The organism is Aquiflexum gelatinilyticum (assembly GCF_024813435.1).
GTDB classification, from domain to species: Bacteria; Bacteroidota; Bacteroidia; order Cytophagales; family Cyclobacteriaceae; genus Cognataquiflexum; species Cognataquiflexum gelatinilyticum.
Map to the genome: position 1 here is coordinate 57,672 of NZ_JANAEZ010000004.1, position 57,671 is coordinate 115,342.

General features: G+C 39.7%; 53 protein-coding genes (2 of these 53 cut by a window edge). 24 read left to right on the forward strand and 29 right to left on the reverse strand.

The window, feature by feature from the left end; genetic code table 11:
• The 3 genes from NK987_RS10655 to rsmG all read left to right on the forward strand — a co-directional run.
• Positions 1-2,304, forward strand: the 3' portion of a protein-coding gene (locus NK987_RS10655) for a VCBS repeat-containing protein (protein ID WP_259263833.1). 966 nt of this gene lie to the left of the window's left edge; the window shows 2,304 of its 3,270 coding nt (coding positions 967-3,270); the start codon falls outside the window, past its left edge; the stop codon is at positions 2,302-2,304.
• Between the two features lie 150 nt (positions 2,305-2,454).
• Positions 2,455-3,816 carry a vanadium-dependent haloperoxidase gene (locus tag NK987_RS10660; protein WP_259263834.1) on the forward strand — a complete coding sequence of 454 codons (1,362 nt, stop codon included), beginning with the start codon at positions 2,455-2,457 and terminating at the stop codon, positions 3,814-3,816.
• Between the two features lie 127 nt (positions 3,817-3,943).
• On the forward strand, positions 3,944-4,576 hold the full coding sequence (gene rsmG, locus NK987_RS10665) for a 16S rRNA (guanine(527)-N(7))-methyltransferase RsmG (RefSeq protein WP_259263835.1): 633 nt from the start codon (positions 3,944-3,946) through the stop codon (positions 4,574-4,576).
• A 149-nt stretch (positions 4,577-4,725) separates the two neighbouring features.
• On the opposite strand, the gene NK987_RS10670 is transcribed toward rsmG, so the two are convergent.
• From NK987_RS10670 to NK987_RS10680, 3 genes are all read right to left on the reverse strand, one after another.
• On the reverse strand, positions 4,726-7,272 hold the full coding sequence (locus NK987_RS10670; protein ID WP_259263836.1) for a mechanosensitive ion channel family protein: 2,547 nt from the start codon (positions 7,270-7,272) through the stop codon (positions 4,726-4,728).
• Between the two features lie 377 nt (positions 7,273-7,649).
• Entirely contained in the window at positions 7,650-8,681 is a 1,032-nt protein-coding gene (locus NK987_RS10675) for a sialidase family protein (RefSeq protein WP_259263837.1), read from the reverse strand.
• A gap of 54 nt (positions 8,682-8,735) precedes the next feature.
• Positions 8,736-9,158, reverse strand: a complete 423-nt coding sequence (locus tag NK987_RS10680; protein ID WP_259263838.1) for a PH domain-containing protein — start codon at positions 9,156-9,158, stop codon at positions 8,736-8,738.
• 141 nt (positions 9,159-9,299) lie between these two features.
• Here NK987_RS10680 and dnaE point away from each other — a divergent pair, with 141 nt between their 5' ends.
• The 4 genes from dnaE (at position 9,300) to selD (ending at position 16,247) form a co-directional block, all read left to right on the forward strand.
• Positions 9,300-13,586 carry a DNA polymerase III subunit alpha gene (gene dnaE / locus NK987_RS10685; RefSeq protein WP_259263839.1) on the forward strand — a complete coding sequence of 1,429 codons (4,287 nt, stop codon included), beginning with the start codon at positions 9,300-9,302 and terminating at the stop codon, positions 13,584-13,586.
• A 196-nt stretch (positions 13,587-13,782) separates the two neighbouring features.
• Positions 13,783-14,103, forward strand: a complete 321-nt coding sequence (gene trxA / locus NK987_RS10690) for a thioredoxin (RefSeq protein WP_258425179.1) — start codon at positions 13,783-13,785, stop codon at positions 14,101-14,103.
• A 75-nt stretch (positions 14,104-14,178) separates the two neighbouring features.
• Positions 14,179-15,231, forward strand: coding sequence for a tRNA 2-selenouridine(34) synthase MnmH (gene mnmH, locus NK987_RS10695; RefSeq protein ID WP_259263840.1), 1,053 nt, complete (start codon positions 14,179-14,181; stop codon positions 15,229-15,231).
• On the forward strand, positions 15,207-16,247 hold the full coding sequence (gene selD, locus NK987_RS10700) for a selenide, water dikinase SelD (protein WP_259263841.1): 1,041 nt from the start codon (positions 15,207-15,209) through the stop codon (positions 16,245-16,247). Before mnmH ends, selD begins: the two co-directional genes overlap by 25 nt.
• Here selD and NK987_RS10705 read toward each other — a convergent pair.
• The 9 genes from NK987_RS10705 to cmk form a co-directional block, all read right to left on the reverse strand.
• Positions 16,244-16,870 (reverse strand): 3-keto-disaccharide hydrolase, encoded by a 627-nt coding sequence (locus tag NK987_RS10705; protein ID WP_259263842.1) that lies wholly within the window; start codon positions 16,868-16,870, stop codon positions 16,244-16,246. The genes selD and NK987_RS10705 overlap by 4 nt on opposite strands.
• A 109-nt stretch (positions 16,871-16,979) precedes the next feature.
• Positions 16,980-17,537, reverse strand: coding sequence for a DUF502 domain-containing protein (locus NK987_RS10710; RefSeq protein WP_258425183.1), 558 nt, complete (start codon positions 17,535-17,537; stop codon positions 16,980-16,982).
• Between the two features lie 151 nt (positions 17,538-17,688).
• The gene (gene nqrE, locus NK987_RS10715; protein ID WP_258425184.1) at positions 17,689-18,300 is read right to left on the reverse strand and encodes an NADH:ubiquinone reductase (Na(+)-transporting) subunit E; all 612 of its coding nucleotides are present in this window, start codon (positions 18,298-18,300) and stop codon (positions 17,689-17,691) included.
• Positions 18,301-18,314: 14 nt separating this feature from the next.
• Positions 18,315-18,995 carry an NADH:ubiquinone reductase (Na(+)-transporting) subunit D gene (locus NK987_RS10720; protein ID WP_258425185.1) on the reverse strand — a complete coding sequence of 227 codons (681 nt, stop codon included), beginning with the start codon at positions 18,993-18,995 and terminating at the stop codon, positions 18,315-18,317.
• Positions 18,996-19,022: 27 nt separating this feature from the next.
• Positions 19,023-19,799: an NADH:ubiquinone reductase (Na(+)-transporting) subunit C gene (gene nqrC, locus NK987_RS10725; RefSeq protein WP_259263843.1), complete on the reverse strand. Its 777-nt coding sequence runs from the start codon at positions 19,797-19,799 to the stop codon at positions 19,023-19,025.
• Entirely contained in the window at positions 19,786-20,988 is a 1,203-nt protein-coding gene (locus tag NK987_RS10730) for an NADH:ubiquinone reductase (Na(+)-transporting) subunit B (protein WP_259263844.1), read from the reverse strand. Before NK987_RS10730 ends, nqrC begins: the two co-directional genes overlap by 14 nt.
• Before the next feature lie 3 nt (positions 20,989-20,991).
• Positions 20,992-22,356 (reverse strand): Na(+)-translocating NADH-quinone reductase subunit A, encoded by a 1,365-nt coding sequence (locus tag NK987_RS10735; RefSeq protein WP_259263845.1) that lies wholly within the window; start codon positions 22,354-22,356, stop codon positions 20,992-20,994.
• A 134-nt stretch (positions 22,357-22,490) separates the two neighbouring features.
• Positions 22,491-23,390, reverse strand: a complete 900-nt coding sequence (locus tag NK987_RS10740) for a 4-hydroxy-3-methylbut-2-enyl diphosphate reductase (RefSeq protein ID WP_259264046.1) — start codon at positions 23,388-23,390, stop codon at positions 22,491-22,493.
• A gap of 10 nt (positions 23,391-23,400) precedes the next feature.
• The gene (cmk, locus tag NK987_RS10745; protein WP_259263846.1) at positions 23,401-24,081 is read right to left on the reverse strand and encodes a (d)CMP kinase; all 681 of its coding nucleotides are present in this window, start codon (positions 24,079-24,081) and stop codon (positions 23,401-23,403) included.
• A 154-nt stretch (positions 24,082-24,235) separates the two neighbouring features.
• Here cmk and ade point away from each other — a divergent pair, with 154 nt between their 5' ends.
• Together ade and NK987_RS10755 are read left to right on the forward strand one after the other, a co-directional pair.
• Complete coding sequence (gene ade, locus NK987_RS10750) at positions 24,236-25,870, forward strand: adenine deaminase (RefSeq protein ID WP_259263847.1); 1,635 nt, start codon at positions 24,236-24,238, stop codon at positions 25,868-25,870.
• A 233-nt stretch (positions 25,871-26,103) separates the two neighbouring features.
• Positions 26,104-27,243: an acyl-CoA dehydrogenase family protein gene (locus tag NK987_RS10755; RefSeq protein ID WP_259264047.1), complete on the forward strand. Its 1,140-nt coding sequence runs from the start codon at positions 26,104-26,106 to the stop codon at positions 27,241-27,243.
• A gap of 294 nt (positions 27,244-27,537) precedes the next feature.
• Here NK987_RS10755 and NK987_RS10760 read toward each other — a convergent pair whose 3' ends face one another.
• The 7 genes from NK987_RS10760 to NK987_RS10790 form a co-directional block, all read right to left on the reverse strand.
• On the reverse strand, positions 27,538-28,290 hold the full coding sequence (locus NK987_RS10760; RefSeq protein ID WP_259263848.1) for an MIP/aquaporin family protein: 753 nt from the start codon (positions 28,288-28,290) through the stop codon (positions 27,538-27,540).
• Complete coding sequence (gene glpK / locus NK987_RS10765) at positions 28,290-29,789, reverse strand: glycerol kinase GlpK (protein WP_259263849.1); 1,500 nt, start codon at positions 29,787-29,789, stop codon at positions 28,290-28,292. The genes NK987_RS10760 and glpK overlap by 1 nt, the downstream gene beginning before the upstream one ends.
• Before the next feature lie 3 nt (positions 29,790-29,792).
• Positions 29,793-31,361, reverse strand: a complete 1,569-nt coding sequence (locus NK987_RS10770; protein ID WP_259263850.1) for a glycerol-3-phosphate dehydrogenase/oxidase — start codon at positions 31,359-31,361, stop codon at positions 29,793-29,795.
• Positions 31,362-31,488: 127 nt separating this feature from the next.
• Complete coding sequence (locus NK987_RS10775) at positions 31,489-31,983, reverse strand: SixA phosphatase family protein (RefSeq protein WP_259263851.1); 495 nt, start codon at positions 31,981-31,983, stop codon at positions 31,489-31,491.
• A gap of 37 nt (positions 31,984-32,020) precedes the next feature.
• Positions 32,021-32,755 (reverse strand): RluA family pseudouridine synthase, encoded by a 735-nt coding sequence (locus tag NK987_RS10780; RefSeq protein ID WP_259263852.1) that lies wholly within the window; start codon positions 32,753-32,755, stop codon positions 32,021-32,023.
• Between the two features lie 114 nt (positions 32,756-32,869).
• Complete coding sequence (locus NK987_RS10785; RefSeq protein ID WP_259263853.1) at positions 32,870-34,450, reverse strand: peptide chain release factor 3; 1,581 nt, start codon at positions 34,448-34,450, stop codon at positions 32,870-32,872.
• Between the two features lie 270 nt (positions 34,451-34,720).
• Positions 34,721-35,965 carry a sensor histidine kinase gene (locus NK987_RS10790; RefSeq protein WP_259263854.1) on the reverse strand — a complete coding sequence of 415 codons (1,245 nt, stop codon included), beginning with the start codon at positions 35,963-35,965 and terminating at the stop codon, positions 34,721-34,723.
• Positions 35,966-36,111: 146 nt separating this feature from the next.
• On the opposite strand from NK987_RS10790, the gene NK987_RS10795 reads away from it, so the two are divergent.
• Positions 36,112-36,582: a Dps family protein gene (locus tag NK987_RS10795; protein WP_259263855.1), complete on the forward strand. Its 471-nt coding sequence runs from the start codon at positions 36,112-36,114 to the stop codon at positions 36,580-36,582.
• Positions 36,583-36,638: 56 nt separating this feature from the next.
• Here NK987_RS10795 and lipA read toward each other — a convergent pair whose 3' ends face one another.
• Complete coding sequence (gene lipA, locus NK987_RS10800) at positions 36,639-37,517, reverse strand: lipoyl synthase (protein ID WP_259263856.1); 879 nt, start codon at positions 37,515-37,517, stop codon at positions 36,639-36,641.
• A 59-nt stretch (positions 37,518-37,576) separates the two neighbouring features.
• Positions 37,577-38,305 (reverse strand): hypothetical protein, encoded by a 729-nt coding sequence (locus NK987_RS10805; protein WP_258424938.1) that lies wholly within the window; start codon positions 38,303-38,305, stop codon positions 37,577-37,579.
• Positions 38,306-38,681: 376 nt separating this feature from the next.
• Here NK987_RS10805 and NK987_RS10810 point away from each other — a divergent pair, with 376 nt between their 5' ends.
• The 4 genes from NK987_RS10810 to sdaAA all read left to right on the forward strand — a co-directional run bounded on the left by NK987_RS10810 (position 38,682) and on the right by sdaAA (position 42,525).
• The gene (locus tag NK987_RS10810; RefSeq protein WP_258424939.1) at positions 38,682-39,230 is read left to right on the forward strand and encodes an RNA polymerase sigma factor; all 549 of its coding nucleotides are present in this window, start codon (positions 38,682-38,684) and stop codon (positions 39,228-39,230) included.
• Positions 39,211-40,563 carry an outer membrane beta-barrel protein gene (locus NK987_RS10815; protein ID WP_259263857.1) on the forward strand — a complete coding sequence of 451 codons (1,353 nt, stop codon included), beginning with the start codon at positions 39,211-39,213 and terminating at the stop codon, positions 40,561-40,563. Before NK987_RS10810 ends, NK987_RS10815 begins: the two co-directional genes overlap by 20 nt.
• Positions 40,556-41,512, forward strand: coding sequence for an FKBP-type peptidyl-prolyl cis-trans isomerase (locus NK987_RS10820; protein ID WP_259263858.1), 957 nt, complete (start codon positions 40,556-40,558; stop codon positions 41,510-41,512). Before NK987_RS10815 ends, NK987_RS10820 begins: the two co-directional genes overlap by 8 nt.
• A gap of 104 nt (positions 41,513-41,616) precedes the next feature.
• Positions 41,617-42,525, forward strand: coding sequence for an L-serine ammonia-lyase, iron-sulfur-dependent, subunit alpha (sdaAA, locus tag NK987_RS10825; protein WP_259263859.1), 909 nt, complete (start codon positions 41,617-41,619; stop codon positions 42,523-42,525).
• On the opposite strand, the gene NK987_RS10830 is transcribed toward sdaAA, so the two are convergent.
• The 4 genes from NK987_RS10830 to NK987_RS10845 form a co-directional block, all read right to left on the reverse strand.
• Entirely contained in the window at positions 42,514-42,972 is a 459-nt protein-coding gene (locus tag NK987_RS10830) for a hypothetical protein (RefSeq protein ID WP_259263860.1), read from the reverse strand. The genes sdaAA and NK987_RS10830 overlap by 12 nt on opposite strands.
• Positions 42,969-43,892 carry a calcium/sodium antiporter gene (locus NK987_RS10835; protein WP_259263861.1) on the reverse strand — a complete coding sequence of 308 codons (924 nt, stop codon included), beginning with the start codon at positions 43,890-43,892 and terminating at the stop codon, positions 42,969-42,971. The genes NK987_RS10830 and NK987_RS10835 overlap by 4 nt, the downstream gene beginning before the upstream one ends.
• 7 nt (positions 43,893-43,899) lie before the next feature.
• A complete protein-coding gene (gene upp, locus NK987_RS10840) occupies positions 43,900-44,550 on the reverse strand; it encodes a uracil phosphoribosyltransferase (RefSeq protein WP_259263862.1) in 651 nt (216 codons plus the stop codon).
• A gap of 132 nt (positions 44,551-44,682) precedes the next feature.
• Positions 44,683-45,963 (reverse strand): OmpA family protein, encoded by a 1,281-nt coding sequence (locus NK987_RS10845; RefSeq protein WP_258424946.1) that lies wholly within the window; start codon positions 45,961-45,963, stop codon positions 44,683-44,685.
• A gap of 166 nt (positions 45,964-46,129) precedes the next feature.
• Between NK987_RS10845 and NK987_RS10850 the strand changes: the two genes are divergently transcribed.
• The 9 genes from NK987_RS10850 (at position 46,130) to NK987_RS10890 (ending at position 54,306) form a co-directional block, all read left to right on the forward strand.
• Positions 46,130-47,041, forward strand: coding sequence for a M20/M25/M40 family metallo-hydrolase (locus NK987_RS10850; protein WP_259263863.1), 912 nt, complete (start codon positions 46,130-46,132; stop codon positions 47,039-47,041).
• Between the two features lie 84 nt (positions 47,042-47,125).
• Positions 47,126-47,653 (forward strand): hypoxanthine phosphoribosyltransferase, encoded by a 528-nt coding sequence (hpt, locus tag NK987_RS10855; RefSeq protein ID WP_259263864.1) that lies wholly within the window; start codon positions 47,126-47,128, stop codon positions 47,651-47,653.
• A 27-nt stretch (positions 47,654-47,680) separates the two neighbouring features.
• The gene (locus NK987_RS10860; protein WP_258424949.1) at positions 47,681-48,253 is read left to right on the forward strand and encodes an adenylate kinase; all 573 of its coding nucleotides are present in this window, start codon (positions 47,681-47,683) and stop codon (positions 48,251-48,253) included.
• Between the two features lie 85 nt (positions 48,254-48,338).
• The gene (gene obgE / locus NK987_RS10865) at positions 48,339-49,334 is read left to right on the forward strand and encodes a GTPase ObgE (RefSeq protein ID WP_259263865.1); all 996 of its coding nucleotides are present in this window, start codon (positions 48,339-48,341) and stop codon (positions 49,332-49,334) included.
• A 74-nt stretch (positions 49,335-49,408) separates the two neighbouring features.
• Positions 49,409-49,975 carry a nucleotide exchange factor GrpE gene (locus NK987_RS10870; RefSeq protein ID WP_258424951.1) on the forward strand — a complete coding sequence of 189 codons (567 nt, stop codon included), beginning with the start codon at positions 49,409-49,411 and terminating at the stop codon, positions 49,973-49,975.
• Positions 49,976-49,984: 9 nt separating this feature from the next.
• Positions 49,985-51,091: a molecular chaperone DnaJ gene (gene dnaJ, locus NK987_RS10875; protein ID WP_259263866.1), complete on the forward strand. Its 1,107-nt coding sequence runs from the start codon at positions 49,985-49,987 to the stop codon at positions 51,089-51,091.
• 79 nt (positions 51,092-51,170) lie between these two features.
• A complete protein-coding gene (locus tag NK987_RS10880; protein WP_259263867.1) occupies positions 51,171-52,058 on the forward strand; it encodes a hypothetical protein in 888 nt (295 codons plus the stop codon).
• A 48-nt stretch (positions 52,059-52,106) separates the two neighbouring features.
• A complete protein-coding gene (locus NK987_RS10885) occupies positions 52,107-53,006 on the forward strand; it encodes an ABC transporter ATP-binding protein (RefSeq protein WP_259263868.1) in 900 nt (299 codons plus the stop codon).
• The gene (locus tag NK987_RS10890; protein ID WP_259263869.1) at positions 52,999-54,306 is read left to right on the forward strand and encodes an ABC transporter permease; all 1,308 of its coding nucleotides are present in this window, start codon (positions 52,999-53,001) and stop codon (positions 54,304-54,306) included. The genes NK987_RS10885 and NK987_RS10890 overlap by 8 nt, the downstream gene beginning before the upstream one ends.
• A gap of 56 nt (positions 54,307-54,362) precedes the next feature.
• Here NK987_RS10890 and NK987_RS10895 read toward each other — a convergent pair whose 3' ends face one another.
• The 3 genes from NK987_RS10895 to NK987_RS10905 form a co-directional block, all read right to left on the reverse strand.
• On the reverse strand, positions 54,363-54,803 hold the full coding sequence (locus tag NK987_RS10895; protein WP_258424956.1) for a UPF0158 family protein: 441 nt from the start codon (positions 54,801-54,803) through the stop codon (positions 54,363-54,365).
• 86 nt (positions 54,804-54,889) lie between these two features.
• Positions 54,890-55,528 (reverse strand): alpha/beta hydrolase, encoded by a 639-nt coding sequence (locus NK987_RS10900; protein ID WP_259263870.1) that lies wholly within the window; start codon positions 55,526-55,528, stop codon positions 54,890-54,892.
• The gene (locus NK987_RS10905) at positions 55,529-56,011 is read right to left on the reverse strand and encodes a cytidine deaminase (protein ID WP_258424958.1); all 483 of its coding nucleotides are present in this window, start codon (positions 56,009-56,011) and stop codon (positions 55,529-55,531) included.
• Positions 56,012-56,145: 134 nt separating this feature from the next.
• Here NK987_RS10905 and NK987_RS10910 point away from each other — a divergent pair, with 134 nt between their 5' ends.
• Entirely contained in the window at positions 56,146-57,483 is a 1,338-nt protein-coding gene (locus NK987_RS10910; RefSeq protein ID WP_259263871.1) for a saccharopine dehydrogenase C-terminal domain-containing protein, read from the forward strand.
• A gap of 77 nt (positions 57,484-57,560) precedes the next feature.
• Here the strand turns inward: NK987_RS10910 and NK987_RS10915 are convergent, their stop codons facing one another.
• Positions 57,561-57,671: the 3' end of a DUF4249 domain-containing protein gene (locus NK987_RS10915; RefSeq protein ID WP_259263872.1), read on the reverse strand. It continues 954 nt past the right edge of the window; only the last 111 of its 1,065 coding nucleotides appear in the window; the start codon falls outside the window, past its right edge — the gene reads right to left on this strand; it ends in the stop codon at positions 57,561-57,563.

Below are 57,671 nucleotides of genomic sequence, written 5' to 3' on the forward strand. Positions count from 1 at the left end.
TCAGTAGGTGAAGACAAGCAGGAAGTATTTGATGTCAAAAAGCGTCTCGGCTACGGCGACCAATATGTCCGAAACCACCTCCAACTCAACCGCGGTGACGGGAGGTTCAGTGAAATCGGTCTCTTGACCAATACCTTTGCAACAGATTGGAGCTGGTCTCCCCTGATTTTTGATATGGATAATGACGGCCAAAAAGACATCCACATCACCAACGGGATAGTCAAACGCCCAAATGACCTCGATTTTGTCCAATACAGTCAGGAACCAAGCCCGGGTTTATCGGAAAAGGAACTCCAAGCGAAACAGATTGACATGTTGCCAACGGTCAAGCTATCCAATTTTTATTTTAAGAATGAAGGCAATCTGAAGTTTACCGATATGGCTAAAAAATGGGGACTAGACCAACTCTCCTATTCCAATGGTTCTTCCTATGCTGACTTGGACAATGATGGCGACCTTGACTTGGTCATTAATAATATTGACCAAGAAGCATTTCTATACCAAAACCAAACTGCTGCAAAACTTCAAAACCATTTTGTACAGTTTGATTTGAAAGGAGAATATCCAAATACTTTTGGGATTGGTACGCAGGTAATTGTGTATGTAGGAAAAGAAATATTTCACCAAACGCTGAGCACTTCTCGTGGATTCCAATCAGGAACGTCCACAACTTTGACTTTTGGTTTGGGCAAAAATCCTGCTATGGATTCGGTCGTAGTTGTCTGGAATGACGCAGATTCGGAAATTTTCCAAAACCTTGCCGTCAATAATAGACATCTATTGGAAAAAGGAAAAGGTGAAAAATCAGCTTTTCCCAACAAGGAATTCCTTCCCATATTGGAAATGACAGATCTTGGAATTGACTGGAAACATGAAGAAAATATTGATTTTGATGATTTTAGAAGGGAATACCTGATTCCAAGAAAGTATTCGACCGAAGGTCCTGCATTGGCTGTAGGAGATGTAAATGGTGATGGATTGGAAGATATTTTTTTTGGAGGAGCCAAAGGTCAGGCTGGAGTTTTCTATTTTCAGACCGAAGGTGGCAAGTTTGAAAAAAGTATTCAGCCTGTCTTTGACAAACTGAATATGGCTGAGGACGTGGTCGCAATTCTGGAGGATTTTAACCTTGACGGCAGTTTGGACCTTTATGTGGGAAGTGGCGGTAACGAATCTACGAGGAAAGAATTTTTCAATTTTGACAGGCTTTTCCTGAACGATGGCAAGGGAAATTTCTTCTTTTCCATGAATTCGCTCCCTCCTATTGCTGAAAATACCTCGACTTTCGCAGTCCATGATGTCAATGGCGACGGTGCCCCTGATATTTTTGTAGGATCCACTATTGTAACTGGGAATTATGGTGAAATCCCCAAAAGTTATTTGTTGCTCAATGATGGCAAAGGTCAATTTAAAGAAGCAACTACCACCTATTTCGGGGAAAATTTCCAGCCTGGAATGGTTAAAAAAGCAAAATGGGCCGACTTGAATAAAGATGGAACCAAAGAGCTCATCTTGTCTGGAGAATGGATGTCAGTCCAGATTTATCACCAAAACCCTCAAGGTAATTTCGAAATTGCCCAAGATGAAACACTTCAAATCCCCGGTTGGTTTTTTGGTTTGGAAGTGAAAGACCTGGACGGAGACGGGATGGAAGATATCTTGGTAGGAAACCTGGGATTGAATTCCAAACTAAAAGCAAGTCCCGATAAACCTGTTTGGCTTTACCACGGAGATTTTGATGAAAACGGGCAGGCTGATCCCTTGATTTTCCATTATATGGAAGGTCATTTGGTACCATTTGCCACCAGAGATGACCTGATCAAGCAGATCCCGGGCATCAAAAGAAAACATCCAAATTATGTGGAATACTCTAAAATCAAGTCTCCAGAAGATCTTTTGGAAAAGTTACAAATTGAAAAAGCTTCCAAATACCAAGTATACGAATTGAGATCCGGAATACTGTGGAACCAAGGTGAGAAAGGTTTTGAATTCAGTGAATTTCCCATAGAGACCCAGTTCAGTCCGTTGCATGGCTTTACCTCTTTCCAATCAAACGGAATCCAATACCTGCTGGGAATAGGAAATTTTCATGCATTCCGTAATGATTTTGGCAAAGCAGATGCCCAACCTTTGGTCCTGATGAAGCGGGAAAAAGGGAATTGGAAAACCATTCCAACAGGGATCAAGGGAAATGATTATTGGGGAGAATTCCGGGACATCCAAAAAATCAAAGTCGGAGAAAGTGATCTTTTGATAGCTGTCAGAAACAATGCTGCTCCTATATTTTTTAAAATTAGTCCTTAAAACCTGCTTAAAATCAGCCTATTTGCATTTTGAAAAATAGTGAATTTCAGGGAATAATCTTTAAATTTGAAGGTTCAAACCCACACCCTTTCCTCACGATCTTGAATTGAGGAATCGATATATAGAATAAAGGTCAAAGAGTTATAACCCATGAAAAGTTTATTCCAAAGATTACTCCTGATAGCTTTCCTTGCAAATCTCGGATTCGGATGTCAGGAAAAAAAAGATTATAAAAATGCCATTACTGATGGTTCTTACCAGATTGCAGCTCAGGACAAACTTACCACAGTCATCATCAATGATATATTTTCACCCCCTGTCGCAAGTAGGATTTATGCCTATTCTTCCATTGCGGCCTATGAAGTGACTGCCCTATCGGATTCCAATTACCAATCAATGATGGGACAACTCAATGGCTTTGAAAAGACCGAATTTGACACTACAGGTCAGGTATATTTTCCTTTGGCCTCACTTGCAGCTTACTACAAAGTCGCCACAGCTTTGATTTTTTCAGAGAATCTGATGACCGAACATAGGGATAAGGCCTATTCAGAAATCATGGAAAAAGGAGTTCCGGAAGAGGTTTTTGAAAGATCAATTAAACTTGGAGATGAAGTAGGTGCTCACGTGATTGCGTATTTCAAAAAAGACAATTACCATGAAAGCCGCTCATTCGAAAAATATACTGTGAGCAATGACCCTAGCACTTGGCAACCCACACCTCCTGCATATATGGAGGGAATTGAACCACACTGGAACAAAATCAGGCCATTTATATTAGACTCTGCTTCCCAGTTTAGAACAGATTTGGTTACAGAATTCAGTTTTGATCCTAAAAGTCAGTTCTACCAAGAAGCTGAATTCGTCTTCAATACCATAAATAATCTTACTCCGGAACAAAAAGACATCGCCATGTTTTGGGATTGCAATCCATATAAAGTCAATGTCAAAGGCCATGTGATGTTTGCGGAGAAAAAAATCACCCCTGGAGGACATTGGATGGGAATTGCTGCGATTTCCTCGAAAACCGCAGGACAGGACTGGAAAGGAACTTCAGAAACACTGGCATTTACAAGTATTGCCATTTTTGATGCATTTATTGCCTGCTGGGATGAAAAATACAAGACAAGATTAATCAGGCCTGAAACATACATCAACAGGTATATAGACGAAGATTGGTTACCACTATTGCAGACTCCTCCATTTCCTGAATATACAAGTGGACATAGTGTGGCATCCAATGCGGCTGCGGAAGCATTGACCAGTCTTTTTGGTGAGCCCTTCCATTTTGTGGATTCTACAGAAGTTAATTATGGTCTTCCCGTAAGAGAATTTGACTCCTTTAGACAAGCGGCAGACGAAGCAGCTATCAGCAGGCTATATGGCGGGATCCACTATATGCCTGCCATTGTCAATGGTTCTACAAAAGGAAAAAATATTGGTAACCATCTTGTGGAAAATGTAAAAACCAAATCTCCTTCATTTTCCCCAATGGCTGAAAACAAAAAATAAATTATTGATTTTCAATTGAAAGGGACAAATGATTGGATCATTTGCCCCTTTTTTGTTTTTATTCGTCGCTACAGACAATTTAAGTAATAGAAAGCCCTAATTTTGATACTCAAACAAGAATGCTTTTATGGATCTAATCCTCAAATACTTTCCAGACCTTACTGAATCCCAAAAGGAAAAATTCGCCAAACTTGGCCCTTTGTATGCTGATTGGAATGAAAAGATCAATGTAATCAGCAGAAAAGACATGGAACACTTCTACGAAAAGCATGTCTTACATTCATTGGGAATTGCCAAAGTGATTTCTTTTGAACCAGGTACGAAGGTTTTGGATATCGGGACGGGAGGAGGTTTTCCCGGAATTCCATTGGCGATCATGTTTCCCGAAACACATTTTCACCTAGTGGATTCGATCGGTAAAAAAATCAATGTCGTCAAGGACATCGCCAAGCAGCTCAAGCTATCCAATGTCGAAGCCCAACAGGTTCGAGCTGAAGATTTGGTGAGGAAATACGACTTTATTCTCAGCAGGGCTGTGACACGTTTTGCCAATATCCTTCCTTGGGTCAAAAACAAATTCAAAAAAGAAGATTTCAACGAACTTCAAAACGGACTGCTGCTGCTCAAAGGCGGTGATGTCGATGAAGAAATGGAAGAAAGAGAAGTCAGCTATGTCTCTTACCACCTAGACGATTATTTCCAAGAGGATTTTTTTGAGACCAAAAAAGTGGTCTATGTACCTTGGGAAGGGAAAAGGTGAGAAAAAGGGAAGTCAGGAAGTTTGGAAGTAGGAAGTAAGATCCAAAAAAAGGTTAAGCATAGAAAATAACTTATTCTTGTCATATCGACCAGATAGAGATATCTGTATAAAAGAAGGGTGGAAAGACGAAAAAGAAAATAAAGCTTTCCTTAATCCTTTTCAGGACTTCCGGTATTTGCATCTTCATCAAAATCACCTTTTTGGGTTTCAAAACTTGACCTGAAGTGAATATCCCTTTGAGGGAAAGGAATAACGATTCCTTCTTTTTTGAACAAGACATCAACCTTATTGATGATGTCCCCTTTGACAAATGGAACTTCAAGGTAATGCGTTACCCAAAAAGCAATTTCAAGATCTATTCTACTGTCACCAAATAGTAATGGAAGGACTCGTGGTACCGGTTGTTTATTAATCCGACCATCATTCATCAACATTTCTTTGATCAAATTGGATGCCTTTTCGAGATCTGTTCCATAAGCAACACCTACTACAATGGATACTTTTTTCCCTTTGCCCATGGTCCAGTTCACCAATTGTTGACCAAGCAAATCCCCATTGGGAATGATAATGCTTGCCCCCTCAAACATATTGACTACACTGCTTCTAAATCCGATCGATTTCATCACTCCGGGTTTTCCGTTGATTTCGATCAGGTCACCTACCTTGACAGGATTCTCAAATGCAATGATGACACCACTCACCAGGTTATTGAACAATCCTTGCAGACCAAGTCCTATACCCACTCCCAAAGCACCAAGTACAATGGTGATTTTGTCGAGTGGAATCCCTGATGCTGCAAAAGCCAAAAACAATCCCATACTGATAATAAAAATCTGCACCAAAAGAAGCCAACTGCCCAAACTGATGTGTTTTCTTTGGGCAGGTGAATTTGCCACATCCGGATCAGAACTGAAAAACGATACTATCCTTGACAAAAGTACCGAAACAACCAATATCACCAGAAATATAAAAAGTCCATTGATCGTAAAATCATAACTCCCGAGTGTCCTTGGGTCATTTAGAAAATTATTAAAATTACTTGTAATCAGGTGGAAGGTATAGAAATTCCTACCAACCAAAATAATCCAGCCGATACCTAGAAGGAAATAAAATATACCCGGTACCTTTTCTCCAATCCTATCAAAGTTTATGAAAAATAATTTTTTGTCAGGTTTATTGTACATGTTGGATGCCAATGCCAATACCTGATTGATCAACCTCACTGTCCATAACAAAATTATGCCTGCCACCACGCCCAAATAACCACTGACTAAGAGTGCTTTGGATAAATTAATGCTTCCAAAAAGATTGAATATCAGGGACAGAGTTTGCATAAAAACCATGTAGCCAACAAAATACAATATCCTTCTTTCCTTTAATTGGGCTCTTTTGTCATTCAGAAACAAAAAGCTGCCATATACCACCCCGATTATTGATAAAAACAAAATTAGAATTCTTTCAATTTTGGTGAATATCAGTATCAGGTTGATGGAATTTGAAATAAAAAAAACCAAAAGTACAACAATCCAAAAAGTCAGCCAATACCTAGATAAAAACCGAAAAAACAGCACCGTGAGCGCAAGTCCTGCCACCATCCAAAGAAAAAAGTGAAAAACAAACGGAGGAGAAGGGAAAAAAAACTGAAAGAAACCGATGATTATGATCAAAGCCGATAATAACGGGTTTTTGACGACAAGGTGTTGGTTGTCGCTTCCCTCAATCAATCCCTCCTCTTTTGCCCGGACTTTTAAATTGTGAATAAAATATGACAACAATAACACCAAAATTACCATCAACCCTATTCTACCTCCATACAATTGGAAATAAAGACTGAATGCAATGATTTCTTTTTCGTTTGAGATTTTGATGACCTCTTTGAAAGGCAAGTCAGAAAAACCAAGCCCCATAAATCCAAAAGTCTCTTTTGAAAATAATACACTGTTAAGCTCAGTACGTTTGGTTTCGATTTCCATTATCGAAGCTTCAAGTAAAATCAATTCTCCATCCACCCTTGCCAACAATTTATCCAGACTGTTTAATGTATTGTGGAGCATATTGAATGTCGGTTCGATCTCTTTCCCCACTAGGACAAATTTGGAAGCATAAGAGGCTGCAAGAACAGAATCCTTCGAAAATCTGTAAACCTCTTTGATGGCGGACAGGGAGTCTATCCTAAAACTCAGTTTGAAAAGTTCATCAGATCTGATTTCAATTTTCTCTTTTAAGGAAAGAGCGCTTTCCAGAAGTTCATTCAGAATAGCTCCGGAAACTCCCAAATTCCTGTCAGATTGAATGACAGAATCATCTTCAAAAACACCGGATAATACTATTTCTCTTTGTTTTTTTATTTGTTCGATCTGCCAGTCAATTCTTAATGAATCAACCCCACTAGCCATATACATCCGGGCATCTTGTATGGTGCTTTTTACATCTGCCATTACAGCTCTTTGAATTCCTTGGATTCTGGTTTCCTCAAATTCCTCCAGACTTTGGAGATATCCATTTTCACCTATCTTCTGAAGCTTTTTCGAATATTCAGATTGGGAAGTAGAATCTTGTATGACAGGTTGGGAGGAAAGGTTTCCCAAAGCATAACCTTCAAAAACCGATAAAAAAGCAATCAAAATAGAAAAAAATCGATAGGCTGCTTTAAGAAATTTGGGCCCTTTGCATATAAAGGAAGATATATAGTTCATGAAAATATCTGAATTCAAAATTTATTGGAGAATGTAAATCATTTGGTATTGAAAATAATCAATTGATCTAATAAATAATAAAATACATCCAAAATAGAAGAAGAACCGTCAAAAAAAATGGAACTGACCTAATCAATTCCATTTCTTCCAATTAGGCCAATAATGCCTGCTATTTTTTCCCATATCTTGAACCAAATGTATAAGGTTGGATTTTGAGAGGAATGGGTTTAACCTCCTAAAAAAATATTTTTTCGAGACATCTTTTTAATAAATTTCAATACCTACTCAAAACGAACATGAAACTTAGCAATTTTTGAAAAGCTTCTTCTTTTAAGTCTAAACCAAATAAAAAGGATCGAGATATGAGTCCAGGATTATTATAAAGAAACCTTAACAAATTTGATTCTTTCTCTATTCCATGTATAACAAAAAACCAGATATCCTTCATCGTAAATGATCGAAGGATACGAAAATTCATTTTTACCCTCTCCTTCTTCGATTATCTCCTTTACCGGCCAAGTTTTTCCATTATCAAAGGAAATTGCCAACTGCATCGGATAGCGCTTGCCCCAGTTTTCACCAACCGGATTATAGACCAATGCAATGGTTTCATCTTTGATCTTGACTAGGTCTATGCCGCTGTTATTGTTGGGCAAGTCCGTCAATTCCACAGGTGACCAAGTAAAGCCATTGTCCTTGGAGTCGCTCCTTCCGATTTTACCGGCAGAAGTTCTCAAAAGCATATGGATCATATTCGGCTTTGATTCCCAAAGTGCCGGTTGGATGACACCTTCACCGATTACCTGTTTTCTGTCCAAAATCAAAGTTTCTGAATTAAACCAGGTTTTACCTCTATCTTCGGACCTGTCCACAAATGCATTCCAAACCCTGTCTTTTTCCAAAGAAGCAGGTGCCAACCAAGTGCTGTCTGATAATACCAGGATATGGTTACGGACAGGTCCCCTCCCGCCACGGTCACCTTCCACCAGTTCTATCGCCTCTGACCATGTATCACCCCCATCTTCCGAATACTGCACCCAAGTCTCCCAATCGTCGATTTCCTTTCCAACTTTAAAATAGAGGTACAGTTTACCATCCGGAGCATTGAAAAGCACAGGATTCCAATGGGGATCATTTCTGACTTTGACCAGCATCTGTGGGGCTTTCCAGTTTCCGGGTTGGCCTTTGGACATCCAGATACCGACGTCATCGTTTTTCTCATGAGACCCTGCAAACCACACGATCATATATTGCCCATTTCCCAATTTCTCTATAGAGGAAGCATGGCATTGGGCAAAAGGTCGATCATCTCCAAAAATGAATTCATTGGATTCAATCTGATACTCAAAATACTGGGAGTATGCCGCAGTAGAAATAAAAAACATGGAAACAAAAATAACAAGCTTCATAGGTTGATCATTTTTTTCTTCAAACACTAAATCTTGGCAGGTTCAATTACACGATTAAAAACCGTCTATTTCTATCCCTGAATTGACATTCAAAAGATCGCTGATCACTTCCTCGTTGTCTTCAGGTGCAATGTAAACCTCATCATATTTCATTTTAATGACCAGGCCTTTGCTAGCCATAGCAGGCTTAACACCTGACCATGAAGCCTTGTTTTTTGTGATCCGGCTGATCTGATTTATTTCCAAATTACCTTTCAAAAAACCAGACCGATAGTGAAAAATGCCGTTTTCGATCCAATAGAAGGTACCAAAATAGATCCAATTTAGAAACAGAAACGGGGTCAATAAAAGTAAAAACATAAAAAGTGAAGAAAATCCAAATTGGCTATCATAGCTTATTTTTATAAATGGTAAAAATGCAAAGACCACCAACATCACCTTGATACCGACCCCCTTTTTTGCCTGATAAATTTTCATAAGAACAGTATAAGTTTTGGACAATTTATTGATTTTGGGACTTAAATAAAATTCTGGAATTTCCCCGACAATTTCCGCCACTCAAATAGCAGCTCCCGAGGATATGTCTTATTTTAGACCATCCAATTTTGAGTAACACCTATGTATATTATTTTCGATACCGAAACCACCGGATTACCAAGAAGTTACAATGCGCCCATGTCAGATGATGACAATTGGCCAAGGCTGGTTCAGATCGCATGGCAACTTCATGATGCCAAAGGTAAGCTCCTTTCCAACCACAATTACATTGTCAAACCGGAAGGATTTACCATTCCTTACAATGCCGAAAAAGTCCATGGCATCTCTACGGCGCGTGCCACAAAGGAGGGCCATGCTTTGGATAAAGTACTCACGGTTTTTCATGAGGATGTTGAAAAAGCAAACTATCTGGTAGGCCACAACATTGGTTTTGATATCAATGTGGTAGGATCTGAATTTTTGCGCAAGCAAATCCCGATGAAGCTTCAGTCCATGAAGGAAATGGACACCAAAAATCTTTCGACGGATTTTTGCGCACTTCCGGGAGGAAAAGGAGGAAAATATAAATGGCCAACTTTGACGGAATTGCATCACAAACTTTTCGGTAACGGTTTTCAGGATGCCCACGATGCCGCCTATGACGTGGCCGCTACCGCAAAATGTTTTTTTGGGCTGATTACCCAAAAAGTAATATCCCCGGAAAGTGGAATCCTTGTTTCAGAAGTAATTTATGAGGAGCCAATTCTGGATGTGGCAAACTTTGCCAATGCCAAAGACGAGCAAAAAACCGCAGCCAAAGATGTCCTAAAAGCTGCGGGTACTGCCGATATCTCGGTCATGACGGATATGCCTTTTTCACATTTGCATGTCCATACCCAATATTCGGTGCTACAGGCCACATCAGAGATTCCTGCTATGATTGCCTTGGCCAAAGAAATGAAAATGCCCGCCATCGCCATGACCGACCACGGCAACATGATGGCCGCTTTCAATTTTGTAAAAGAAGCATTGGCAAAAGAAGTCAAACCTATCATCGGTTGTGAGTTTAACCTGACCAAGGACAGGAATAACAAAAACCAAAAAGACGACGGATATCAAACCGTTTTGCTTGCCAAAAACAAAAAAGGCTATCATAACCTCGCCAAACTTTCTTCCTACGCCAATATCCAAGGTTATTACTATGTTCCGAGGATTGATAGGGAAGTATTAGTGGAGTACAAATCTGACCTTATCGCTACCACAGGAGGACTTTGGGGAGAGATTCCTTATCTGATTTTGAATGTGGGTGATACTCAGGCCGAGGAGGCTTTTGTCTGGTGGAAAGAACAATTTGGAGAGGACTTTTATGTAGAACTCAACCGGCACGGGATTCCTGAAGAGGAAAAAGTGAATGAGGTTTTGTTGCATTTTGCACACAAGTACGGCGTCAAATATTTCGCAGCCAACAATACCTATTACAACCATAAAAATGACGCCAAGGCCCATGATATTTTACTCTGTGTGAAAGACGGAGAGTTGGTCGAAAAGCCCAAGAAGTACATCGGAAAGCGTGGACGGGAATACCGCTATGGGTTCCCTAATGACGAATTTTATCTGAAGAGTCCTGAGGAGATGAAAAAGCTCTTTGCGGATCTGCCGGAGGCTATCGCATGCACCAACGAGATTGTCGAAAAAATAGAAACCTATAAACTCCAGCGGGATGTTCTGCTTCCCAATTTCCAGATTCCAGACGAATTCAAAAATCCTTTGGATGAGGAAGATGGAGGCAAAAGAGGCGAAAATGCCTATTTGAAATACCTGACCTACGAAGGTGCGAAAAAGCGCTACCCAGTTCTCTCCGACGAAATCAGGGAAAGACTTGACTTTGAATTGGCTACTATTGAGAAAACAGGATACCCAGGTTACTTCCTGATCGTGCAGGATTTTACAGGTGAAGCTAGAAAAATGGGCGTATCAGTAGGTCCGGGAAGGGGCTCCGCGGCTGGTTCTGCAGTTGCTTACTGTACGGGGATTACCAATGTGGATCCCATAGCTTATGACCTACTCTTCGAGAGATTCCTCAATCCGGATAGGGTTTCCCTTCCCGATATTGACATTGACTTTGACGATGAAGGCCGTCAGAAAGTCATCGATTATGTGATCAAAAAATACGGTTCCAATCAGGTAGCCCAGATCATCACTTACGGTACCATGGCTGCCAAATCCGCCATCCGGGATACAGCACGGGTTTTGAACCTGCCTTTGGCTGAAGCCGATAAACTGGCAAAACTTGTCCCCGACATCAAGCTAAAGGCGCTTTTTGACCTCACCAATGATCGGGCAAAATTAGCCGACAAACTCAAGAACAACGGTGAAGATATCGGTAAAGCTGATGAACTGATCCGGATTTACAAAGGTCAAGATGAATTGTCCCGAACCATCAAGCAGGCAACAGTTTTAGAGGGATCAGTGCGGAACCTCGGTATCCATGCATGCGGGGTGATCATTACCCCAGGAGATATTACCAATTATGTCCCTGTAGCTTTGGCCAAAGATTCGGACATGGTCTGCACACAGTTTGACAACTCAGTCGTGGAAAGCGCCGGATTGTTGAAAATGGATTTTTTGGGATTAAAAACCCTGACACTCATCAAAGATGCTGTTAAAATCGTCAAAGAAAGACATGGCATCAGCCTTGACCCGGATGAATTTCCGATCGATGATGTGAAGACTTATGAACTTTTCCAACGAGGAGAAACTGTTGGCATTTTCCAGTATGAATCTGCTGGGATGCAAAAATACATGCGTGAATTAAAGCCCACTGTTTTTGCCGATCTAATAGCCATGAACGCACTCTACAGACCGGGACCATTGGAATATATCCCGAGTTTTATCCGAAGGAAGCACGGTACAGAGCCTATCAGCTATGATTTGGATGACATGAAGGAATACTTGGAGGAAACCTATGGAATCACTGTGTATCAGGAACAGGTCATGTTGCTTTCGCAGAAGTTGGCAGGATTTACCAAAGGCGAAGCTGACGTACTCCGAAAGGCAATGGGTAAGAAGCAGAAGGATGTCTTGGATAAAATGAAACCAAAATTCGTGGAACAGGCTTCTGCAAAAGGCCATGATCCAAAAAAACTGGAGAAAATATGGAAAGATTGGGAAGCATTTGCATCCTATGCTTTCAACAAATCCCACTCTACCTGCTATGCCTGGATAGCATATCAAACTGCCTACCTCAAAGCCCACTATCCTGCAGAGTACATGGCATCTGTCTTGAGCAACAACATGAATGACATCACACAAGTGACTTTCTTCATGGAGGAATGTAAGCGGAGCGGAATCGCAGTGTTAGGTCCTGATATCAATGAATCCAATAATGGATTTACGGTGAACAAAGAAGGTCAGATCCGATTTGGTCTTGCTGCCATCAAAGGTGCAGGGGGAGCGGCTGTAGATACGATAATCGCTGAACGTGAAAAATCAGGACCTTACAAAAATATTTTTGAGTTCTGCAAAAGAGTCAATTCTCGCGCTGTAAACAAAAAAACTTTGGAAGCTTTGGCAATGGCTGGTGGCTTTGATTGCTTCAAAGAACACCACAGAAGACAGTATCTCGAAGCTTTGGAAGGAGATGTGACGGTGTTGGAAAAAGCAACTAAATATGCCCAAAAAGTACAACAGGAAGCTGACAGTTCCCAAGTCAGTCTGTTTGGAGGTGGGTCGGGGATGGAAGTTCCACTTCCCTCGGTGGCACCAATGGAGCCTTTCAGTCAGCTTCAGCAGCTCAATATTGAAAAGGAGGTTGTCGGTCTTTATATTTCCGGACATCCCTTGGACCAATTCAGGGTAGAGATAGAATCTTTTACAAATACCCCCTTGACAGAATTCAATGATATTGACACCTTACGGAAAAAAGGTGAAATCAAGGCCGCCGGTTCTGTAACTTCATTTGCTCATAGGACTACCAAAACCGGAAAGCCATTCGGAACACTGACCATGGAAGATTATCACGGAGCACATACTTTCTTCATTTTTGGAGAAGATTATATCCGATTCAAAGAATATTTCATGAATGGTTGGTTTCTTTACCTGACAGGATCCACACACCTTAACAAATGGAAAGAAAATGAATATGAATTCAAAATCAATTCTATGATGCTGTTGAGCGAGGTTAGGGGAAAAATGGTGAAAGGTCTGCGTGTCAATATTGATCTTGATGACCTGAATTTTGACTTGATGGAAAAACTGGAAGCCATCACCCAAAAATACAAAGGAGATGCAAAACTGTACATCAATGTCATCGATAGCAGGGAAAATATCACCCTGGACCTGATGTCAAAGAGATATTCGGTGGATCCATCCAATGATATGATCAAAGCTCTTGGCCAAATCCCAGAGGTAGTTTATCAAATCATTTAAGCCAATGATTTAAAAGGAAAATAAAGAAATAGTAAGGCCTAATATTTAAGAGAATATTTTAGAACCACCAAACTATTCATTTTGAATACATCATAAATAGATGGTGTGTTTTTTTATATTAGGCAGGAACTTATTCTGAAGGAAAGTGCTTTAGAAGTATATTTGAAAAATTAGAAACATCCAAAAATATAATACAATGGCAAAAGCAATAGAAATTACTGACGCAAACTTTCAAGAAATAATCAATTCCGAGCACCCTGTTTTAGTGGATTTTTGGGCTGAATGGTGTGGTCCTTGCAAAATGATCGGCCCGATCGTAGAGGAACTAGCCGGTGATTATGCAGGAAAAGCGGTGATTGGAAAAGTAGATGTCGACTCCAATCCTTTGGTGGCATCACAGCTTGGAATCAGAAGCATCCCAACTCTTCTTTTCTTTAAAGACGGCAAAATAGTAGACAAGCAGGTAGGTGCAGTTCCAAAAGCAGTTTTATCTCAAAAACTGGACGCTCAACTTTAATTGATATAGAAATTAAAATGATAGCCACGGAGATTCGCTCTTTGTGGCTATTTTTATTTTTGGATAATTTGGATAATGAAAGAAACCCTGATAGACCTTGACCGATTTTTAGCAATGCGGGAAAGCATTCCTATTTTAGATGCCCGGAGTGAAGGTGAGTTTATCCAAGGACATATCCCAGGTTCCATCAATCTTCCTATCCTTAACAATGAGGAAAGGAAAATCGTGGGAACAATTTACAAGCAACAAGGAAATCAGGAGGCCATCATCAAAGGATTTGAACTCGTTGGACCAAGATTTAGCAGTATAATCCAAGAAGCATTGGCACTTTTTCCTGAAAAAAAGATTTTAACCTATTGTTGGCGCGGAGGTATGCGCAGCGAAATCATGTCTTGGCTTCTCAGCATGGCAGGATTTCAGATTTTGCGGTTGAAGGGAGGCTACAAAACATACCGGACACTCACCTATGAAACGGTACATGCAAAAAGAGATTTCATCGTTTTGGGAGGAAAAACAGGTGTTGGAAAAACTGTTTTGCTTCACGGGCTAAAAAAAATGGGGGAATCCGTCATTGACTTAGAAGACCTGGCCAAACATAAAGGTTCTTCATTTGGAGGAATAGGTCAGCCAACCCAACCAAGCATAGAACATTTTGAAAATTTGCTAGCTGAAGAACTTTTCAAAATCCCACTTTCAGAAAAAATATGGATAGAAAATGAAAGCAGGAGAATTGGAAAAGTGAATCTTGCAGATGAACTCTATGCCAATATCATAGCTTCACCTTTGATAGAAATATCCAAATCGGAATCAGAAAGGATCAACCATATTGCTGAAGAATATGCCATCTTGCCTCAAAATGAATTGCTCGAAGCTGTAAAAAGACTCCAGAAAAAATTGGGAGGCAAAAGGACAGCCGAGGCAATTGAAGATATCATTGCACATCGCCATTCTTCATGGATTGCAAATATGCTCGTGTACTATGACAAAACTTATGGCTTTGAACTTGACAGCCATAAAAGAGAACAAAAATTCCCACTAGACTTGAGTAATATGGATATAGAAGAATCTATCCAACAGCTTTTGGCTATAAAACACAACATCCAATGGAAAAACCAACTATCAGATTAACTCAATTCAGTGAAGGTTCAGGCTGCGGTTGTAAAATTGCCCCTGCAGTTTTGGACAGCATCTTAGCCAATAGAAAGTCTGTGGATTTGGTGGATACTCAACTATTGGTGGGGAACTCCTCCAAAGACGATGCCGCTGTATATCAGGTCAATGATACCGTTGCCATGATCAATACAGTTGATTTCTTTACCCCGATCGTTGATGATGCTTACGACTTTGGAAGGATAGCTGCGGCTAATGCTTTATCGGATGTATTTGCCATGGGTGGTCAACCTCTTTTTGCTAATGCAATCTTGAGTTGGCCGGTGGAAAAAATTGACCCCTTATTGGCAAGCGAAGTTTTGGAGGGAGGAAGGGAAATCTGTCATAAGGCAGGTATACCCTTAGCGGGGGGACACAGCATCGCAGCCAAAGATCCGATATTTGGGCTATCGGTGAATGGAATCATTCACCCTGACAACATCAAAACCAACAAAGGTGCGCAGGATGGAGATCTGATTTACATCACAAAGCCCTTAGGGATAGGTGTTTTAGCCACAGCTCTGAAAAGAGACAAGATCAAGGAGGATGATTATACCAATATGATCTTTTATGCTACCAAAATCAACTCGATCGGAAAGGATTTTGGCCTATTGGAGTATGTTCATGCCATGACCGATGTGACAGGTTTTGGGGTTTTAGGGCATTTGGTGGAAATGGCTGAGGGAGCAAGACTCACTGCTGTCATTCAAGGGAATAGTCTACCGTTGATAGAAGGAGTATCGGATTACATCTCCCAATTTGTATTTCCTGACAATACTTACAGGAATTGGAATGCTTATAGCAGCAAATCAGAAGGGATCGTCGGAATGGAATTGGTCAAATTCTGTGATCCGCAGACCAACGGAGGCCTAATGGTTGCTGTCGATCCTAAATCCCAAAAAGTATTTGAATCAGTTCTAGAACAACACCAACAAAAAGCATGGCTGATCGGAGAGTTCAATACCCAATCAGCCACAGTTGTCAAAGTGGTTTAATCAAGAATTTTTACCTTGATATTTCTGTAATAAATCACGCTTTCGGGGTCATGTGCCTGAAGTGCAAATGTTCCCTTATCGATTTTCTTCTCGCCGGCATTGGCAGGTCGGTTTTTATCTTCTGACTCGATGTATTCCATCACAGTTTTGCCATTGATTTTTACTGTGACATGGTCTCCTTTGACGATAATGTGTTCGGTGTACCATTCCCCGTCTTTGACATAGACTTCTTTCACATCATTGAATGAATACAAACTCCCGGTTTTTCTCCAATCTGAATGTGTTTGGTTTACCTGTACTTCATAGCCTTTATTTGGCCATCCTGACTCCTGATATGCGGTGTGGAAAAATATTCCCGAATTGGCCTTAGGCATGGTTTTGACCTCTGCGATGAATTCAAAATTTTTGAACTCCCCATTATTGACATCGCCAACATAGAATGCGTGTGCACGTGGCCCGTCGATTTTGATTTCACCATTGACTACAGCAAAGGAAGACGGGTTTTCTGATATTTTCCATCCATCTAGGTTTTTGCCATTGAACAGGGAAATCCAGCCGTCTTTTTGCGCAAAGGACTGGAATGAGAAAGAAAGTAGAAACAGGATTACAAGGAGCTTTTTCATGGTATAAGGTAAAATGGTTTTAAGGAAAGATAGCGCAAATAATTAAGTCGAGTTCAAGAAAATTGACTGGAAGGGAAAAAATACAATGATTGGCAGAATCTTTATCCCATCAGTCATGCAACGGAGAAACCCCACCTGAAACGATCAGTTTCATGATATCGGCACTTTTGACATTTTTCAAAATTCTCACATTATCTCGAGGTACCAAATATAGATTCCCTGAAAAATTATAACTGTGGGGGAAATAGATGGCAACCAAATTTTCCTCCTCTATAATCGACAAGTCATCCTGTGTGATAAAACCCAATCGGGACATTCCTTCGGACAACTTTACAATTACTGGAGTATTGAATTTCTTCTTGTCGCCCACAAAAGCAGACATTAGGTCTTTGATACTGGTATAAAGAATATTAATCAAAGGAAGCTTAAAAACCCACTTTTCAAAAACGTCAAACAGTGGTTTGGTAATAAATATACTTGCCAAAAAACCAATAAAAGTGATAAAAGCAAGCATAATCAAAATCCCAAGTCCAGGAATTGGAATAGGTAGAATGCCATCCAAAAACTGTATGATCAAATAAATCACATAAATAGTGAGGGCAATAGGAACAACAAACAACAGTCCCCTGAAAAAGTAAGTAATGATTCTTTTATAGGTAAAAGCCATGATTGAACATTTGTCTTAAAAATACAAAAAAATGATTGTTTATTGAGAGATAAATATTCACCCAATAATTCAATCTTCAAATATCATTTCCAAAAGGGCATAAAAAAAACCCGGAAAATTAACCGGGGTTTCAACAATAACTGAAGTTTATTTACAGATCAATTCCCATAAATGACATAAATGCAATGCCCATCAGGCCAGTCAAAAGCATGGTAATACCCAACCCTTTCAGTCCATTTGGAACATTAGAGTATTTAAGTTTTTCCCTGATAGCTGCCAAAGCTACAATCGCAAGGAAAAATCCTGTTCCTGAACCAAAGCCATACACAGTGGCCTCAGCTAAAGTATAATCCCTTTGTGCCATGAACAATGAACCACCCAATATGGCGCAGTTTACCGCAATCAAAGGAAGGAAGATACCCAATGCTCCGTACAAAGCAGGAGCAAATTTTTCAACCACCATTTCTACTAGCTGCACAATGGCTGCAATAATGGCGATAAACATAATGAACCTCAAAAAAGAAAGATCAATAGTGGCAAACGTATCACCTGCCCAAGACAAAGCTCCTTCTTTCAATACATATTCATTCAAAAGCCAGTTGGCCGGTGTGGTCACAGTCAATACAAATATAACCGCTGCTCCAAGACCAAGAGCTGTACTCACTTTTTTGGAAACTGCCAAGAAAGAGCACATCCCCAAAAAGTAAGCGAAAATCATGTTGTCAATAAAAATTGACCGAATACCTAAGCTGAATAATTCCATGTCTGATGATTTAATTAATGTTCAACATAACCTGTTTTGGTACGCTGTACCCAAATGATCAATCCCAAAATGATAAATGCTCCAACAGGAGTTACCATTAGGCCATTTGTAGCAAAGCTGAAATCATCTCCTATAAAGCCTGCGACAGTGTCAAAGACAGGGACTCCGAACACACTGCCCGAACCAAACAACTCCCTGAAAAATGCCACCGCAAGGATAATCCAAGAATATCCCAAAGCAGATCCAAATCCATCAAGAATGGAATCGTAAGGCTTATTTCCCAAAGCAAAAGCTTCAAGTCGGCCCATTACAATACAATTGGTAATAATAAGTCCTACAAACACGGATAATTCCTTGTACATGTCATATGCAAATGCTTTCAGCAATTCACTTACCAAAGTAACCAAAGTGGCCACGACGGCTAACTGAACAATGATCCTAACCCTTGAAGGAATTGTATTCCTCATCAGAGATATTACAAAGTTGGACATGACAACTACGAAAATTACCGAAATGGCCATGATCAGTGTTGGCTGCATTTGTGTAGTAACTGCCAATGCAGAACAGATTCCCAAAACCTGAATGGTAATAGGATTGCTATCTACAAGTGGATCTGAAATTAATTTCTTTCTTCTTTTCGACAAAAGTGCTTCAGCAGGCTTTTTTACTTCTGTCACTGTAGTTTCTGTACTCATTTATTTATAGTTTGAAACGTTCGAGATTTAATTTTCTGCAACAACTTCAGTTTGGTTACCGGATTTTTGACTGCTCAAAAATGAACTATAGTGCTGAAGGTAATTTTTCAACATGTTGTTTACACCATTTGCGGTGATAGTTGCACCGGAAAGGCCATCAACTTTGTGAGTATCACTGGAATAATCTTTCCCTTCGCCTTTTTGCATGGCTACAGATTGAAGATTACCAGATTCGTCAAAAATCTGCTTGCCTTGGAAACGTTGCTGCACGTCAGGGGAGGTAATTCTTGCTCCCAGACCAGGTGTTTCGCCTTTGTGGGAAAAAGTCACCCCTTCTATGGTACTTAGATCAGTCTGTAAAGCGACATAACCCCAAATCTCATCCCAAAGTCCTGCTCCATAAACAGGAAGGATATAGGATTCTGCAGAATCAGGATTTCCTTCTGCGTGAAATATGAATACGGGAAATAACCTGTTTTCAGGAGCCATTTTGTAGTTCTTTCCAACATTGACTTTTTCTGCAACCATTGGACTTCCATCAGGATTTTGGGTTACTTCTTTCCCTTCTATATCCACAACTTTGGATGAAATCCTTGATTCATAAAAGGTCAAAACTTCTTCAGGCTTCATGGCTTTCAGCTGATCACCATCCAATACCGCACCCAAAATTTGTTTTTTGGTATCCAATTCTTCGGCTTTTCTCTGCAAAGGGCCCAATACTTGGGAAGTTCCCGAGAGCAATAATCCCAATACTACAGTCAGTATTATGGAGAATGTGATAATATATGTGTTAGACTGTTGCACGTTGTAACCTCCTATTCTTATTAGCTTTAACTACATAATAATCAATCAATGGCGCAAAGACGTTCATAAAAAGAACAGCTAGCATAATTCCTTCCGGATAAGCAGGGTTTGTTACACGGATGATTACTGTCAAAAATCCGATTAACAAACCATAAATCCATTTTCCGGTTTCTGTCTGTGCGGCTGATACCGGGTCTGTTGCCATAAATACGATACCGAAGGCAAGTCCACCCATTACCCAATGGTATTCAGGTGACATGGCCATATATTCATTTACTGCAAAGATATTCATCACTAATCCCATGATATAGGCTCCTGCAAAACCGCTGACAATAATTTTCCAGCTCGCAACACCTGTTCCTATCAAAATGGCTGCTCCTAATAATGCCATTAGGGTCGAAGTTTCACCAATGGAACCAGGAATCCATCCCATAAATAAATTGGAAAAACTAAAAAGCCCATCGCCCAGCACCGTGTTATGTTCAGCCAAAGCCTGTGAAACAGGTTGACCTTCTACCCCGGCATTGTAAGCCACTGCCAAAGCAGTAGCTCCAGAAAATCCATCAACAGGCGTTTTATCCCCCATATAAGTCCATACCTGATCGCCTGATATCTGTGCTGGGTAGGCAAAATACAAGAAAGCTCTAGCAGTCATGGCCACGTTCAAGATGTTCATTCCTGTCCCTCCGAATACTTCTTTTCCGATCACAACCGCAAAAATCGTAGCCAAAGCAACCTGCCACAACGGTATTGCAGGAGGCATGACCAATGCAATCAACATCCCGGTGACAAGGTAACCCTCACTGATGGGGTGGTTTCTAATCACACAGAAGGTAAACTCAGTCCCCAATCCAACAGCATAAGAAACGATCAATATTGGTAGTACAGAGATTGCACCGATTACAGCTTTATCAAGCCAAGTTGCTTCCTCTCCTGACATCAAAAAGTGCTGATGTCCAACATTGAGGATTCCGAATAAAAGCGCCGGTACCATGGCAATCACCACTGTAATCATCACTCTTTTCAAATCCACAGCGTCCTTTATTTGGGCACCTTTTGGACCGGTAGTCAAGTCAGGGGCAAAAGCAATTGTCCTATGACCTTCATATAATGTGTGAAATTTTTCCCATTTACCTCCCTTTTCAAAGTTTGGCTTGAGATTATCGAACAGATTTTGTAAAAACTTCATATGTTAACTATACATTAATAATTCAATACCATTTCTAACCAGTTTTTGCAATTCATTTTTGGAGGGATCGATAAATTCACAAATCGCAACATCTTCTTCGATCACTTCATAAAGTCCAAGCTCTTCCATCTCATCAAAATCTTCAGAAACTATTGCCTTAAACAGGTAGGTAGGAAGAATATCCATAGGAAGAACTTTTTCAAAAGCTCCGGTCACGACAAATGGTCTTTCCTCGCCATGGGCATTGGTGTCTACTACATACTCCTTGCTTCTATTCAAGAAGGAAAGAAGGCCTAAAGCCTTATGAAAACTCAATTTAGTAGAACTTGGTTTTAGCCATCCCAAAAACTCCTCATAATCCCCTTCGGGAATTAGGGTGATCTGATTGGCATAATAACCTAAATATCCGTCTGGAGCTATTTTTTCGCCTGTAAGGACATTTCCTGATACAACCCTTATATGGTCATTTTTAATATTTCCATTTACCAAAGTATCTACACAGGCACCGATAAAGGTTTTAGCATAAGCTGCAATTTTTGCTTCAGAACCGGTAACTGCTACAATTTTGGAAGCATCATATTTTCCTTCAATGAAAAGCTTGCCTATCTGGACCACACCAAAAGGGCTGATCGTCCAAATTATCTCTCCTTTATTGATTGGATCTATGTGATGGATATGGACTCCAACGTTTCCTGCAGGATGCTGACCTGAAAATTTATTGACCTGAATTCCTTGAACATTGGTAAAAACAGGCGCAATCTCAGCATCAAGTTCAAGACCGAGGTGAACTTTGCCGGATGTCAGTTTTTGTAGAACCAAAACGCCTGCCTGAAAATATTTTTCTTCTCCTTTTAAAGTAAAGGCATAATCAGGTGACAGTGGGTTGGTGTCAAATCCTGAAATAAATATTGATTTGGGTGAATCCTGCGGGTTTGCTACAATTCCAAATGGTCTTTGGATTAACTGTGGCCATACACCGCCTTTGCAAAGCTGGGCTATAGCCGATTCCTTGGTGAGGGTTTTTATGGAAGATTCTGTGAATTTTTCGAAAGATTCAAAGGTGATTTCAGCGTCCGCAAGGATTTTGATTTCCAACAGTTTTCTCTTTTCTCCTCTTTTGATTTCAACTATTTCACCAGAAACAGGGGCGACATATTGCACGCTTTCCATTGCTTTATCAAACAAAATCGGGGTTCCCGCTTTTACAGAATCTCCTTCATTTACAGTGACTTTGGGCCTTTGCATCCCCATAAAATCAGCAGGTTTGATGGCAAACGTTTTGGCCCTTTTGAAATCCCCGAGCTGTTTTTCAGCTTTTCCGGCGAGCTTAATATCAAATCCTTTCTTAAGCTTTATTGTTTTTGACATATGAATTGTGAACTATATGGTCTATATAAAACGCCTCAAATCTAATAAAATACATCAGTTATTAGAAGATAATTCTGGTAATATTTGTGAGTTTTCGCACAGTAATCAAAGGTTTTATTTGAATGGAAGCATGGTCAATTTTCCAACACCATGCCTTGTTCCAGGGATTGGATATGCTGCATCACTCGCTCCATCAGCCACATAGGTGTAGAAGTAGCACCGCATATACCTACTTTGTCCTCAGGGCTAAACCAAGACGGGTCGATTTCTGTTTCGTTTTCAACAAAATAACTCCTGCTGTTTTCAGCTAGACAAACCTGATACAGCGCCCTTCCGTTTGAGCTTTTTTTGCCTGAGACAAATAATATGACATCATTTTCTTTAGAAAATCGCTGAAGTTGCGGTTCCCTATTGGAAACCTGTCTGCAAATAGAGTCATTGGCGTTGAAATCAACCTCAGATAACTCACCCTTCTCTGCCTTGATTCTTTCCTCTATTTTGGATTTCAATTCATAAAAACCTTTCGTGCTTTTTGTAGTCTGACTAAAAAGGGTTACCGGTCGGCTGTAATCAACTTTGTCCAAATCTTTGTCTTCCATGACCACGATGGCTTTTTCCAATGTCTGTCCGGTGAGCCCGATAACTTCTGCATGACCTTTTTTGCCATAGATGACAATCTGACCCTGTTCACGTTCCATTTTATCAAAAGCTGTCTTTACCCTGTGTTGTAATTTCAACACAACCGGACACGAAGCATCTATGAGCTCGATGTTATTCTCAATTGCCGTTCTGTAGGTTTCCGGTGGTTCACCATGGGCTCTTATCAAAACTTTGCAATCTGTTAAATTCTGAAGTTGCTCTCTATCGATCACCACCAATCCTTTTTCGCTTAGGCGCTTCACTTCCATATCATTGTGGACAATATCCCCAAGGCAATAGAGTTTTTCAGACACTTCCATTTCGTCCTCCGCCATTTTGATGGCAAACTCAACTCCAAAACAATAGCCTGAATTTTTGTCAATGGTCACTTCCATAGTCAAAACATTAAATGCCGATTTTTTCTTTGGCGAATAATACAATCTGATTTACCTGATCTTCAAATTCCAACAAACTCGTGTCCAATTCTACGGCGTCTTCTGCTTTTCGGAGGGGACTTTCCAGTCTTGTAGTATCTATGTGATCTCTTTCTGCTAGATTTTGCACTATTTTTTCAAGCGCTACCAACTCCCCTCTTTCAAGGAGTTCCTTTTGACGTCTTTCAGCGCGGATATTCAAATCCGCAGACATAAATATTTTTAATTCGGCAGTAGGAAATACCACTGTTCCGATATCCCTGCCATCCATGACCACACCTTTCTTTTTACCCATTTTTTGCTGTTGGGCGACTAGTTCGGTCCTTACCTCTTTGATCTTACTGACTTCACTTACATAATCAGAAACCCGCATGGACCTGATTTCATCCTCTACGTTCAATCCGTTCAGATAGGTTTCCTGCTTTCCATTATCAGGATTAAGGTGAAAGGAGATTTCAAGAGATTCGAGATATTTATTGACCTCTTTGGGATTGGAAAGGACAACGTGGTTGTTTAAAAAATGCAATGTTGCAGCCCTGTACATAGCTCCGGAATCGATATAGGTATAACCCAAAATCTGAGCCACAGCTTTAGCAGTAGAACTTTTGCCACATCCTGAATATCCGTCAATTGCGATTACAATTTTCTGCATCAAATAAAAGTAGCCTTGGCTTTTTTTAATTTCAGGCGCAAATATAGTAGTTTTAAATCTATTTCCTTTCCAATATGTATGTATTACAAAACTTGGTAAGGCTAATTCATAATATCGTAAACATATATTTTCAATCTTTCAAAAACATTCCATTATGGGTAATTTTCATGTCCTCGGACAGCTTGTTGATATTTCAAACCGAGAGATATTTTCTGCGGAAATTTCTGTGGAAAAAGGCAAAATTGTATCCATCCGAAAAGTTGCTGAAGACAAAACACTTCCCTTTCTCCTACCGGGTTTCATTGATGCTCATGTTCATATAGAGTCTTCTATGCTAGTTCCTTCAGAATTTGCAAGATTGGCTGTGCCCCATGGAACTGTTGCGACTGTTTCAGATCCGCACGAAATCGCCAATGTCTGTGGTATGGAAGGAATCAATTATATGATCGACAATGGAAATCAGGTTCCATTTAAATTTTATTTTGGCGCACCATCCTGCGTTCCTGCTACTCCCTTTGAAACTGCCGGAGCGGAAATAAGCGTAACGGATATCCATGATCTCTTGGAGAGAAAAGAAATAAGCTACCTCGCAGAGATGATGAATTGGCCTGGAACGGTCCACAGGGATCCAATTGTCATGGAAAAAATTGCTCTTGCAAAGCAACATGGAAAACCTGTTGACGGACACGCACCCGGACTTAGGGGTGAAGTGGCTGCTCAATATGCATCCGCAGGTATCACTACAGACCACGAATGTTTTACTTTAGAAGAGGCTTTGGACAAAGTAAAGTTGGGGATGAAAATCTCCATCCGTGAAGGCAGCGCTGCCAAAAATTTCGTTGCACTGATCGATATCATCGATGACTATCCTGACATGGTGATGTTTTGCTCGGACGACAAGCATCCGGACAACCTCGCCATAAGCCATATCAATGAACTTGTCGTGCGGGCAGTAGCCAACGGAAAGAATGTCTTTGATGTTTTGAAAGCTGCATGCATCACGCCAGTACAGCATTACAACATGGACGTCGGTCAACTGCAACTCGGTGATCCTGCGGATTTCATTATTGTCGAAGACCTGAGGGATTTTAAAGTCTTCCAAACATATATCGATGGACAGCTGGTGGCAGAAAATGGAAAAACTTTAATCCCCCGAATCTATAATCCCATTATCAACAACTTCAATACAGGATTAAAGACTGTTGAAAATTTTAAATTATTGGCAAAAGGAAACAAAGTCCGGGTAATCAGCGCTTTGGACGGACAGCTTATCACTCCTGAGCTCCAAGGTGAAATTCTTATTAAGGAAGGCTTTGCCGAATCAAACCCCCTATCTGATATTCTAAAATTGACGGTTGTCAACCGTTACCAAGAGGCAATGCCTGCCATTGCTTTTATCAAAAACTTCGGATTGAAATCCGGAGCAATTGCTTCTTCAGTCGGCCATGATTCACACAATATCATTGCAGTCGGTGTAGACGACGCTTCCATTTGCCGTGCGGTGAATTTACTGATCCAAGAAAAAGGCGGTATTTCTGCTGTCAACGAAAAAGAAGAAATGGTTTTGCCTTTGCCTGTGGGAGGAATCATGTCTCCAAATGACGGATATGAAGTCGCGCAAGCTTATACAAACATCGACAAAATGGCGAAGGACATGGGTTCATTTCTCAAATCCCCTTTTATGACATTGAGTTTTATGGCACTATTGGTCATTCCCGATCTCAAACTCAGCGACAAAGGATTGTTTGACGGTCAGCGATTTGAGTTTGTGGACGTGTTTCTATCCTAGCCTTCAACCAGTTGTATAAAAACTTTTCAACTTTTGATCAAAATTAAATTTTGCTATTTTCCCTATTTCCTCACAGAAATATCACAAAGCCTTAGACTCAAAATCAGAAATTGCCTTAGATGTCAAACAGAGGCTTTTAGGCTGAAATCCAGAAAATAAGTCAAACCTTCCCCATGAACAGGAAGTTTGTAACTTAGGACATGTAAACCCAAATATTAAAAAATAGAATTATGATGAATTTTGAGCTCAATGAAAATCAGGCGATGATCGCCAAGATGATTCGCGACTTTGGAGCAAAGGAGATTACCCCATTCAGGAAAGAATGGGATGACAAGCAGATTTTTCCACTAGAACTTTTCAAAAAACTTGGCCATCTCGGATTGATGGGCGTCCTTGTCCCAACAGAGTATGGAGGTTCAGGTTTCGGCTACTTTGAATATGTAACAGCGATTGCCGAATTATCAAAATTGGATCCGTCGGTCGGTTTGTCCATGGCGGCGCACAATTCACTTTGCACCAACCATATCCTGATGTTTGGCAATGAAGCCCAGAAGCAGAAATATATTCCCAAGTTGGCCACCTGCGAATTGCTTGGAGCTTGGGGATTGACGGAACCGAACACCGGTTCTGATGCAGGAAATATGAGAACAGTGGCTGTTAAGGAAGGCGACCACTACATCATCAACGGCGCAAAAAATTTCATTACACATGGGATTTCCGGTGATGTAGCTGTGGTAATCGCAAGGACCGGGGAAATAGGTGATTCGCACGGGATGACTGCTTTCGTGGTAGAAAAGGGAACCCCAGGATTCAAAGGCGGAAGAAAAGAAGACAAACTCGGCATGCGTGCTTCGGAGACTGCCGAGATGATTTTTGAAGATTGTAGGGTTCACGAAAGTCAGATTTTGGGTGAGGTTGGAGACGGTTTTATCCAGTCCATGAAAGTGTTGGACGGGGGAAGAATCTCTATTGCGGCACTTTCATTGGGCATCGCTGAAGGGGCTTTGGAAGCGTCCATCCAATATTCCAAAGAACGTCACCAATTCAATAAACCGATCAACAGCTTTCAGGGAATTTCTTTCAAATTGGCAGACATGGCCACCCAAATAGAAGCTGCAAAGCTATTGACTTTCAAAGCAGCAGCCTTAAAAAACAAAGGCCAAAAAGTGACTTTGGAAGGTGCACAGGCGAAGTATTATGCATCTGAAGTAGCGGTATCTGTTTCCAATGAAGCAGTTCAGATATTTGGTGGATATGGCTTTACCAAAGATTATCCGGTGGAGAAATACTACAGAGACTCCAAACTTTGTACTATCGGAGAAGGAACATCAGAGATCCAAAAGATTGTGATTGCTAGGGAGGTACTTAGATAGAAAAAAAATAACCCTCCTAGGAACAAATTCCTTGGAGGGTCTTTATAAAAATTCCTAAAAAATATTCCATTCTGTACAATTTAGGAATTCAATCCCAAATTTGTACAGGTCCTTTTATCAGCATACCCAAATTCTTTGTATGGAAAACTCATTTTGAACATGTTTTCTAAAAATTCTCTAATTTATTTTTTATACCTGCAGAAAAACGAAGAAAAAAAACCCTCAGTCTCAGGACCAAGGGTTTTTATAAATTTTGCTTTCTCGCTTCTCGTATCTCGCTTCCCGCTTCTCTTTTCAAACCAGATTCCCTTCACCCAACAAAAGAAAAATTCCGGCAGCCATAGCTGCACCGAGAATCGGTCCCAATATCGGAACCCATGAATAGGCCCAATCACTAGTTCCTTTACCTTTGATCGGTAGCAATTGGTGCATTAACCTCGGTCCAAAATCTCTTGCAGGATTGATGGCATAGCCCGTCGTACCACCCAAAGCCAATCCGATCACCCACACCAAAAAAGCCACCGGCAATGCGCCAAGAGCCCCTAGACCAATCGGTATTTGCTCACCGTCGGTATATTGTATCACAGGATTGGTGGAATATAGGATTACGATGATCAAAACGGATGTTCCGATAATTTCAGAAAATAGGTTGGAAGGTAAGTTCCGGATGGCAGGTGAAGTTCCAAAAGGAGCAAACTTCGATCCTGGATCTTCGGTGACATCAAAGTGGTCTTTATACACGAGCCAAGCAATACCAGAACCAAACATCGCACCCAAAACCTGGGCGAAAATATAACCGGGAACCATCGCCCAATCGAAAAGACCTGCAATGGCCAATCCAATACTTACGGCAGGATTGAGATGCGCGCCGCTGTGCGGACCTGCCACGACAACCCCAATAAATACTCCCAATGCCCAAGCCGTGGTAATCACCATCCAACCGGCATTGTTTCCTTTGGTTTTGTTCAAAACCACGTTGGCGACGACTCCCGAACCCATAGTAATCAGGAGTGAAGTACCGACAAATTCCGCTATCAAAGTATCCATTATTCTACCCAGTTTTTAGAACGTTCAACTGCCTTATGCCAAAAGTGAAGGAAATAATCAACTTTTTCCACTTCCATCTTTGGTTCAAAATCCTTGTCTGATTCCCAAAGTGCCTGTAACTCTTCCTCGGATTCCCAAAAACCTACAGCCAAACCTGCCAAAAAAGCCGCTCCAATCGCTGTCGTTTCTATGATTTTGGGCCTTTTGATTTTGGTCTGCAGAATATCTGACTGGAACTGCATTAGGAAATTGTTTGCTGTAGCGCCTCCGTCAACACGCAATTCTTTGATAGGGGCGCCACTGTCTTTTTGCATCGCATCCAACACATCCCTAACCTGATAGGCTATGGCTTCCAAAGCGGCACGGGTCATGTGCGCGATTGTTGTCCCACGGGTAATTCCAAAAAAAGCACCTCGGGCATTTTGGTCCCAATGCGGTGCACCTAGACCTGCCATCGCAGGCACAAAATAAACACCGTCATTGTCTTTGAGACTTTGCGCCAGTTCCTCACTTTCTTTGGCATGTCCAAAAAGTTCAATACCATCCCTAAGCCATTGGATAGCAGCTCCGCCGATAAAGACCGACCCCTCCAATGCGTAGTTGACTTTCCCGTTGACTTCCCATGCAATGGTCGTTAGCAATTTGTTGTTAGACTTTACAGGTAACTCACCGGTATTCATCATCAAAAAACAACCTGTTCCATAAGTAGTCTTTCCCATTCCCGGTTGGGTACACAACTGTCCAAAAAGTGCAGCTTGCTGATCACCTGCCATACCTGCAATTGGAATTTGCACCGGAAATAGGGATTCTGAAGTATGTCCATAAACCTCTGAGCTTGATTTCACTTCAGGCAATAAGGAGACCGGAATGTCGAAAAGTGAGAGTAGTTCTGTGTCCCATTTTTTTTCAAATATGTTGAAAAGCATGGTTCGACTGGCATTTGACACGTCTGTGACATGAACCTTCTTGTGGGTCAGGTTCCAAACTAACCAAGTGTCCACGGTGCCAAAAGCCAATTCTCCGTTTTCAGCCTTTTCTCTGGCCCCTTCGACATTGTCAAGCAGCCATTTGATCTTGGTGGCTGAAAAATAGGCATCCAACACCAAGCCGGTTTTGGAGGCAACCATTTCTTCTTTACCCTCTGCTTTGAGTTGGTCAACATAGGCCGAGGTCCTGCGATCCTGCCACACGATGGCATTGTAGATGGGTTTTCCTGTTTTCCTATCCCAAATAATAGTGGTTTCCCTTTGGTTGGTGATTCCAATGGCAGCAATATTTTTGGCTTTGATACCACCTTTGGCTAAGGACTCTGCCAAAACCGAAGATTGGGTGGACCAAATCTCCATGGGGTCATGTTCTACCCATCCGGATTTTGGAAAATGCTGTTTGAAAGCTCTTTGGGCAACACTTACTATTTCGCCCTGTTTGTTAAAAATGATGGACCGTGAACTAGTCGTTCCTTGGTCCAAGGACATGATGTACTGGGTATTTTGGGTCATTGCTTAGGGTTTTATGATGTATTTATTGGCAGTCTTTTTAAATTCCTTCAATTCATCCTCTATCCAATTCTGATCCATACCAAGGTCTTGGGCCATGATCTCCGCCACTTTTGGAGCCATCTCCATAGCAGCCCTGGCATCAAGCAAAAGAATCCTAAACCTCCTAGAGAGTACATCTTCCAGTTTGACGGCCATTTCATTTCTAATGATCCAGATCACCTCGGCGATGGTATAAGGATATTTTGGGTGCAGTTTTTCTCTCCACTCGGGATGCTCTTTGAGCATAAACCTGATCTGAAAAGCGTCTGAACCATAGATTGCCATATGCCCTTCATCCGGCTTGATCGTGAATCCATGAAGTTTTTGATTGGCAGATTTGCTTTCAGACATATTTTTGCCCGACACTCTAGGGAAATATTCTACGGTATCCTCACCCATTTTACGGAAAGTCGTCCACTTACCGCCTGTCAGGGTGACCAATTTAGAATCTGAAAGAATGACTTTATGTGTACGTGAAATCTCCTTGGTCTTGGCACCATCTTCCTTTGGCGCAGCCAAAGGCCTCAATCCGGCAAAAACAGAAAGTATATCAGCCTTGGTGGGTTTTTTGGTCAGGTAGGCTTGGGCAGTTTCAAGGACAAAATCAATTTCTTTTTCCAAAGCTTCGGGTTCCAATTGGGGTTTGTCTTTCAGGGTATCTGTGGTCCCGACGACAAGCTTCCCATGCCATGGCACGGCAAACAACACCCTGCCATCAGAAGTTTTGGGAATCATCAAAGCATCTTTGCCACCCAAAAAAGACTGGTCAAAAACCAAATGTATGCCTTGACTAGGCTGTATGCTTTTTCTCGCATCAGGATTATCCATCTTCAAGATCTTGTCAGCAAAAACACCGGTGGCATTCACCACCATTCTTGCCTTGATCTGTAAATGGCTTCCATCCAATTGGTCTATAAAATTTAGACCATCGACTTTTCCGTTGGTATCTTTGGTCAGGGATTCTACTTTGGAATAATTCAACACACAACCGCCGAGTTCGTCACAGGTCTGTGCCAAAGCAATGATCATTCTGGCATCATCAAACTGACCGTCATGGTAGACTACACCGCCTTTCAGTCCCTCCTGTTTGATCTGAGGCATCCTTCGGACAGTTTCGGTTTTACTGATAAACTTCGATTTGCCAAGCCTCCACTTTCCTGCCATCAGGTCGTATAATTTGAGACCGACAGAATACTGTATCCTGTCAAACCAAGTATAAATGGGAATGATAAAAGGTTGGTTGTAGGTGAGATGGGGAGCATTTTCCAAGAGCCGTCCCCTTTCTTTCAACGCTTCCAATACCAATAATATATCCCCTTGTGCAAGGTACCGGACGCCGCCATGAAGGAGCTTGGTACTGCGGCTGGAAGTGCCCTTGGCGAAATCCGATTTTTCTAACAAAACCACCGAAAGACCTCTCGAAAGTGCATCCAAGGCGACTCCAAAACCGGAAGAACCTCCACCGATGATGGCAATATCCCAGATTTTTTCCTGATTGTCTTTGATTTTACTGAGGTTAGCTGACCTATGCATAACGAAAAATTTTTCTTTCCAAGTTAATGGAAAAAAGAGGGAAAGTAAAATATTGAAAAAAGTTTAAAAGGATGATTTAAGCCACCCCAAAAAGTATTTCGAAATATTAATTATTTGTAGAAAAACTTCAATAATCCTTAAAAACTTTCCTCTCCACCGTACTGCCATCTTCCTTTAGAGAAACTTCGAATATAAAATCATACTCGATGTCCTGAAGCTCGGGGTATTTTTGACCTGAGCCTACAAAATAATTGGCTAAATGATTGACTGTATTGCTGTGGCCGACCACAAGGATGTTACCTGTTCTTTCCCGCAGTTCCCTGACTAGATCATCATGGTTTTTGGCATCATAGATTTCGATAGTCAGTCCTCTAGCATCCGCCAAAGGCTGTGCGGTAGTTTTGGTGCGGATGGTATTGGTGCTAAAGATGTGTTGGATTTCTTTTTGTTCAAGGATTTGCGCCAGTTTTTTGGACCTGGCTGTTCCGGCCACGCTGAGTCCGGGGTCATCGCCTTCCAGGATTTTCTCTGCATGGCGGGCTATGTAAATGGTCTTTGGTTCTTGCTTGGGTGAACAGGCAAGAAGAAGAAATAATGGGAGGAGGAAAAGGAAATTTTTCATAATCCGGTAAATTTTATTTTTGCTTTATCCCTACAATTTACCCACTAAAAGTATTTTCCAAATGCTGGTCTTTGCCTCTTACAGGCTCAAACTCCAGATATTGTTCCCAAAAAGCTTCTTCTGGCAACGCTGCTCTTAAGAAAATCTTTTCCTTTTTGATAGGATGCACAAATACCAAGTGAAATGCATGGAGATTGATACTCGCATCAGGATTGGGTTTGTGAAAACCATATTTCAAATCTCCCCTGATCGGGCAGCCCATAGAAGCCAATTGCACCCTGATCTGATGCGGTCTTCCGGAAACCGGGCGAACCTCCAACAGCCAATGGTCATTCAATTTGCCCAAGGTTTTGTAATTGAGTTCGGCCTTCTGTGAACCTTCGACTTCCTTTTCGTGTGATGTTACGAAGTTTTTAACCTCATCTTTCACAAGATAATGGGTCAGTTTCCCGGTTTCCTCTTTCGGTCTGTTTTTTACTATCGCCCAATATATTTTATGAATGTCCCGCTTGCGGAAAAGCTCCATCATGCGCTCGAGTCCTTTGGAAGTCCTCGCAAAAACCACCAATCCACTGACAGGCCGATCAAGCCGGTGAACAGGATGTAAAAAAACATCACCGGGTTTGTTGTATTTTTTGGCTATATAATCCCTGCAATAATCCGTCAGTGTCTTATCCTTGGTCTTGTCGCCCTGCACGAGCACGCCCGCAGCCTTATTGACTATCAGGAGGTGATTGTCTTCATAGACTACTGAAAATGGTTTCTTCTTCATAAAACTTGAGCTAAAGGTTTTTCTCCCACAAAGACACTAAGCCACGAAGGGAAATTTAATTAAATGTTAATAAATATTCACAAACAAAAACTTTGCGTCTTTGTGGGATTAAATTTAGAATTCGGAAGTGAAATGGAATTCTATCTCCGGATAATTGTCCTGCACCATCTGAAGCCAAGCCCTCGATTCAGCCATAAAGACCACTTTTCCGTCTTTGTCATAAGCAATGTGCCTGCTCTTCGACCGGATAAATTCATCCAACTGCTTTTTGTCTTTGCTGCTGATCCAACAGGCTTTATATAAGTTCATCGGCGCAAATTCCACCGAGGCGTTGTATTCATTTTTCAACCTGAACTGAATCACCTCAAACTGCAGCTGACCCACAGTACCCACTACTTTACGGTTACCCATTTCGTAAGTGAAATATTGAGCAACTCCCTCTTCCATCAATTGCTTCAAACCCTTTTCCAATTGCTTGGTCTTCATGGCGTCTTTGTTGATGACTTCTTTGAAGATTTCGGGGGAGAAACTCGGAATACCTTTGAAGGTCATGTTTTCACCTTCGGTCAGCGTATCACCGATTTTCAAATTGCCTGTATCAAATAAACCGACGATATCACCTGGAAATGCCTCATCGACGATCTCTCTGTCCTGCGCCATAAATTGGGTCACGTTAGAAAACCGCAGCGGCTTTGGACCACGGACATGGTTGTAAGGTTTGTTTCTTTCAAATTTTCCAGAAACTATCCTCAAGAAAGCGATCCTGTTTCTATGGTTCGGATCCATATTGGCGTGGATTTTAAATACAAATCCCGAAAACTTTGGCTCCTCCGGCTTCACCTCACGCTCCCCTGTATACCTGCCTATGGGTGAAGGGGCGATCCGGATAAAGGTATCGAGCATTTCATTGACGCCGAAGTTATTGACGGCAGAACCAAAAAACACCGGCGCAACCTTGCCTTCAAGGTATTCTTTTGGATCAAAATCAGGATAAACTCCCTCAATCAATTCCACATCTTCACGCAATTGCTTGGCATTATTTCCTCCAATCAATTCATCCAATTTGGTGTCTTCCAGATTTTGGATCGTCTCTCTGGCATCGCTCAGTTTCCGCTGACTTGGAGTGAAAAGATTGAGCTTTTTGTCATATAGGTTGTAGACCCCTTTGAATCCTTTTCCCATTCCGATTGGCCAAGAAAGTGGCCTTACCTGAATGTTCAATTTTTCTTCCACCTCATCCAACAACTCGTAAGGATCTCTTCCTTCACGGTCAAGTTTATTGATAAAACAGATCACAGGCGTATTTCTCATCCTGCAGACTTCCATGAGTTTTTCGGTCTGGATTTCGACGCCTTTGACACAATCGATGACCATGATGACCGAATCGACAGCTGTCAAAGTCCGGTATGTATCTTCCGCAAAATCCTGGTGACCTGGCGTATCCAACAGGTTGATTTTGACACCCTGATATTCAAAACCCATCACAGAGGTAGCCACAGAGATACCTCTTTGCTTTTCTATTTCCATCCAATCGGATTTAGTAGCAGTGTCGATTTTGTTGGATTTCACCGCACCCGCAGTCTGGATCGCTCCTCCAAAAAGCAGCAACTTTTCAGTCAAAGTGGTCTTTCCCGCATCAGGGTGGGCAATGATGGCAAATGTCCTTCTCTTTTGTATTTCCTTAGTCAAACTCATGTAAAGTCCTGATTCTGTAATTTTTCAGCCTGCAAAGGTAGGCTTTTAATTCCAAGGTTGGAAGGGTGGAAAGTTTAAAAGTTGAATATGGAATTTTGGATTGCTTTAAATGATCAAAAAATTAATCTATTTCTTGTAAAAGATATTCATGGATATTGGATATTCATAGATACTAATTTTGAAACAGAAGTTTTGAATAATTTGGAATACTACTTTCAAAATTGAAGATGAACTTAAAATCAGATATGGACAATAAACCAAAAGCAAAATTCAAACTTTCTGACCCAAAAAATCCTCCTGTTTGAATCCCTGAATGCCTTCTTTGCTTCCATGTAGAATAATCCTAAAGGTAGTACCCACTCCCAACTCTGATTGCTTGACAAAAATTTTCCCTTTATGATAACCTTCGATGATTCTTTTGGCAAGGGTCAGTCCAAGGCCCCAACCTCTCTTTCTTGTTGTAAATCCCGGATTGAAAACCTTTTTGAACATGCCTTTGTCCATGCCTTTCCCATTATCAGTGATATCCACAAACACAAACTTTTCACTTTCCTTGACAATATCTATCGAAATGCTCCCTTGTCCCTTCATGGCATCCACGGCATTTTTTACAATGTTTTCTATTACCCATTCAAAAAGCGATTTGTTAAGCATCGCTTCGATGTTATCAGCATAACCGTTGACTTGAATGTCCACTTTGGTAGAAATCCGAGGACGGAGGTAACTGATGGCCTCATCCACTACCGAAAATACATTTTCAAGCTGAATTGAAGGCGTACTCCCTATCGAGCTAAACCGCTCCGTGACCATCCTCAATTTGACCACATCTTTGTCCATCTCTTGGATGACCTCTTTATTTTCTTCCCAAATAGGTGAATTTTTGAGGTAATCCATCCATGCCATCAAGGAAGCAATCGGCGTCCCTAATTGATGTGCCGTTTCTTTGGTCAATCCTGCCCAAACCCGGTTTTGTTCAGCAACTTTTGATTGGTTGAAAACAGCAAAAGCAAGAACCCCAAACACCAAAATAACTGATAACTGGACGTAGGGATAAAACTTCAAAGAAGTCAAAAGCTCAGAGTTTCTATAAAACACCAAATACTCCTCACCTCTGATAGGTTCATACTCTTGCTTCATTTTTTCAAGTTCAGCTCTCAAGACTTTATCAATTTCTTCTTGATTGGCATTTTTCTTGAATTTGATGTTCTTGTGGTCAGTAGGATTGCCGTTGGCATCTACCACTATGACCGGAATAGAGTTGTTTTGTTGAATGATCTCAGAGGTGATAAAGCTTAGATTTTCCGCATCAATAGAAGCACTTGACGCATATTCAAGTGCTCTTGCTAGGAGTTCAATCTGACGCTTTTCTCTATCCTTCAATTCCTCCACCAAAATATTGGTGTAGTAAATAGATCCAAAGCTGATCACAACAGAACTGATAAATATGAGCCATTTGATACGGTTTTTGTTTTGGTAAAAATCCAAAATTCCAATATCCTGAAGTGTATTCCGCATGGGGTGTGATTAAATGGACTGAAGGTTTTGTTATAGAAAACACAATTTTGCGATAGATATTATCAATCTGACAAAATTACTTGATTACCTTCTGTGGCTTCATTTTTGTACAACTACTTATATAACTAACCATAAATATAAATATTATGAGCACAAACGATATAGGATTAGAAATAAAAGAAAGCAAGGTCTTGGTAAAGAAACTTAATGTCCTCCTTGCAAATTATCAGGTATACTATCAAAACCTCAGGAACTTCCACTGGAATGTGTCCGGACCTAATTTCTTCGAGTTGCATGCCAAATTTGAAGAGTTATATAATGTCGCCAACCTTGGGGTTGATGAAACTGCCGAAAGGATTTTGACTTTAGGGGCAAGGCCTTTTTCCTCTTACGAAGAGTACATTGAAAACTCAGAAATCAAAGAGGCTAAAAAAGTACAAGACTCAAAAACAATGGTGGAGATCGTCAGAGATAACCTTAACACCCTTTTGAAACTTGAAAGAGAAGCCTTAGAAGCAGCAACAGACCAAGGTGATGAAGGTACTGTTTCGTTGATGAGCGATTATATAACTGCAAAAGAAAAAACCGTGTGGATGCTTTCCGCATACTTGAGATAAAAAATCAGATTTTAAAAAAAAGAGGATGGGATTTTGTTCTCATCCTCTTTTTGATTTTATACATTGACATGTCTCTCAGCGTGGTAAGAAGACCTCACCAATGGCCCCGATTCGACATATTTTATCCCTCTTTCCAATCCTTCTTCTTTATAATGAGCAAATAAATCAGGATGGATAAATTCCGCCACTTCAATATGCATTTTGGTAGGCTGAAGGTATTGACCGAGTGTCAGAATGTCACACCCGTGTTCGGCAAGATCATCCATCGCTTTGTAAACTTCCTCTTTGCTCTCACCCAAACCAAGCATAATCCCGGTTTTGGTTCTTTTCCCATACTCCTTGGTCAATTTGATCTGTTCCAAAGATCGACTGTATTTTGCCTGCGGTCTCACCCTTCGGTAAAGAGCCTCCACCGTTTCCATATTATGGGAAACCACTTCTTGCCCACCACTGATCATTCTATACAATGCATCCCAATTGGATTTGACATCGGGGATAAGGGTTTCAATAGTAGTCTGAGGGGATAATTTTTTCGTTTCGACCACAGTCTGATACCAAATCTCAGAACCTTTATCTTTGAGTTCATCCCTATTTACCGAAGTAATTACAGCATGTTTAACTCCCATCAACTTGATGGCTTCTGCCACCCTTCTTGGTTCGTCAGTATCATATTCAGGTGGTCTTCCTGTGGCAACTGCACAAAACGAGCAGGATCTGGTACAGACATTTCCCAAAATCATAAAGGTAGCTGTCCCGGCTCCCCAACATTCACCCATGTTTGGACAGTTACCGCTTTCGCAGATCGTATGGAGTTTATGTTCGTCAACAAGTTTTCTGACTTTGGCATATTCCTTTCCAATAGGCAACTTTACCCTCAACCAATCAGGTTTTTTTCTTTTGGTTGCCTCTTCGGAAATTATTGGTAATTCGATCATGATCTTAAAATTAGGAATGCGAAATTAAGTTCTGGAGATGATTAAACCCAGTAAAGGATCTATTTCCTGAACCCATAGAAAAACGTGAAGTAAACTGATTGAAATACCTGACGATTTTCAACAGTTGGCATCAGCGGGATTTCTTTGGTAAAACCTTCCAATTGGTATCCAAGTTCCAAACCTGTCACATTTGATTTAAATACACCAAACTCAAAAAGTACTGCTGCTTTCGCATTTCCACCAAAAGCTATATCGGATCCACCAATCCCTTCGAATACCCTTCCAGGTCCCAAAATATTGAATCTGCTTTGATGGACTTCAGGATCAAATTGCTCTCTGACTGTCTCCAACCTATTGATGGCGTATTCAATATAGTAAGGTGCAATAATACCGATAGTGGGTCCAATAGCTCCCAAAAGCGAAACCTGAACCCCTTGCTGTGGTGCTTTTTTGAATACAATCAATTCCCGGCCATAATAGGGTCTGATTGAATATAGGTAGTTTGATTTTCCGAAAATATATGAATTTCCCAAAACAGTAGAATATCTGACTTCTTTTGGGTTTTTGACATTTACTAGATCAAGACCAAAAAAATGAAAATTGGTTTCATCTATCCTATATCCCATTTTCAAAACAAAGCCCCCAATCAAACCTCCATTGGTATTTTTATTGATTCCAAAAAGGACTTCTCTGTCATATTCATAATTTCCTGCATCCTCTCTTTGGGCGAGGACAACGGAAGCTGAAACAAAAAAGAAGAAAATTGATATATAGGCGATTTTTTTCATTTCAACGAGGTTAACGATTAAACGGAAACTTTTTAAGTAAGTTTTTAACCAAATATAAAAGTAAGAGTTTAAGGCAATGATAAAAAGTTACATATCAAGAAATCTTTGAATAGAACTTTACAAATAACTTTAGTAAGTAATTGAAGCGTTTTTATTTCGGATTTCCCTAAAATGGCTACTTTATAAGATGCTGACAAAAATTTTTCTTCAATAATAGAATTAACTTTGCTTTTCAGTCATACAAAATCAGTTCCATCCGAAACCCTTGTCGGGAAATTTAAGTCTGTTTGGTGTACAATAATTTTTAACCTTGGTGTCGCATTTTACAAACACGGGCCGTCTTTAAAAGAGAAGGCTTAATAAAAAGCAATAATCTTTGGAAAAACACCTTATCCAAGAAGCAAAAAATGGAAACAGAAAGTCCATAGAAATGCTCTATAAGCAGTTCTATGGCTATGCCATGAGTGTAGCTTTAAGGTATTCAAATTCCAGAGAGGAAGCGTGTGAAATCATCAACGACAGCTTTATGAAAGCTTTTGATAAGATTGGTCAATATGACAACCAAAACTCTTTCAAAGGTTGGTTAAGACGTATTCTGATCAATACTTCGATCGACTATTACAGGAAAAACATAAAACATACAGCTGTAATGGATATCGAAAAAGCCGATACAGAAACACTTGATCCTGATATCATAGACCAACTTTCAGCCGATGATATTCTCGGAGTTTTAAGGGATCTTCCTGAAATCTTAAGAATAATTTTCAATATGTACGAAATAGAAGGGTATTCTCATAACGAAATCAGCGAACAATTGGGAATTCCTTCAAGTACATCGAGAACCTATTTGGCAAGGGCAAAAAAGAAATTGCGAGAAAAAATCCTGGAGTTAAATCAAATCAAAAATGCGGGAGCAATTCGATAAAAAACTTGTAAACAAAATCAAATCCTCTTTAAGTGAAAAAGAGGAAATATTTGATGCTTCTGAATGGGATAAATTTTCAAAAATTTATTTCAAAAAAGAAGCCAAACCAATGCTCTTTTGGATAAAATGGGCTTCAGGTATCGCAGCGACAATACTTTTGGGAATCACATTGAATTCCTTGTTTACCCCAATTCAACAAACGACAAACCAAACTCCAAACCTGATTACCCTCAAAGAAGAAGATAAACCTGAAGAAAAAAATACGGCAATTTCAGAAGAAATCCATTCTCCCATTGATTTGCCTGATACCGATCAATCAAAAAATAAAGATATAAATGAAGATTTTGGGACAAAAAACAAGGCTGCATATAAAGCTCCTCCTCTATCCAATATCACAGCAACAAAAAAAGAGGCTGCAAAAAAAGATACCTTTTTAGCTGAAAAAATAAAAAGCACCCTATTGCCTGAACAAAAAACAGAAGGGAATTCCAACTTTTCAAATACTCCAAAAACCTCCTCAGAGCCGATAGGAAAAAGCGAAAGTGAAGAAATGACCCAAGAAGAGGCCATCGTGCAAATCGAAGAATGGAAAAGTGAAAAGGCAATAGCTTTGAAAGAAAATGAGGTTGAAAAAAACTCATTTGGAAAGGAACCCATTAAACTAGGGGTTTTGGTTGCACCACAGACCATTTCCAATTCAACCCAAAGCATCAACATGGGAGCCGGACTGATGTCCGAATTTTCAATATCCAAAAAACTTAAGTTTGATGTGGGTTTGGCATATGCAAGACAAAATATTTCGCCAAATTCAAATTCAAGTCCAATGTTGGCAAGCAATCCAAATGCTTTGGAAAATTTTGACATGAAAATTGCTTCATTTACCGGAAACGTAATCAACTCCTCCCGGGAATTAAGTTTTGGACAATTGGAAATTCCATTGAACCTTAAATACAAAGTCTTTGAGAAAAAAGAATCTGACCTTTATTTGATTTCGGGTGTGTCCAATATGGTATATCTCAATCAGCAGGATGTCACCACTTTCAGCACTGCCAATATTGCAACCTCTAATTTTGCAAATAGCCAACAAGCAGTTGAGACTATTACCCAAACCTTAGAACCTGATTCCCAAGAAAGCGGCATTGATACGGGGCGGATGTTGAATTTTGGAGTAGGATTTGAGCAAAACCTTAAAAATGGGACATTTCTTTCCATAGAACCTTTTTATAAAATCGCTCTTGGAAACCAAACCTTTACAAACCAACAATTCTCAATCGGAGGCATAAATCTTAGAATAAACTTTCAATTAAAAAATAAAAAGAATAACAATGATTAGAAAAATTATATTACCTGTCATGCTTGGATTGCTGGTAGGTATTTCAGGATGTTTTCCGGAAGTTGAGTCAGATTTACAGATTGCGATAGAAAGAGACGACAAGATCTTGTCTGATTATCTTTCTAGCAATAATATTGATGCCATAGAGACCCAAGTGGGTTATTTCTATAAAAAAGACATCTCGAATGAAACTGGGAATCAGATCGTTAACAATGATAACATTGGTGTATATTATGAAATCAAAACCATTGATGGTCAATTGATCGAGGATTATACTGATGAAACTAAACCTCCGAGAATATTTAGGTATACCGAGGGAGGATTGATTCCTCGGGCAATCAATTTTGGTTCAGGACTTGCTAAAACAGGGGAATCATTTACACTTTATGTCCCCTCCTATCTCGCCTACCAGGAGTACAGTTACCAGCAACTGATACTTGCCAATTCCAATCTTGTGATAAAAGTAAAATACGCGGAAACCTATACCAGCAATGAAATCAAGGAAATCGAGGAGGAAATGATTTTGGATTATATTTTAGAAAAAAATCTGGAGGGAATCATAAAAACAGCAGACAGTATTTACGTAAAAACTATCAAGACAGGTGATCCTGAAAGTAAAGTTACTGTAAATGGAGACATTATTAATTTTACATATAAGATCCTTCAGCTAGACAGTCAAACTCCCTTTGCCCAGTCAATTGGAACGACGCCTTTTCAAGTTACCGTAGGAAGTGAATCCAATCCAAAATTTTTAAATCTAAGTTTAAAAGGTTTGAAAAAGGGTCAGGAAATCGAAGTAATCATTCCCTCCCATTTAGGATTCGGGGTCTCTGCACAAGTGTTCCCATTTACTATCAGAAAAGATTTGTTTGACAAAGGGTTCTTGACACAAATCGCCAGGCCATTTGAGCCCATGATTTTTAAGGTCACGGTTACCAATGTCAGGTAAGTAAAAAATCCAAAATTCAACAAGCCTCTGCAGACTTACTGTGGGGGCTTTTGTTTTATTGGATTGTTTGTACAAATTTGTCCATACTATAGCCCAAATATTATATGCGATTCTTGTTTGATAGTTTTGTTGGGTGGAAATCCCATTGTGAAAAAAATCAAATCAGCTTACACCAGGCTGTTATTGATTTCGAAATTTCTCAAAAAAACGGAGTTGAAGAAGAAATATTGGCAGGTTTGCAAAGAGCCTACAATGTCATGAAAGAGGCTGTAGACACAGGATTGGTTACTGATATGACTTCAAGATCCGGAATGATCAATAACGGTGCAAAAAAAGTATTTAATTTTCCTCTTGCTGTTTTATCAACAGATTTTCAAAAGCTGATCTCAAGAGCTTTAGCAGCCAAGGAAGTCAATTCTTGTATGGGAAGGGTTGTTGCTGCACCGACGGCAGGTGCATCAGGTATTTTACCGGGAACTTTGTACACACTACAGGAAATTCATGGACTTTCTGATTCAAAGATTATAGAAGGATTATTGGTTGGGGCAGGTATTGCCTTAATTATCGAACAGAAAGCGAGTTTGGCCGGTGCAGTGGGCGGTTGTCAAGCCGAAACCGGTTCAGCTGCTGCAATGGCATCAGGTGCAATTGTATATTGTCTTGGGGGAACAATTGATCAGGTCTTCAATGCAGTGGCCATTACCATCCAATGTATGCTCGGACTTGTATGTGATCCTGTGGCAGGATTGGTCGAAGTTCCTTGTGTAGTCAGAAATGCTAGTGCCGCAGCCATTGCATTCAGTTCAGCCCAAATTGCAATTGCTGCTGTTAGTTCTGTCATTCCTGTCGATGAGTGCATCGAAGCAATGGGCGAAATCGGATCAAGTATGGAAAGTAGATATAAAGAAACCGCAATGGGTGGCTTGGCGGCAACACTTACAGGACAGGAAATATCAAAACGTGTTTTGATTCAGGATATTGAAGTCCTGCCTGATGAGCATTCAGCGGAGTAAAGTATCAAAGAAAGGGATGCTCAATATCCAATTTATTGAACCTCCAAGAACAAACGCCCAAAAGAAAGCACTGATGGACATGTAAAGAATAATTTTCTTTTTATCTACATTGAATGCATTCATTACAATGGTTCCCCCAATAGGAGTTAGAAAAATAGGCGTGAATACAGCGACACCGATGGGACCAAACTTTCTCCATACCCTTACAATTTTCCGTGACCTTGGGGAAAATCTTTTTTTATTGGGTGAAATTTTTAAGTCCCAATAGGATTTAAACCAATCCCCGACATAGGTCAATGATACCACTGTGGTCATCATACCCCCAACCGAAACCAAGACTATCTCAACCAAAGAAAAACCTGCCGCAGCACCCAAAACTGGTCCTGATATGAATTTGAAAAGACAGGCAACATAAATCCCAAGAAATTTCAAAATATAGTTTGTCATAAAATAATGAAAATGTAAGTGAAATAGCCTATAAACAGGAAAACACCTTCAATTCTGGAAACCCTGTTACCTGTTCTCAAAATGGGATATAAAATAAATGTAAATCCCAACATCCAGAAAAAATCTTGGTTAAGGAAACCTTCAGAAACAGGAATAGGGCTAATGACTGCAGTCGCCCCAATTATAGCCAGAATATTCATGATATTGCTTCCAAGAATATTCCCAACAGCAATATCGGTTTTTTTATTGATGGCTGCGATAATTGAAGTGGCCATTTCAGGCAAACTAGTGCCAATGGCTATTACAGTAATTCCAATAATCCTTTCACTCACTCCAAAAACAGAAGCAATTACAACAGCACTTTCAACAAACAAATCAGCACCGTAATAAAGTCCAATAATACCTAAACCAAGAAAAAGAAGGGATTTCCAAACCGGTAATGGTAAGATCAAATCACTTTCCAATTCACTGAGGTTTGGTTTACTCAATTTATAAAAAAAATAAAGATTTATTAAAAAAAGAATCAGCAGAAGCACAAGTCCTTCAATACTTGAAATAACACCATTATAAGATAGAAGATAAAAAATAATTGAACTCATTATGAGTACCAAATAATCAACTTTGAAAACAGAAGAATTTATTTTGATCGGAAACAAAGTTGCACTGATCCCCAAGACCAAGGAAATATTTGCAATATTAGAACCTATAACATTCCCAATTGCAATATCGCTTTTACCATCCAAGGCAGCATTGATACTTACTAAAAGTTCAGGAGCGGATGTTCCAAAAGCGACAATTGTAAGTCCGATAAATCCCTGGCTTAAGCCAAACTTAAGTGCCAACGAGGACGCTCCATCCACTAAAAACTTTCCTCCACCTAATAGAATTATTAAGCCTAGACATAAAAACAAATAAATCATCTATTGATTAGATTTTATTTCCAAAGCAAAGATCTCCAGCATCTCCAAGGCCTGGAATAATATATGATTTCTCATTTAGACGTTCATCTAAAGAGCAAATCCATAATTTGAATGGAATTTTGACATTTTCATTAACATACCTAACACCTTCCGGTGCAGCAATTACACTTACAATATGAATATTTTGAGCAATCCCTTTTATTTGTAGATTTTCAATAGTCTTGACAATTGATTTTCCGGTTGCCAACATTGGATCAACCAAAATTAGATTCTTGTTATTGATATCAGGAGTCGCCTGATACAAATACTCTATTTCAATTCCTTCATTTACATTTTCCTCCTCCTTTCGATAAGCCCCTATAAATCCGCTGTCAGCTAGATCAAAAAAATTTAAAAATCCTTGGTAAAAAGGAAGTGCAGCCCTCATAACGGATATGAGGATTGGTTGTTCTAGGATCAAACGTGATTTTTTTGTTCCTAAAGGAGTTTCAACATAAACTTCCCGATAAGTCAATGTTTTCGAAATTTCGTAGGCCATTATTTCCCCCAATCTTTCGAGATTCCTCCTAAATCTTAACCTGTCTTTTTGATGATTTTTATCTCTGAGTTCAGCGAGAAAGTGGTTGGCCACACTATTATTTTTTTCTAAAATAAACATAATGCAAGAATTTTATTTTGGTCAGGTTAAATGTCACAATAAATAAAACAACCATTAAGCGGTGAATTTTAAAATATAGTCAAAAAAAAAGCCCGATTCTAGGAATCGGGCTTTGAATGTTATTAGATGAGATTATTTAACTTCAAAACTAGCTCTTCTGGACAATTGTCTTGCGTCAGCTGAGTTTTTGTCTACACTAGTGTCTTCACCGTAACCTTTGTAAGAAAGTCTTGATGCATCAATACCTGCTGCGATCAAAAGATCATATACAGCTTTAGCACGTCTTTCTGACAACTTCATGTTGTAATCTTCAGGACCTAATTCATCTGCAAATCCTTTGACTTCCAATTTAACTCCTGGATTTCTTTTCAAGAAATTAGAAACATAATTCACAGAAGAAGCAGAAAATCCAAGTGGTTTAGCTGAATCGAAAGCATAGTAAACGTTAACATAATTTTCATTTATAGCTCTCTTGAAGAAATCAACTTCTTCTTTTACTTGCTCGATTGGGCAACCATTGTTAGAAGCAGGGCCTGGAGCAAATGGACATTTATCCAAATGATCAGGAATACCATCACCGTCAGAATCAATTGTTCTACCGTTAGAATCAACTCTTGCGCCTGATGGAGTATTTGGTTCTTTATCTAAATAATCAGGAATACCATCACCGTCAGAATCTTTAAGCATATCCTTGATCTCACCGATTTGTTGAGCCAATTCTGCTTTTGTAGCATATTTATCAGCTTCCACATACCAATCTGCATGTGTTGCACTTTTCCCAAGATAGAAGGTCAAACCAAGAGTTCCTGTCCACCAAGTTCCGTTAGTACCATAGAAACCATTGTCCAATGATGGACCAATGTTGGTATTACCGTCAAAAGTAACAGTTTGTCTACCATTAAGGATTGTACTGATATCTCCTGTCAGAGCAATTTTCTCAGAGAGTTTAATCTGAGTGGTTAACCCTGTGATGATGTTGTAAACATTATCATCGAATGTAATTGGAGGACCATCATGTCTAACCTGACCGATACCTGCGCCTAAATGACCAAGCAAGTTTACTCTTCTAGTAAATGATTCAAATTTCATTATTCTACCTAAGTTGGCGATACCTTGAAGGTTTAACCTGTAGTAACTAGTAGAAAATGCAGGATTGTTGTCTTTTCCGGATTCACTGAATGAACCCAAGCCATAATCCAATTTTGCACCAAATTTGTCATTGAACATATACCTTACACCAAAGTCGATATGACCAAGATTTAATGTAGGTGAGAAATATCCAGGTGACAAAGGAGCCATCGGTTTGTTGAAACCTCCATTGAGTTCTAAAGACCACTTGTTATAGTCGTCTTGGGCGTTAACTCCTAAAGCTAAACAGCCCGCCATAATTGTAGATAGTAATATTTTTTTCATAATAAAAAATTTTTTGTTCAGATTTTTAGGTGTTTAATTGATTTGACTGCAAATTTATAAACTTTTAACTATTCACAAATGTATATTAATATTTTAAAACTATACCAAAATTCTTTTTGATTTTTAATGAATTTACAATTTAGAACGATGCAAAATACATAAAATCATGTCAAAATTATTGATTGATCTTTTAGAGATAAACAGCGTTTCGGGAAATGAATCACCAATGACAGATTTTCTCATTGAATATATATGGAAACGCAAAGATCATTGGAAGGTTCAGCCTGAGGTATATTTTGGAGAGGATTTCCATGACTGTCTGTTACTTAAATTTGGAAAACCGACGGGCGCTGTATTTTCTCATATAGATACAATCGGGTTTTCCACAAGATATGAAAATCAGCTTATCCCAATAGGAGGCCCTGAAATTGAACAAGGAACTAGACTTATTGGGCATGATAGTCTTGGACCAATTTCATGCAAAATAATATTGAATGACGATTTTGCCTTTCATGATTTCCCAAGGGCAATAGACCGGGGCACCTTACTTTCCTTTGAACAATCCATCACTATTGACGATGAATTTATCCAAGCAGCTTATTTAGACAACCGACTTGGGATTTACAATTGTCTGAAATTATGCGAGGAATTAGAAAATGGATGGGTTGCATTTTCGACTTATGAGGAACATGGAGGTGGAAGTGTTCCCTATTTGCTAAGATTTATAAACGAAAATGAACCGATCAAATTCGCCTTGATTTCTGATATCACATGGGTCACTGAAGGTGTTCAGCATCACAATGGGGTTGCGATTTCTTTGCGGGATAAATTTATCCCCAGAAAAAAATTTCTCGAAAAAATACTGAGTCTTGCAGAGGAGAGTGGTATTCCTTATCAACTGGAAGTTGAAGGAAGCGGTGGAAGTGATGGTCGAGAGATCCAATTTTCACCCTATCCTATTGATTGGTGCTTTATCGGAGCCCCTGAGGATAATGTACATACTCCTCAAGAAAAAGTTTCATTAAAAGACCTTCAAAACATGGTGGACTTGTATAAATATTTGATGAAACGATTATAGGATTAACAATTAAATAGATGGAGAGGAATCTTTTTTTTTTATATTTGCCCTGCCCTTGAAAAAAGGGCATTTTTATTTGATCCTATGATATCAATTAAAGAAAAAATATTTGTTCCATATATTACTGCCAATTCTTTGAAGAAGAGGGTTGAAGAAATCGGGAATGAAATATCGAAGGATTTCAAAGAGGACTGTCCTGTTTTGCTTGGAGTTCTCAATGGTTCCTTTATGTTTTTGTCTGATTTGGTAAAATCTATATCCACACCTATGGAAGTCTGTTTTGTCAAAGTTTCTTCTTATTCGGGAACAAGCTCTACCGGAAATGTCAAAAACCTTATGGGTCTAGATATTGATTTGAAAAACAGGTCTATTATTATTGTAGAGGATATTATTGATACAGGGTTAAGCATGACCCATCTCTTAGAGATGGTCCAAAAAGAGCATCCAAAAAAAATCGCGATAGCAACATTGCTATTAAAGCCTGAAGCTCTTAAATATCCCATGGAAATAAATTATATCGGATTTGAAATTCCAAATAAGTTTGTGGTAGGATACGGAATGGACTTTGACGGATTGGGAAGAAATCTTCCGGAACTCTATCAATTGAAATAAATATAATCATATTAACTAAATCAGAATATGCTCAATATTGTATTATTTGGCCCTCCGGGGGCAGGCAAAGGAACCCAAAGCGAAAACATTATATCAAAATATAACCTCACCCATTTATCCACAGGGGATTTGTTTAGAAAACACCTTGGAGAAGGAACAGAACTCGGAAAGCTTGCCAGAAAATATATGGATGAAGGCAGACTCGTTCCGGATGAAGTAGTCATCAGTATGGTGGATGATAAAATAGCAAATACACCTGAAACAAACGGATTTATTTTTGATGGATTTCCCAGAACTGTAGCTCAGGCAGAAGCATTGGACAGATTAATGGAAAAAAACAATATTAAAATTTCGGGTATGATTGCCTTGGATGTGGCCGAAGACATATTGAAAGAAAGAATCAGAGAAAGGGGAAAAACCTCAGGGAGAACTGATGATCAGGATGAATCAAAAATTGAGACCCGGATAAGGGTATATCTCGATGAGACACTTCCTGTAGCTGAATACTATGAAAAGCAAGGAAAATTCACCAAAATTAATGGTGTCGGAACTATAGAAGGAATTTTTGCTGACATTACAAAAGTGATTGACCAATACTAATTCTGAATATTTCTTACCTTTGCAGGGAAGATTATCCGGCTAAGCCTTCAAGCTTAGCCATTTTTGTTTAAAACCTTTAGAAAAAGTGGCAGATTCCAACTTTATAGATTACGTAAAATTCTGTTCCAGATCAGGTGCGGGCGGAGCAGGTTCAGTGCATTTTCGAAGAGAAAAACATGTACCCAAAGGAGGTCCTGACGGGGGTGATGGGGGGAGAGGAGGACACATCATATTAAAAGGAAGCACCCAGGTATGGACATTACTCCATTTGAAATACAAAAAACATGTAATCGCTGAGGAAGGAAAAGGCGGCGAAGGTGGGCGAAGAAAAGGAAGAGATGGGAAGGATGTAATTTTGGAAGTTCCACTTGGTACTATTGCCAAAGATGCTGAAACTTTTGAAACTAGGTTTGAAATCACCGAAGAAGGACAGGAAGTGATCCTTACACGTGGAGGAAGGGGTGGTCTAGGAAATGACCATTTCAAAACAGCCACCAACCAAGCCCCACATTTTGCCCAACCTGGCGAAGAGGGAATTGAAGAATGGATTATTCTTGAACTCAAACTTTTAGCTGATGTAGGATTGGTCGGTTTTCCAAATGCGGGAAAATCAACTCTACTATCAAGTATATCTGCGGCAAGGCCTGAAATCGGTGACTATCCTTTTACCACCTTGGTCCCTAATCTCGGTGTCATTCCCTACAGAGACGAAAAGTCTTTTGTAATGGCAGATATTCCGGGAATTATTGAAGGTGCTGCAGAAGGAAAGGGACTTGGATTGAGATTCTTAAGACATATTGAGAGAAACTCAATTTTGTTGTTTATGATACCTGCCGATTCTGACAACATCAAAAACCAATACAAAATACTTCTTGGCGAATTGCAGAAATACAATCCCGAGCTTTTGGATAAAAAGAGGTTATTGGCCATAACAAAGGCTGACATGCTCGACGATGAATTGATCGGACAGATGAAGAAAGATGTTCCTAAAGATTTGGATTCAATTTTCATCTCCTCAGTTTCAGGATATAATCTTGACAAATTGAAGGATATGCTTTGGCAGGCCATAAATGTCCAGTAAATGTCAAGTTGTCAGTCATTAGCCCTTGGCAAACAAATTGATAAAGTATAAAAAGTCAAATTTTGAGAAATAAAATGGAGGAAAAACAAATATTCAATGAGGATCAGATCGCTTCCGATGAACAGGGAATGAAAGAGGAACAAGTTGTAAATGAGGCGCAAAAAGAAAATTCAGAAAAAAGCAATACTTCCCAAGAAGATAAACTTACAAAGGAGGTAGCTGAACTGAAAGACAAATATTTGAGGCTTTACTCTGAATTTGAAAATTACAGAAGGAGAACTTCAAAAGAACGAATTGACCTGATCAAAACTGCTTCAGAAGATTTGATGACAGAAATACTTCCTGTTGTAGACGACTTTGAAAGGGCTTTCAAAGCACATGAAAAAGAAACCGAAGCCTCAAAAGTTAGAGAAGGAAACCAGCTTGTTTTCCATAAATTATTAAGAATATTAGAGCAAAAAGGGCTTAAGCCGATGGATAATCTGACAGGAAAGCCTTTTGATGCAGAAACCCAGGAAGCAATTACCCAAATAGCTTCCCCAAGTGAGGAAATGAAAGGAAAAGTCATTGACGTTATTGAAAACGGATATGTCCTCGGAGATAAAGTCATCAGATTTGCTAAAGTGGTAATCGGAGCATAAGACAGGAATATGGCTAAAAGAGACTATTATGAAATTTTGGGAGTTAGTAAAAGTGCAACTCCCGATGAAATAAAAAAAGCTTATAGAAAGCTTGCAATCCAATACCATCCTGACAAAAACCCGGACAATCCTGAGGCCGAAGACAAATTCAAAGAAGCTGCTGAAGCCTATGAAGTCTTAAGCAACCCTGAAAAACGTCAAAGATACGACCAGTTTGGACATCAGGGACTTGGCGGAAATGGTGGCTACAGTGGTGGAGGAATGAACATGGATGATATTTTTTCCCAATTTGGAGACATATTTGGCGGCGGCGGATTTGATTCATTCTTTGGTGGAGGAAGAGGTGGAAGAAGGGTGAAAAAAGGAACAAATCTCAGGGTAAAATTAAAAATGAACCTGAAAGAGATAGCCAACGGAGTTGAGAAAAAAATCAAAGTAAAACGTCATGTAATTGCCGATGGCGTTACATTCAAAAACTGTTCAACCTGCCAAGGTTCGGGACAAATAAAAAAAGTCGTCAATACCATGCTGGGCCAGATGGTTTCTGCCAGCGCCTGCCACGTATGTGGAGGAAATGGTCAAATAGTAGACAAAAAACCTGCTGAGGCAGATATCAGAGGACTTATTCTCAAAGAAGAAGTCATATCTATCAATATCCCTGCAGGTGTAGCTGACGGAATGCAGCTCAGCATGTCCGGAAAAGGAAATGAAACAGCAGGTGGTGTTCCAGGTGATTTATTGATCGTGATCGAGGAGATCGAAGATGAAGTCCTCCAAAGAAACGGAAATGACGTCATCTTTGAATTGTATGTCAGTTTCATAGATGCAGCCTTGGGCTCACAGATAGAAGTCCCTACTATTGAAGGAAAAGTAAAAATAAAACTTGATGCAGGAACCCAAAGTGGTAAAATGCTTAGGTTGAAAGGAAAAGGGATAAAAGATATCAATGGTTATAGCAGAGGAGATCAATTGATCCAAGTCAATGTATGGACTCCAAAACAACTATCCAAGGACGAGCGGCAGATTCTTGAAAGCCTCCAAAACTCAGATAACTTCAAGCCAGATCCTGGAAAATCAGAGAAAAGCTTCTTTGACAAAATGAAAGAATTTTTCTAAAAAACTTGCAGCCGGATGAAAATCCGGCTTTTTTTATACCTTTAATAACCTTTTAAACCGATCGCCGTAACCTTACCGTATGTTGAACAAATTTTGCTTACTAATTGGATTGGTTCTGGGAAGTACGTCTTGGTCCGATGCCCAAATTACTAAGGAGTTCAAAGTCGAAGAGAAAAACGGCTACAACCTTGTATACTTAGATTTCAACGTTTACAAAGGAACATCTGACATTAAAAGAGCTCAGATTGAAGGTCCCTTGACGATCCATTCAGAACTCAATAAAGTGAATATCCTTCCTTCATTTTCATATAGAATTAAGGAAGATGTGCTATTTGCAAATCTTTCTCACAGAAATGTCGAGTCTGAAAACCTTGGAAAAAGTCTTTCCTATAAGCTTTTTTCCAGCTCTAATGAGGACTTTGACCACAAATGGGATGTAGGTCTAAACTCACACAATCTTTATAATCTCCATTTTTATTTTGGGATTGGCTATGCTTCATTGGATTTATCCCATTTGCCTATATCCAACTGCATGATCAAATCCACAAGTGCAGACATCAAACTTGACTACAGTAAAAACTTTGCCAATTCCGTAAAAATGGATACACTTTCCGTAGCCATCAATATGGGAAATCTAGAAGCTGACAACCTCAATTTTACCAATGCAAAAGAAATGATTTTTGAATCCAATTATGGGACATTGAATCTGTCGTTTTCTGATAAAATGGCTGAACCATGCAACATCAAGGCAATGGTCGGTGTGGGAAAAGTAAATATTCAACTACCAAGTGAAAATAATCCCTATATCCTGAAAATCACCTCTACACCCATGTGCAGGACATATATTCCAAAGCACTTGAAAGACCTCGGAAACAACACCTATGCAAGTAAAGCATACAGGGCAAACAGTGAAAATCTAATGAGTTTCACCATTGATGTATCGGTTGGGTCGGTTACGATTAAGTAATGAAGCAAACCGGATTTTTTTTCTATTTTTAGCAAAACTCATTTAATCTTGGAAATTCTTGAAATCAGAAATCTGAACAAAAGTTATGGGAACCAAAAAGCCCTAAACAACATCAGTTTGACAATTCCAAAGGGTGGGATTTTTGGCCTTCTAGGTCCTAATGGAGCGGGAAAAACTACTTTGATCAGAATCATCAACCAAATCATAGAAGGGGATTCAGGAGAAGTTTATTTTAATGGGGAAATCCTCCTGCCAAAGCACATCTCCCAAATAGGATATCTACCTGAAGAAAGAGGGTTGTATAAAAAAATGAAGGTCTGGGACCAATTGGTGTATTTTGCCAGACTCAAAGATATGCCTGCGGCCTTGGCAAAAGAGAGGGTCGCCTTTTGGTTAAAAAAAATGGATATCAGCTCATGGCGAGACAAAAGAATCGATGATCTTTCCAAAGGAATGGCTCAAAAGGTTCAATTTATTTCAACAGTAATTCACGAACCCGAACTCCTGATTTTGGATGAGCCTTTCTCAGGCTTTGACCCTCTTAATGCTGAAATCATCAAAAATGAAATTATTGAGCTGAAAAATAAGGGCATTACTGTTGTGTTATCCACCCATAGAATGGAATCCGTAGAGCTTCTCTGCGATCAGATAGCTATGATCCACCGGTCAAATAAAATATTGGAAGGAAGGCTTACTGCGGTCAAACAGATGTTTAGACCCAACACCTATGAGGTGATTCTTTCAGGAATCAATGAAACACTTCCGGAAAGTTGGAATGCCAGCCAAGTCAACGGAAACACAATCTTCAAGATACCACTTGGACAGGAATCTCCCAACCGCACTTTGCAAATGTTGATGCAATATGGTGAAGTGGTAGGATTCAGAGAAATCCTTCCAACTATGGAAGAAATCTTTATCCAACAGATAAAAAATCATTCCTATGAATAAAATTTGGCTGGTCATACAAAGAGAATACCTTTCACGGGTTCAAAAGAAATCTTTCCTTTTAGCAACATTGTTGACTCCCTTGATTTTCCCTTCCATCATGGGGATTTTTTTATGGATTTCAATTGGAGAATCAGAGAATCCTTCCCTTCAGATCATTGAAGTCGTTGATGAAAACAATATCTTTTTCATAGAAAGCTCAGAGCAATACGCCTTTTCTTTTTCCAAAATAAGTACAGAAGAAGGGAAAAAAATGGTAAATGACGGAGATCGTTTTGGTTTCCTTTATATTCCAAAAATCGATCTCAGCAGTCCGAAAGGCATAACTTATTATGGGGAAAAAAACCCAAGTATGAACCTGATTTCCTTTCTGGAATCAGCCTTAAAAAGGCGAATTGAGGAGCAGCGTCTTTTTGAATCGGGAATTAGTCCTGAAGCCATAAACGCATACCGCACCAAAGTATCAATCCAAGCCATCACTCTGGATAATAGCGGTGAAGAAAAAGTCACCGACGCTACGGTAAATTATGCCATTGGATTCCTTGCAGGAATCATGATCTATATGTTCATATTTATATATGGCAATCAAATCATGCAAGGCGTCATCGAAGAAAAATCAAGCCGAATCATAGAAATCCTTGTTTCCTCGATCAAACCATTCCAACTGATGTCAGGAAAGATTATTGGAATCGGCGCAGTTGGCCTGACCCAGTTTTTAATATGGGTTGTATTGATTGGGGGAATTTCCTCCATAGTCATGGGATATTTTGGCGTACAGATGCCACAACAACAAGCGATGGAGCTTGCAAACCCTGAAATCGGTCAAATGATGGATAGTCAAAGCAATCTTCAAAACATCATTGCGGTTATCAATGGGGTTGACTTTATTCAATTGACCCTGACCTTTATATTCTATTTCTTGGGAGGCTACCTCCTGTATGGAGCTTTTTTTGCAGCAGTTGGAGCAGCAGTGGATGCACCATCCGAAGCCCAACAGTTTATGCTTCCCATTACAATTCCTCTGTTGATCGGATATTTGGGTTTGTTTGTTTTTGTCCTTAATGATCCCAACAGCAATGTCTCATTCTGGCTTTCTATCATACCATTCACTTCACCCATTGCGATGATGGGAAGAGTAAGTTATGGTGTTCCCTTATTTGATCTAGCACTTTCAATGTCTCTATTGATTTTGGGATTCTTTTTCAGTACGTGGGTGGCAGGAAAAGTCTACCGAATCGGCATATTGATGCATGGCAGCAAGGTGAATTACAAAACACTTTGGAGATGGATAAAAACGAATTAATTCGATTTTGAAAAACCTTATAAAAAAAGAAAGGGCCATAATTGGCCCCTTCTTTTTTAATCTTCTGCATAATTGAAGCTGTCTATCTGTTCTTTTATCCAGTCTTTATAATTTTGAAGTCTGAATTCTTTCCATACTTCATTATATTTTCCTGAGCTATCAATCAAAAACTTGAACGCAGTCGCTGCTTTGGGTTTACTCAATGCATTGACCAATTCATCCTGAAAAACCCTTTCTTTGACAATTCTATCAGCAAACCTCTCCATCATCTGATGTTCTTGGTTTGGCTCCATTTTCACGAATTCCGCAAAATTATCCGGATTATCCTCAATCTCATCCAGGATATCTTCTTCTTCAGGAGTCAAATCGTAATTGAAATAATCCTCATCATCGGGGAGTTGATAGATTTTTTTATTGTCTAATTGATAAAAACAAATCATTCCCTTAAGCAGCTGCACTGCTATTTTCTCTACTTCTTTTTCAGATAGGGTAAGCATGTTAGAATTAAAATAAATTTTTAAGAAAATTAAATAACTGTCGGATTAAATCAAACTTTTTGCCATCTAAACTGTAACATGAGCGGTCATGCAAAAATACTTCTCAGAGTCGGTAAATCTAAATCATGGCCACCTTTAAATTCTACCCTTGTTACTTCAAAAGGTAAAGTTGCAATAAATTCATTTTGTTTTTGAATCGATTCATCAGTAATCATTGGATCTTCATCCCCCAAAACTACAATTACCTCTGTTTTTTTCAGCTTTTCCCCAGCCTGAGTAATGTTCAGGTCATGGGCAAATCCCCCACTCCATAAAACAAGTTTATCAACTTGGACAGCCAATTGACTAACCCACCGGGTGGCTGTAGCTGCTCCCTGAGAAAATCCAAAAACCTTAATGGAGGGCATCACCTCATACTTCATCAAAACTGATTCCAAAACTGAATTCAAATAATTATTATTATTCTCGATCGCAGTTTCTCTTTCATGGCTAGTCATCCAAATTGCTCCTACCCTTCCTGAAAATCCCTTTTGATAAGCGTAATTTGTGGCTTCGGGAACTATAATCAATCTCTCCTCTCTGAAAATCGGCTCTAGTTTTTTAAGAAAAAATTCTGCCAATTGGCCATAACCATGAAGGACAAATATAATTTCATTTTCATTTCTGTTGGGAAGGTGGGACATGTGATAGTGTCCTCTGTGCCGATAAGTGATGGAAGCTTTCATTTAGCCGTTCAGATTGTGGAACCTAAAGGGTAAAAGATGTTCGATCCCCTTAGCTTTCAATATCTCTTCTTGTCCGTTGAGCATCAATATTTCGATGGAGCTACCAAACTTAATCTCATATTCATTGATCATCTGCCTACACATCCCACATGGAGTTACATAAGCATACCCCTTCTCACCCATTCGCTTGGCAGCAATTGCGATCTTGATTGGTTTGGTATTTGGAAAATTTCCCATCACATAGCTCAAAACAGCCCTTTCTGCACAAACACCGACAGGAAAGGAAACATTTTCCTGATTATTGGCCGAAAAAATTTCCCCATTTTCAAGCAATAAAGATGCACCCACAAGAAACTTGGAATAGGGGGCATGTGCAAGCTCCAAAATTTCTTTTGCTTTCAAAATAAGTGTCGCTTCTTCCACTGTCCAATCATTTTTTGCTATTACCTCCAATGAGGCGGTCACTTCAATTTTTTTATTCATTATCCGGTGTAAAAAGGGATGGAATTAACAAAAAAAAAATGGGAAATGCACTATTTTCCTAATTAAGCCTATTTGATTTTTAGCCTTCATCCTTTTTTTACAATTTCGGGAATTGATAATCTTTTCATGACTTTATGCAAACCATTTTAATCATCGGTGCCGGTAAATCATCTTCTTATTTAATAGATTTTCTATTGGATAGTGCCGGCATAAAGAACAGAAAAGTAATTGTAGCAGACGTTTCGGTTAAAATTGCTGCCGAAAAGATCAAATCAAATCCATTTGCCACAGCTGTAGCCATTGATATTGACAATCCTGAAGAAAGATCGTCATGGATTCAAAAATCAGATATCGTGATATCCATGTTACCGGCTTTTTTGCATTCGGTCATCGCAAAAGACTGTCTTGCATTGGGTAAACACTTTTTTACTGCCTCTTATGAATCTGAGGAGTTGAGAAAGCTTGCTTCCGAAATCAAGGTCAAAAACCTCCTTTTCCTCAATGAATGCGGTCTTGATCCAGGAATAGACCACATGTCTGCCATGAAAATCATTGAACAGGAGAAAGCAAAAGGCAATGAAATACTCTCCTTTAAATCTTTTTGCGGTGGGGTTCTGGCACCCGAAAGCGAAGACAATCCCTGGAAATATAAATTCACATGGAATCCCAGAAATGTAGTCTTGGCAGGTCAGGGCGTTTCAAGATATTTTCAGGCTGGACAGATCAAATGTATCCCGTACCACAAGCTTTTTGAAAGACTTGAAACTGTGAATTTTACCCAAGCAGGTGAATTTGATGGCTATGCGAACAGGGATTCTTTAAAGTATAAGACCATTTATGGTTTGGACAATATTTCTACCCTTCTCAGGGGTACACTCCGAAGGTCGGGCTTTTGTCAGGCTTGGGATGTTTTTGTTCAGTTGGGGATGACAGATGATTCATATCAGATAGATTTTAAAGCAGACTTAACCTACAGGGGTTTTCTCAATACTTTCTTACCCTATCACCCTTCCAAATCCGTAGAAGAAAAACTTCAGGAATACCTTCCGAATATTAATATTGAAATACTATCAAAATTGGAATGGCTGGGATTTTTTTCCAATAAAACACTTCCCAAAACCTCCGGAAGTCCAGCTGCTTTACTTCAGAAAATATTGGAAGAAAAGTGGCAACTGAGTCCCAAAGACAAGGACATGGTTGTGCTTCAACATCAATTTATTATAAATGGAGCTTTTGGAACCAAGGAAATTATTTCGAGTTTGGTCTGCATAGGTGAAAACCAAGAATATACCGCAATGGCAAAAACCGTCGGACTACCACTTGCCATTGCTGTGGATTTATTTTTAGATGGAAAAATCAAATCAAGAGGATTGCAGATTCCTATCGATCAGGAATTTTACAATCCGATTTTGGAAGCGATGAAAAGTGAAGGTGTTTTTTTCGAGGAAATTGAAAAGCCGAACATTCAATGATATAAGGTTTTGTTGCTCAAGAAAAAGGACATGGATTGTGAATCCATGTCCTTTAATTCCTTTTAGTCAAGGTTTTTTCAATTATCAGAATTCCAACTTGCAGGAGGATTCAAGGTAGCTCCCCTGACGGTAAGACAATCGTCAGGAATTATTTTTGGGGTTTGCAAAAACTCAAGGTTATTCCGCTG

What these genes read in the sequence shown, in the direction of transcription:
- NK987_RS10660 (WP_259263834.1), top strand. Translation starts at nt 2,455, where the DNA reads ATGAAAAGTTTATTCCAAAGATTACTCCTGATAGCTTTCCTTGCAAAT.
- rsmG (WP_259263835.1), top strand. Translation starts at nt 3,944, where the DNA reads ATGGATCTAATCCTCAAATACTTTCCAGACCTTACTGAATCCCAAAAG.
- NK987_RS10670 (WP_259263836.1), bottom strand. Translation starts at nt 7,272, where the DNA reads ATGAACTATATATCTTCCTTTATATGCAAAGGGCCCAAATTTCTTAAA.
- NK987_RS10675 (WP_259263837.1), bottom strand. Translation starts at nt 8,681, where the DNA reads ATGAAGCTTGTTATTTTTGTTTCCATGTTTTTTATTTCTACTGCGGCA.
- NK987_RS10680 (WP_259263838.1), bottom strand. Translation starts at nt 9,158, where the DNA reads ATGAAAATTTATCAGGCAAAAAAGGGGGTCGGTATCAAGGTGATGTTG.
- dnaE (WP_259263839.1), top strand. Translation starts at nt 9,300, where the DNA reads ATGTATATTATTTTCGATACCGAAACCACCGGATTACCAAGAAGTTAC.
- trxA (WP_258425179.1), top strand. Translation starts at nt 13,783, where the DNA reads ATGGCAAAAGCAATAGAAATTACTGACGCAAACTTTCAAGAAATAATC.
- mnmH (WP_259263840.1), top strand. Translation starts at nt 14,179, where the DNA reads ATGAAAGAAACCCTGATAGACCTTGACCGATTTTTAGCAATGCGGGAA.
- selD (WP_259263841.1), top strand. Translation starts at nt 15,207, where the DNA reads ATGGAAAAACCAACTATCAGATTAACTCAATTCAGTGAAGGTTCAGGC.
- NK987_RS10705 (WP_259263842.1), bottom strand. Translation starts at nt 16,870, where the DNA reads ATGAAAAAGCTCCTTGTAATCCTGTTTCTACTTTCTTTCTCATTCCAG.
- NK987_RS10710 (WP_258425183.1), bottom strand. Translation starts at nt 17,537, where the DNA reads ATGGCTTTTACCTATAAAAGAATCATTACTTACTTTTTCAGGGGACTG.
- nqrE (WP_258425184.1), bottom strand. Translation starts at nt 18,300, where the DNA reads ATGGAATTATTCAGCTTAGGTATTCGGTCAATTTTTATTGACAACATG.
- NK987_RS10720 (WP_258425185.1), bottom strand. Translation starts at nt 18,995, where the DNA reads ATGAGTACAGAAACTACAGTGACAGAAGTAAAAAAGCCTGCTGAAGCA.
- NK987_RS10730 (WP_259263844.1), bottom strand. Translation starts at nt 20,988, where the DNA reads ATGAAGTTTTTACAAAATCTGTTCGATAATCTCAAGCCAAACTTTGAA.
- NK987_RS10735 (WP_259263845.1), bottom strand. Translation starts at nt 22,356, where the DNA reads ATGTCAAAAACAATAAAGCTTAAGAAAGGATTTGATATTAAGCTCGCC.
- NK987_RS10740 (WP_259264046.1), bottom strand. Translation starts at nt 23,390, where the DNA reads ATGGAAGTGACCATTGACAAAAATTCAGGCTATTGTTTTGGAGTTGAG.
- cmk (WP_259263846.1), bottom strand. Translation starts at nt 24,081, where the DNA reads ATGCAGAAAATTGTAATCGCAATTGACGGATATTCAGGATGTGGCAAA.
- ade (WP_259263847.1), top strand. Translation starts at nt 24,236, where the DNA reads ATGGGTAATTTTCATGTCCTCGGACAGCTTGTTGATATTTCAAACCGA.
- NK987_RS10755 (WP_259264047.1), top strand. Translation starts at nt 26,104, where the DNA reads ATGAATTTTGAGCTCAATGAAAATCAGGCGATGATCGCCAAGATGATT.
- NK987_RS10760 (WP_259263848.1), bottom strand. Translation starts at nt 28,290, where the DNA reads ATGGATACTTTGATAGCGGAATTTGTCGGTACTTCACTCCTGATTACT.
- glpK (WP_259263849.1), bottom strand. Translation starts at nt 29,789, where the DNA reads ATGACCCAAAATACCCAGTACATCATGTCCTTGGACCAAGGAACGACT.
- NK987_RS10770 (WP_259263850.1), bottom strand. Translation starts at nt 31,361, where the DNA reads ATGCATAGGTCAGCTAACCTCAGTAAAATCAAAGACAATCAGGAAAAA.
- NK987_RS10775 (WP_259263851.1), bottom strand. Translation starts at nt 31,983, where the DNA reads ATGAAAAATTTCCTTTTCCTCCTCCCATTATTTCTTCTTCTTGCCTGT.
- NK987_RS10780 (WP_259263852.1), bottom strand. Translation starts at nt 32,755, where the DNA reads ATGAAGAAGAAACCATTTTCAGTAGTCTATGAAGACAATCACCTCCTG.
- NK987_RS10785 (WP_259263853.1), bottom strand. Translation starts at nt 34,450, where the DNA reads ATGAGTTTGACTAAGGAAATACAAAAGAGAAGGACATTTGCCATCATT.
- NK987_RS10790 (WP_259263854.1), bottom strand. Translation starts at nt 35,965, where the DNA reads ATGCGGAATACACTTCAGGATATTGGAATTTTGGATTTTTACCAAAAC.
- NK987_RS10795 (WP_259263855.1), top strand. Translation starts at nt 36,112, where the DNA reads ATGAGCACAAACGATATAGGATTAGAAATAAAAGAAAGCAAGGTCTTG.
- lipA (WP_259263856.1), bottom strand. Translation starts at nt 37,517, where the DNA reads ATGATCGAATTACCAATAATTTCCGAAGAGGCAACCAAAAGAAAAAAA.
- NK987_RS10805 (WP_258424938.1), bottom strand. Translation starts at nt 38,305, where the DNA reads ATGAAAAAAATCGCCTATATATCAATTTTCTTCTTTTTTGTTTCAGCT.
- NK987_RS10815 (WP_259263857.1), top strand. Translation starts at nt 39,211, where the DNA reads ATGCGGGAGCAATTCGATAAAAAACTTGTAAACAAAATCAAATCCTCT.
- NK987_RS10820 (WP_259263858.1), top strand. Translation starts at nt 40,556, where the DNA reads ATGATTAGAAAAATTATATTACCTGTCATGCTTGGATTGCTGGTAGGT.
- sdaAA (WP_259263859.1), top strand. Translation starts at nt 41,617, where the DNA reads ATGCGATTCTTGTTTGATAGTTTTGTTGGGTGGAAATCCCATTGTGAA.
- NK987_RS10830 (WP_259263860.1), bottom strand. Translation starts at nt 42,972, where the DNA reads ATGACAAACTATATTTTGAAATTTCTTGGGATTTATGTTGCCTGTCTT.
- NK987_RS10835 (WP_259263861.1), bottom strand. Translation starts at nt 43,892, where the DNA reads ATGATTTATTTGTTTTTATGTCTAGGCTTAATAATTCTATTAGGTGGA.
- upp (WP_259263862.1), bottom strand. Translation starts at nt 44,550, where the DNA reads ATGTTTATTTTAGAAAAAAATAATAGTGTGGCCAACCACTTTCTCGCT.
- NK987_RS10845 (WP_258424946.1), bottom strand. Translation starts at nt 45,963, where the DNA reads ATGAAAAAAATATTACTATCTACAATTATGGCGGGCTGTTTAGCTTTA.
- NK987_RS10850 (WP_259263863.1), top strand. Translation starts at nt 46,130, where the DNA reads ATGTCAAAATTATTGATTGATCTTTTAGAGATAAACAGCGTTTCGGGA.
- hpt (WP_259263864.1), top strand. Translation starts at nt 47,126, where the DNA reads ATGATATCAATTAAAGAAAAAATATTTGTTCCATATATTACTGCCAAT.
- NK987_RS10860 (WP_258424949.1), top strand. Translation starts at nt 47,681, where the DNA reads ATGCTCAATATTGTATTATTTGGCCCTCCGGGGGCAGGCAAAGGAACC.
- NK987_RS10870 (WP_258424951.1), top strand. Translation starts at nt 49,409, where the DNA reads ATGGAGGAAAAACAAATATTCAATGAGGATCAGATCGCTTCCGATGAA.
- dnaJ (WP_259263866.1), top strand. Translation starts at nt 49,985, where the DNA reads ATGGCTAAAAGAGACTATTATGAAATTTTGGGAGTTAGTAAAAGTGCA.
- NK987_RS10880 (WP_259263867.1), top strand. Translation starts at nt 51,171, where the DNA reads ATGTTGAACAAATTTTGCTTACTAATTGGATTGGTTCTGGGAAGTACG.
- NK987_RS10890 (WP_259263869.1), top strand. Translation starts at nt 52,999, where the DNA reads ATGAATAAAATTTGGCTGGTCATACAAAGAGAATACCTTTCACGGGTT.
- NK987_RS10895 (WP_258424956.1), bottom strand. Translation starts at nt 54,803, where the DNA reads ATGCTTACCCTATCTGAAAAAGAAGTAGAGAAAATAGCAGTGCAGCTG.
- NK987_RS10900 (WP_259263870.1), bottom strand. Translation starts at nt 55,528, where the DNA reads ATGAAAGCTTCCATCACTTATCGGCACAGAGGACACTATCACATGTCC.
- NK987_RS10905 (WP_258424958.1), bottom strand. Translation starts at nt 56,011, where the DNA reads ATGAATAAAAAAATTGAAGTGACCGCCTCATTGGAGGTAATAGCAAAA.
- NK987_RS10910 (WP_259263871.1), top strand. Translation starts at nt 56,146, where the DNA reads ATGCAAACCATTTTAATCATCGGTGCCGGTAAATCATCTTCTTATTTA.